Annotated in this window: 41 protein-coding genes; 14 read left to right on the top strand and 27 right to left on the bottom strand. The window is 72.8% G+C overall.

Annotated features, from left to right (window positions below; all coding sequences use genetic code 11):
* Nucleotides 1–101: 101 nt before the first annotated feature.
* The 9 genes from NUH29_RS00650 to NUH29_RS00610 all read right to left on the bottom strand — a co-directional run bounded on the left by NUH29_RS00650 (nt 102) and on the right by NUH29_RS00610 (nt 11,089).
* Nucleotides 102–1,454 (bottom strand): UDP-glucose dehydrogenase family protein, encoded by a 1,353-nt coding sequence (locus NUH29_RS00650; protein ID WP_258796934.1) that lies wholly within the window; start codon nt 1,452–1,454, stop codon nt 102–104.
* 233 nt (nt 1,455–1,687) lie between these two features.
* Nucleotides 1,688–3,199 carry a right-handed parallel beta-helix repeat-containing protein gene (locus NUH29_RS00645; RefSeq protein WP_258796933.1) on the bottom strand — a complete coding sequence of 504 codons (1,512 nt, stop codon included), beginning with the start codon at nt 3,197–3,199 and terminating at the stop codon, nt 1,688–1,690.
* Nucleotides 3,200–3,209: 10 nt separating this feature from the next.
* A complete protein-coding gene (locus tag NUH29_RS00640) occupies nt 3,210–4,952 on the bottom strand; it encodes a S8 family serine peptidase (RefSeq protein WP_258796932.1) in 1,743 nt (580 codons plus the stop codon).
* A 26-nt stretch (nt 4,953–4,978) separates the two neighbouring features.
* Complete coding sequence (locus NUH29_RS00635; protein ID WP_258796931.1) at nt 4,979–6,154, bottom strand: glycosyltransferase; 1,176 nt, start codon at nt 6,152–6,154, stop codon at nt 4,979–4,981.
* Nucleotides 6,151–7,086, bottom strand: coding sequence for a glycosyltransferase family 2 protein (locus NUH29_RS00630; protein WP_258796930.1), 936 nt, complete (start codon nt 7,084–7,086; stop codon nt 6,151–6,153). Before NUH29_RS00630 ends, NUH29_RS00635 begins: the two co-directional genes overlap by 4 nt.
* Nucleotides 7,083–7,655: an acyltransferase gene (locus NUH29_RS00625; RefSeq protein WP_258796929.1), complete on the bottom strand. Its 573-nt coding sequence runs from the start codon at nt 7,653–7,655 to the stop codon at nt 7,083–7,085. Before NUH29_RS00625 ends, NUH29_RS00630 begins: the two co-directional genes overlap by 4 nt.
* Entirely contained in the window at nt 7,652–8,950 is a 1,299-nt protein-coding gene (locus NUH29_RS00620) for a wax ester/triacylglycerol synthase domain-containing protein (RefSeq protein WP_258796928.1), read from the bottom strand. Before NUH29_RS00620 ends, NUH29_RS00625 begins: the two co-directional genes overlap by 4 nt.
* Complete coding sequence (locus NUH29_RS00615; RefSeq protein ID WP_258796927.1) at nt 8,950–9,894, bottom strand: glycosyltransferase family 2 protein; 945 nt, start codon at nt 9,892–9,894, stop codon at nt 8,950–8,952. The genes NUH29_RS00620 and NUH29_RS00615 overlap by 1 nt, the downstream gene beginning before the upstream one ends.
* Nucleotides 9,878–11,089, bottom strand: a complete 1,212-nt coding sequence (locus NUH29_RS00610) for a glycosyltransferase family 4 protein (RefSeq protein WP_258796926.1) — start codon at nt 11,087–11,089, stop codon at nt 9,878–9,880. Before NUH29_RS00610 ends, NUH29_RS00615 begins: the two co-directional genes overlap by 17 nt.
* A 259-nt stretch (nt 11,090–11,348) precedes the next feature.
* Here NUH29_RS00610 and NUH29_RS00605 point away from each other — a divergent pair, with 259 nt between their 5' ends.
* Genes NUH29_RS00605 through NUH29_RS00580 form a run of 6 tightly spaced genes read left to right on the top strand, consistent with a single transcriptional unit; the run spans nt 11,349 to nt 17,970 of the window.
* Nucleotides 11,349–12,134, top strand: a complete 786-nt coding sequence (locus tag NUH29_RS00605; protein ID WP_258796925.1) for a hypothetical protein — start codon at nt 11,349–11,351, stop codon at nt 12,132–12,134.
* Nucleotides 12,135–12,145: 11 nt separating this feature from the next.
* On the top strand, nt 12,146–13,588 hold the full coding sequence (locus NUH29_RS00600; RefSeq protein WP_258796924.1) for an O-antigen ligase family protein: 1,443 nt from the start codon (nt 12,146–12,148) through the stop codon (nt 13,586–13,588).
* Between the two features lie 5 nt (nt 13,589–13,593).
* Entirely contained in the window at nt 13,594–14,421 is an 828-nt protein-coding gene (locus NUH29_RS00595) for a glycosyltransferase family 2 protein (protein WP_258796923.1), read from the top strand.
* The gene (locus NUH29_RS00590) at nt 14,418–15,941 is read left to right on the top strand and encodes a lipopolysaccharide biosynthesis protein (RefSeq protein WP_258796922.1); all 1,524 of its coding nucleotides are present in this window, start codon (nt 14,418–14,420) and stop codon (nt 15,939–15,941) included. Before NUH29_RS00595 ends, NUH29_RS00590 begins: the two co-directional genes overlap by 4 nt.
* On the top strand, nt 15,938–16,819 hold the full coding sequence (locus NUH29_RS00585; protein ID WP_258796921.1) for a GDSL-type esterase/lipase family protein: 882 nt from the start codon (nt 15,938–15,940) through the stop codon (nt 16,817–16,819). Before NUH29_RS00590 ends, NUH29_RS00585 begins: the two co-directional genes overlap by 4 nt.
* On the top strand, nt 16,816–17,970 hold the full coding sequence (locus NUH29_RS00580) for a right-handed parallel beta-helix repeat-containing protein (protein WP_258796920.1): 1,155 nt from the start codon (nt 16,816–16,818) through the stop codon (nt 17,968–17,970). Before NUH29_RS00585 ends, NUH29_RS00580 begins: the two co-directional genes overlap by 4 nt.
* A gap of 7 nt (nt 17,971–17,977) precedes the next feature.
* Here the strand turns inward: NUH29_RS00580 and NUH29_RS00575 are convergent, their stop codons facing one another.
* The 4 genes from NUH29_RS00575 to NUH29_RS00560 form a co-directional block, all read right to left on the bottom strand.
* Nucleotides 17,978–18,940 (bottom strand): glycosyltransferase, encoded by a 963-nt coding sequence (locus NUH29_RS00575; RefSeq protein WP_258796919.1) that lies wholly within the window; start codon nt 18,938–18,940, stop codon nt 17,978–17,980.
* 12 nt (nt 18,941–18,952) lie between these two features.
* Entirely contained in the window at nt 18,953–20,476 is a 1,524-nt protein-coding gene (locus tag NUH29_RS00570; protein WP_258796918.1) for a sugar transferase, read from the bottom strand.
* 230 nt (nt 20,477–20,706) lie between these two features.
* Nucleotides 20,707–21,876, bottom strand: coding sequence for a glycosyltransferase (locus NUH29_RS00565; RefSeq protein WP_258796917.1), 1,170 nt, complete (start codon nt 21,874–21,876; stop codon nt 20,707–20,709).
* Nucleotides 21,873–22,409, bottom strand: coding sequence for an acyltransferase (locus tag NUH29_RS00560; RefSeq protein ID WP_258796916.1), 537 nt, complete (start codon nt 22,407–22,409; stop codon nt 21,873–21,875). The genes NUH29_RS00565 and NUH29_RS00560 overlap by 4 nt, the downstream gene beginning before the upstream one ends.
* 162 nt (nt 22,410–22,571) lie before the next feature.
* Here NUH29_RS00560 and NUH29_RS00555 point away from each other — a divergent pair, with 162 nt between their 5' ends.
* The gene (locus NUH29_RS00555) at nt 22,572–23,843 is read left to right on the top strand and encodes a polysaccharide pyruvyl transferase family protein (protein WP_258796915.1); all 1,272 of its coding nucleotides are present in this window, start codon (nt 22,572–22,574) and stop codon (nt 23,841–23,843) included.
* A 13-nt stretch (nt 23,844–23,856) separates the two neighbouring features.
* On the opposite strand, the gene NUH29_RS00550 is transcribed toward NUH29_RS00555, so the two are convergent.
* The 4 genes from NUH29_RS00550 to NUH29_RS00535 all read right to left on the bottom strand — a co-directional run bounded on the left by NUH29_RS00550 (nt 23,857) and on the right by NUH29_RS00535 (nt 28,431).
* Nucleotides 23,857–24,813 (bottom strand): IS481 family transposase, encoded by a 957-nt coding sequence (locus NUH29_RS00550; RefSeq protein WP_258796914.1) that lies wholly within the window; start codon nt 24,811–24,813, stop codon nt 23,857–23,859.
* A gap of 101 nt (nt 24,814–24,914) precedes the next feature.
* The gene (locus tag NUH29_RS00545) at nt 24,915–25,907 is read right to left on the bottom strand and encodes a CPBP family intramembrane glutamic endopeptidase (RefSeq protein ID WP_258796913.1); all 993 of its coding nucleotides are present in this window, start codon (nt 25,905–25,907) and stop codon (nt 24,915–24,917) included.
* Nucleotides 25,907–27,292: a glycine--tRNA ligase gene (locus NUH29_RS00540; protein ID WP_258796912.1), complete on the bottom strand. Its 1,386-nt coding sequence runs from the start codon at nt 27,290–27,292 to the stop codon at nt 25,907–25,909. Before NUH29_RS00540 ends, NUH29_RS00545 begins: the two co-directional genes overlap by 1 nt.
* Before the next feature lie 80 nt (nt 27,293–27,372).
* Nucleotides 27,373–28,431: an aminotransferase class V-fold PLP-dependent enzyme gene (locus NUH29_RS00535; RefSeq protein ID WP_308445733.1), complete on the bottom strand. Its 1,059-nt coding sequence runs from the start codon at nt 28,429–28,431 to the stop codon at nt 27,373–27,375.
* A gap of 75 nt (nt 28,432–28,506) precedes the next feature.
* Between NUH29_RS00535 and NUH29_RS00530 the strand changes: the two genes are divergently transcribed.
* Complete coding sequence (locus NUH29_RS00530) at nt 28,507–29,448, top strand: LysR family transcriptional regulator (protein ID WP_258796911.1); 942 nt, start codon at nt 28,507–28,509, stop codon at nt 29,446–29,448.
* Nucleotides 29,449–29,451: 3 nt separating this feature from the next.
* Here NUH29_RS00530 and NUH29_RS00525 read toward each other — a convergent pair whose 3' ends face one another.
* From NUH29_RS00525 to NUH29_RS00485, 9 genes are all read right to left on the bottom strand, one after another.
* The gene (locus NUH29_RS00525; RefSeq protein ID WP_258796937.1) at nt 29,452–30,594 is read right to left on the bottom strand and encodes a cysteine desulfurase family protein; all 1,143 of its coding nucleotides are present in this window, start codon (nt 30,592–30,594) and stop codon (nt 29,452–29,454) included.
* Nucleotides 30,595–30,608: 14 nt separating this feature from the next.
* A complete protein-coding gene (nadC, locus tag NUH29_RS00520; protein ID WP_258796910.1) occupies nt 30,609–31,454 on the bottom strand; it encodes a carboxylating nicotinate-nucleotide diphosphorylase in 846 nt (281 codons plus the stop codon).
* Complete coding sequence (gene nadB / locus NUH29_RS00515) at nt 31,451–33,043, bottom strand: L-aspartate oxidase (RefSeq protein WP_258796936.1); 1,593 nt, start codon at nt 33,041–33,043, stop codon at nt 31,451–31,453. The genes nadC and nadB overlap by 4 nt, the downstream gene beginning before the upstream one ends.
* On the bottom strand, nt 33,043–34,332 hold the full coding sequence (gene nadA / locus NUH29_RS00510) for a quinolinate synthase NadA (protein WP_258796909.1): 1,290 nt from the start codon (nt 34,330–34,332) through the stop codon (nt 33,043–33,045). Before nadA ends, nadB begins: the two co-directional genes overlap by 1 nt.
* A 27-nt stretch (nt 34,333–34,359) precedes the next feature.
* On the bottom strand, nt 34,360–35,046 hold the full coding sequence (locus tag NUH29_RS00505) for an NUDIX hydrolase (RefSeq protein ID WP_258796908.1): 687 nt from the start codon (nt 35,044–35,046) through the stop codon (nt 34,360–34,362).
* 87 nt (nt 35,047–35,133) lie between these two features.
* Nucleotides 35,134–35,955, bottom strand: a complete 822-nt coding sequence (locus NUH29_RS00500) for an SDR family NAD(P)-dependent oxidoreductase (RefSeq protein ID WP_258796907.1) — start codon at nt 35,953–35,955, stop codon at nt 35,134–35,136.
* A complete protein-coding gene (locus NUH29_RS00495) occupies nt 35,939–36,484 on the bottom strand; it encodes a hypothetical protein (protein ID WP_258796906.1) in 546 nt (181 codons plus the stop codon). The genes NUH29_RS00500 and NUH29_RS00495 overlap by 17 nt, the downstream gene beginning before the upstream one ends.
* 34 nt (nt 36,485–36,518) lie before the next feature.
* Entirely contained in the window at nt 36,519–37,076 is a 558-nt protein-coding gene (locus NUH29_RS00490) for an MDR/zinc-dependent alcohol dehydrogenase-like family protein (protein ID WP_258796905.1), read from the bottom strand.
* Nucleotides 37,077–37,153: 77 nt separating this feature from the next.
* The gene (locus tag NUH29_RS00485) at nt 37,154–38,515 is read right to left on the bottom strand and encodes an FAD-binding oxidoreductase (protein ID WP_258796904.1); all 1,362 of its coding nucleotides are present in this window, start codon (nt 38,513–38,515) and stop codon (nt 37,154–37,156) included.
* Nucleotides 38,516–38,575: 60 nt separating this feature from the next.
* Between NUH29_RS00485 and NUH29_RS00480 the strand changes: the two genes are divergently transcribed.
* Both NUH29_RS00480 and NUH29_RS00475 read left to right on the top strand, forming a co-directional pair.
* On the top strand, nt 38,576–40,078 hold the full coding sequence (locus NUH29_RS00480) for an AlkA N-terminal domain-containing protein (protein WP_373317416.1): 1,503 nt from the start codon (nt 38,576–38,578) through the stop codon (nt 40,076–40,078).
* A gap of 9 nt (nt 40,079–40,087) precedes the next feature.
* On the top strand, nt 40,088–40,855 hold the full coding sequence (locus NUH29_RS00475) for a glycosyltransferase family A protein (protein WP_258796902.1): 768 nt from the start codon (nt 40,088–40,090) through the stop codon (nt 40,853–40,855).
* On the opposite strand, the gene NUH29_RS00470 is transcribed toward NUH29_RS00475, so the two are convergent.
* Nucleotides 40,852–41,748 (bottom strand): alpha/beta fold hydrolase, encoded by an 897-nt coding sequence (locus NUH29_RS00470; protein ID WP_258796901.1) that lies wholly within the window; start codon nt 41,746–41,748, stop codon nt 40,852–40,854. The genes NUH29_RS00475 and NUH29_RS00470 overlap by 4 nt on opposite strands.
* 28 nt (nt 41,749–41,776) lie before the next feature.
* Between NUH29_RS00470 and NUH29_RS00465 the strand changes: the two genes are divergently transcribed.
* The 4 genes from NUH29_RS00465 to NUH29_RS00450 all read left to right on the top strand — a co-directional run bounded on the left by NUH29_RS00465 (nt 41,777) and on the right by NUH29_RS00450 (nt 44,503).
* Nucleotides 41,777–42,274: a DUF6328 family protein gene (locus NUH29_RS00465; RefSeq protein WP_258796900.1), complete on the top strand. Its 498-nt coding sequence runs from the start codon at nt 41,777–41,779 to the stop codon at nt 42,272–42,274.
* A complete protein-coding gene (locus tag NUH29_RS00460; RefSeq protein WP_258796899.1) occupies nt 42,274–43,293 on the top strand; it encodes a YihY/virulence factor BrkB family protein in 1,020 nt (339 codons plus the stop codon). Before NUH29_RS00465 ends, NUH29_RS00460 begins: the two co-directional genes overlap by 1 nt.
* Nucleotides 43,294–43,355: 62 nt before the next feature.
* A complete protein-coding gene (locus NUH29_RS00455; RefSeq protein ID WP_258796898.1) occupies nt 43,356–44,237 on the top strand; it encodes an SDR family oxidoreductase in 882 nt (293 codons plus the stop codon).
* On the top strand, nt 44,237–44,503 hold the full coding sequence (locus NUH29_RS00450; protein WP_258796897.1) for a DUF7218 family protein: 267 nt from the start codon (nt 44,237–44,239) through the stop codon (nt 44,501–44,503). The genes NUH29_RS00455 and NUH29_RS00450 overlap by 1 nt, the downstream gene beginning before the upstream one ends.
* The last annotated feature ends 375 nt before the right edge of the window (nt 44,504–44,878 follow it).

Here is a 44,878-nt window from a genome sequence, read left to right as displayed (position 1 = left end):
ACGTCACGTCTACTGCTATTCCCGGGGAGGCGGGGAGTAGCGTCGAAAAGGTGTCCGCCGGGGGCCGGAGTTCCCGATAAACCCCGGACCCCGGCGGAACTCTAGGGTCGAGCCGCGCCGACCTCGGCCGGCCGGCCGAGGGCGCGGTACTCCCATCCCGCGGCCCGGTAGCGTTCGACGTCGAGCGCCCCGCGCCCGTCGACGATGCGTCGATGGGCGACGAGCACCCCCATGTCCTCGGGTGCGGCGGAGACGAACTCGGCCCACTCCGTCAGCAGCAGCACGACATCCGCCTCGTTCACGGCTTCCGCGAGGGAGTCGGCGTAGTCGAGGTCGGGGTAGGCGCGGTGGGCGTTGGCGTTCGCCTTCGGGTCGTAGACCACGACGCTCGCCCCCTCGAGGTAGAGCAGCCGCGCCACGTCGAGGGCGGGCGCGTCGCGCACGTCGTCGGAGTCCGGCTTGAAGGCGGCGCCGAGCGCGGCCACCCGCACGCCGTGGAGGTCGGGGCCCGCGAGCTCGCGGACCAGGTCGACCGTGCGCGACCTGCGCCGGAGGTTGATCTGGTCGACCTCGTGCAGGAAGGTGACCGCCGCGCTGACGCCCAGCTCCTCGGCACGGGCGCGGAAGGCGCGGATGTCCTTCGGGAGGCAGCCGCCGCCGAATCCGAGCCCGGGCTTCAGGAAGCGGCCGCCGATCCGGTCGTCGTAGCTGAGTGCGCGGGCGAGCAGCGAGACGTCCGCCCCGGATGCCTCGCACACCTCGGCCATGGCGTTGATGAACGAGATCTTGGTGGCGAGGAAGGAGTTCGCGGCGACCTTCACGAGCTCGGCGGTCGCGAGGTCGGCGACCACGACGGGCACACCCTCCTCCAGGAGCGGGGCGTAGGCGTCGCGCAGGCTCTGCTCGGCCTCGGCGCTCGCCACGCCGAAGACCAGTCGGTCCGGGTGGAGGGTGTCCTCGACGGCGAAGCCCTCGCGCAGGAACTCCGGGTTCCAGGCGACCTCGACCTCGCCGCCCGTGAGCTCCGCCACCATGCCGGCCAGGCGCTCGGCGGTGCCCACCGGCACCGTCGACTTGCCGACGATCAGGGCGCGTCCGGTGATGCGCCGCGCCAGCTCCGAGAACGCCGCGTCGACGTAGCGCAGATCCGCCGCATCCGAACCGGACGACTGCGGCGTGCCGACGCAGACGAAGTGCACCTCGCCGAAGGCGGCCGCGTCGGCGAAGTCGGTGGTGAACCGCAGCCGACCCGTCGCGAGGGTCTCGACGAGCAGGGTGTCGAGGCCGGGCTCGAAGAACGGCAGTCGACCGGATGCGAGGGCATCGACCTTCACGGGATCGACGTCGACGGCCACCACCTCGAAGCCGAGGTGGGCCATGCAGACGGCCTGGGTGGCTCCGAGGTAACCGGTGCCGATGACGGTGATGCGGGGTTTCGGGGGGCGAGCGTTCACGGTACGTCCTTCGCGTCAGGAGTGTCCGATCTCAACTGACGCCACCCATCGGGGTGGTGACGCAATCCTCATCGACCGTGGGCGGGATCATCCGCTCGGTGGGGGTACCCGGCGACCGTCCAACAGTTGCTGGCACCAAGGTGGCAGCGGGGGCATCGGGTGTCAATACTCGATGCCCCCCGAACGGGGAGGTTTTACCTGCCGTTAACGCCGGCGGCGAATCCGCGAAACGGCTACGCGGGCACCACCCGGATGGTCACGGGGATGGTGGTCGTCGCACCGCTCGTCGTGACCACGACCGCGTCGGTCGTGTAGAGACCGGCGGGCACGCCCGTGAGGTTCCAGGAGACCGTCCATCGCGACGCCGAGCGGGTGCCGCTGACGAGCGTGCGCCCGTTCACCGGGATCGTGAAGGAGGCCGCCGCGATGCCCTTCGACGCGAAGTAGGCGTCGATCCCGGGGATGTCGGAGCTCGTACCGGTGCCGGCGGGCAGCGTCAGCACGCCGGATCCGCCCGAGCCGCCCCCGCCCGAGCCGACCGGAGGTGTCGGCGCGGGGACGGCTCCGAGCACGGCACCCGGCACGCTGTCGGCGCCCGCGAGGCGTGTGTCGAGCGCCTGGCCGTCGACGTCCGTGGCCGCCGTCGCGACGGAGCCGGCCCCCGAGATGCGGGCCTGGGTGGGGTCGACCAGATGCAGGTCGCCGCCGTCGCGATCCCGGAAGTCGACCTCGCCGTAGCGTGTTCCGCCGACGCCGAGCGCGGAGGGCTGGGCGCACACCGAGGTGTTCCAGGCGAGGATCACCGTGTTGGTGAACGGGGCCGCGCAGTCCGAGAGGTATCCGAGGATGTTCCGGTCGGCCACGAGCCCGGGCGACGCGGTCAGGCGCGTCGACCCGGCGAGCACCGTGTTGCTGCGGAAGACCAGTCCGGTGATCTTCGGCGGACGCAGGTCCACGGCGGAGCCGCCGCCGCAGAGCGGCGAGCGGACGACGCAGCTCTGGATGAAGTTCGACTCGATCACGATGTCGGTCATGCCGGTGCCGCCGCCGGGCGACAGGATCACGCCCGCGTTGTAGCAGTTCGCGATCCTGTTGCCGCGCACCGTGACGCGCGAGCTGTCGAAGATCTGCAGGCAGTCGGCGTGGTAGCCGTTGTCGATCGACTGGTCGTAGTCGTGGATCGTGTTGTCCTCGATCAGCACGTCCGAGGCGTTCCCGACCTGGATCCCGTCGATCGAGTGACCGCCCTCGAACTCCGAGTCGGTGACCGTGATCTTCGCGGCGCGCAGGAAGAGCCCGCCCCCGTCGAAGTGCATGGATCGCAGCTGCGAGCCCGTCGATCCGGCGTTGAGGTAGAAGGTCGTGACGACCCGCATACCCGTCCAGACGAGGTACGGCGCGGTGCTCTTCACCCGGCTGAGGGTGACGGAGGCGCCGCTCGCCGGTCGGACCGTGACGGGGGCCGACGCGGTCCCCCCGCCGCCGGAGACCGTCAGGTCGGGGTAGCTGCCGGAGAGCAGCAGCACCCGTCCGCCACCACCGGCACCGGCGATCGCGGTGCCGACGGCGCACGGCGCCGAGGCCGTGCAGGCCGTGCCGCTCCCCGCTGCGGACGCGTAGCGGTCGGCTGTCGCCGCCCCCGCCGGTGACCCCGGTGCCAGGAGCGCCACGACGAGCACCCCCAGCGTCCCGAGCGTCAGACCACGACTTCTCCCGAATCGATCGCGCACGACGACCGCCCCCATCCCCTGATCATCAGTTGCGGATCACCACCGTGATCTGCGCACTGTTTCCGGTGTTGCCGGCCGCATCGCGAGCTTTCGCGACGATCGGGTACGAGCCGTTTCGATAAGCACTTGTATTCACCGTAAGCGCCCAGTACTGCCCCGTCCAGGCCGCGTCGCCGAGTTTCTGCGAACCCGACCAGAACGAGACGCCCTCGACGCCGACGTCGTCGGACGCCGACGCGAGCGCCGTGAAGGAGCCCGAGATGGTCTGTCCGCTCGACGGCGTGAGGATCGACACGATCGGTGCCTGGGTGTCCGGCGCCTGGGTCGGAGTGGGCGTCGGCGTCGGCGTCGGCGTCTCCGTGGCGGTGGGCGTGGGGGTCGGGGTGGGGGTGTCGGTCGGGGTGGGCGTCGGCGTCGGCACGATGTCGCCGACCGGGATCACGGACACGGCGAAACCGAAGTACTTGCCGCTGACCGGGTTCAGCGGGTCGCCCGTGAACTGGTGTCCGCGCAGCTGGGCGGCGGCGGCTGCTTGCGCCCGGATCACCTGGATGATCTCGGCCGGCGACTTGCCGACGCACGCGCCGCCGGGCGAGAGGCAGTCGAGCACGACGCCGCTCGTCGCCGCCGTCGACATGCTGGTGCCCGACTGGATGTACGCCGCGCCGCCGCCCTTCTTCAGGGTGTACGGGCACATGCCGGGAGCCGCCACCGTGTGCGCCTTGTCCGAGTCGAGCACGGCGAAGTTCGTCGTGGCGGCGTAGCTGTCGTCGGGGGTCTCGACGGCGCACGGCGCGACGCCGACCCCGCCCGGCATCCCGTCGTAGTCGGCGTAGTTCGTCGCGGTGAGCACCTCGTCGTAGGCGGCGGGGATGAGCGTGCGGAAGTCGACCTTCTGGTTGCCGGCCGCCGCGACCACGGTGACCCCGGCCGCCACGATGTCGCAGATCGCCTGGTGCACCACGTCCCCGTTGCTGTAGCCGCAGTTGCCGTCGTCGGCGCCCGTCGTGCCCATGCTCATGTTGACGACCTCGATGTCGTACTGGGCGTGGTTCTGCAGCACCCAGTCGAGTCCGCACATGAGGCCGGAGAGGGTGCCCTCGTTCTTGGTGCCGAGCACGCGGACGGAGTAGATGGGCGCGCCGGGCGCGACGCCGACGATGCCGATCGCGTTGTCGGATGCGGCCATGTAGCCGGAGACGCCTGTCCCGTGGCCGTTCGCGTCGGAGGCGGTGCCGGACCCGAAGCAGTTGACGGCTCCGGCCAGGTCGTAGTCGGCGTTCTCGTCGACGCCGGAGTCGATGACGGCGACGGCCGGGCCGGAGTAGTCGTCTATGCCGTCACCCGCATACACCGGCGCGCCGGTGGCCTCCACCGCCTTGGGCACGTTCGTGACGGTCTGCCCGTAGCCCCAGGTCGGTCGGTCGATGGTGATGCCGCGCACGGATCCGTCGCGGGACAGGGCCGTCGCCTGGGCCGAGGTCAGCTGGGCGGCATACCCCTGCACGGACGCGTACTCCGCGGTGGGCGTCAGCTCGAGGTTCGCGGCGACCTGCGTCGCGCGGGCCTCGTCGCCGAAGGAGAGGATGTAGCGCCCGGCCGGCAGCGTGATGGCGGGCGCGAGCGCGACGAGCGCGGTCGCGGCGATCACGGCGGATGCGGCGACGAGGGCGATCACGGCGGCGAGCCGGGCGCGGCGCCCGGTCAGGGTGGACGGGAGGCGCGGAACGGACCATCCACGGGTGTGCGGGTACGGCAAAGCGGTCATCGGGGGGCTCCATCGGGTGTAGCGCCTTACGGCGAGCGGTGCATCGCATCGACGAGTGGGGATGCGGGTGCAGCCGGCGCTATCGGGGAGCCGGTCGCGGACTGGTTCTCGGGGGGTGGAACGTTCCGCCTCGAGCCGGGGACACGCGGGGATCCGTGGATCCGGGTGTACGCCTCGAGTGTGGTGTGGGCGACAGTATCCCACTCGAGAGGGCCGAGGGGAACACCGGGGGGCCGATTGCCGCGCGTCGCCCACTCGAGCGCGTCTCCCAGGTCCGCGGCGTTCAGCTCCTCGTCGAAGGTGCGCACCCAGTCCTCGCCCACCTGACCCGCGAGCTCGACGAGGGAGCCGAGGGCGGGCACGAGCACCGGCCGATCCGCCGAGAGCCCGAGGATGGCGGATCCGGAGTTGAGCACCGCCCGGTACGGCAGCACCACCAGGTCCGCCGCACGCAGGTACGCCGCCATCCGCTCGTCGTCCTGGAACGCCAGGTCGAGCCGTACCCGGGGATCCGCCGCCGCGAGCGTCGTCAGCTCCTCGGCGAGCTCCGGCGAGGAGGGTCGGCCCGCGACCGCCAGGGCCAGGTCGTCTCCGGGGACCTCCGCGAAGGCGCGCAGCAGGGCCGACGCGTTCTTGTACGGGCGCAGCTGCCCGATCGTGACCGCGAGCTTGGCGTCGAGAGGGAGTCCGAGCTGCTCCCGCGCCTCCCGCCGGTCGAGCGACCAGTCGTAGGCGTCGCGATAGTGGCCGTGCGGCGTGACGAAGCCCGGGAGCGCATGCAGCTCGGGATACCGCTCGCGGGCGAGCTCGAGGCTCGACTCGGACAGGGCGAGCAGGCCGTCGAGCTCCTCGACCAGCAACCGGTGCATCCGCGCGCGCAGCGCCGGGGTCGCCCGCTGCTCGTGGGAGTCGAGATTGTGCACGGTCCACACCATCCGGGTGCCGCGGAGCCGTGCGATCCGCAGCGCCGCACGGAACAGCAGCAGCCGCGCACGCACGATCGACATGCGGTGACCCGAGAGGAAGGTGAGGTCGGGCCAGTGCAGGTGCACGATGTCGACGCGCGCGAGGGCGAGGCGGAGGTAGCTCAAGTCGCGCACCCGGAGCCCCTCGCGTGCCAGCGCATCGGCGAGCAGCGCGTTGTAGGGGTTCGCGGCCGCGGTGCGGTACGCGGGCTCCGCCTCGACGATCAGGCGCGTCACGCGGTCACCCCCTCGCGCGTCGAGAACAGGGCGGCGCGCGCCGAGGGATAGCCCGGCGACCAGTCCCCGCGCCGACGCCAGACCTCGCGCCAGGTGTCCTTGCCGAGGGCCGCGCGCAGGCCCGCCCCCGCCCGCAGCATCCCGACCGCGACCCGTGCGCGGATGCCGGGCCAGCGCAGTCGCGCGTCGGTCGCCTTGCCCGCCATGACCAGGCACATCTTGCGCCCGCTCGACGACGTCGACCCGCCGACCTCGTGCACGATCTCGGCGCGCGGCACGATCACGGGCCGCATGCCCGCGAGCCGCGCCCGGCGGGAGAAGTCGGCGTCCTCGCCGTACAGGAAGAAGCGCTCGTCCATGCCGCCGAGCAGGTCCCAGTCGGCGCGCGAGATGAGCAGCAGGCAGCCCGTGATGACCGGCACCTCCCGGACGGTGTCGCGCTGCCAGCGGCCGAGCGACTCCGGGTCGAAGAGGCGCGTACGGTGGAACACCGTGCTGAGCCCGGTCGCGAAGCAGATGAGGCTCCACGCGGTCGGCTCGCCCCAGCACGAGCTCGGATCGAGCCCGCCGTCCGGGCGGAGTGTGCGCCCGCCGTAGACCCGGTACTCGGGGTGCTCGTCCGCGAAGGCCACGAGGGCGGCGATCGACCCGCGCCGCACGAGCGTGTCGGGGTTGAGCAGCAGGATGCGCTCCCCCGTCGCGACGTCGGCACCGCGGTTCACCCCGGCCGCGAAGCCGAGGTTCTCCCCCGCGTCGACCACGACGACGCCCGGGAAGCGCTCCCGCAGCAGGGCGACGCTCCCGTCGACCGATCCGTTGTCGACCACGACGACCTCGGCGTCGACGGGTTCGCCCTCGAGCGAGGCGAGGCATTCGGCGGTCGCCTCGGCGGTGTTGTAGTTCACCACCACGATCGACACCGCGGGGCTCATGCCGACACCTCGCCCGCGTCGACGCCGACCGGAACACCGTCCGCGGTGGCGTCCGGGCGCCAGCCGATCACCTTCGCCGGCACGCCGCCGACGATCGCGAACGCCGGCACGTCCCGCGTGACGACGGCGCCCGCCCCCACGATCGCCCCGTCGCCGATCGTCACCCCGGCCGTCACGACGGCGTTGGCGCCGAGCCAGACGTCGTCGCCGATCACGATGTCGCGCTCGACCTTCCGCTGGTCCATGACGGGGGTGCCGCGCTCGATGCCGTAGTTCGAGGCCGTGATGGTGACGTGGGGGGCGAGGAGGGCCTTGCGCCCCAGGATGATCCGCCCGGTCGAGTTGCCGGCCCACAGCACCGAGAACTCCCCGATGTGCGACCCGTCGCCGATCCGGATGCGCTCGGCGTTGCGGAACGACACGTTCGGGGCGAACGACACATCCGCACCGCGGTCGAGCACGCGCACCTGCCGCACGTGCGAGTACGAGGCGAAATGGGCCAGGCGGATGCCCTGGAGGTACGTCCCGACGTCCAGCATCGACCGGATGAGGCCCCCGACGCGGCTCATGCCGGCACCTCCGCGCGCGCGTCGGACGCGGCCGAGGGATCGTCGTCGCCGAGGACCACCCGCGCCATGTCCGCGGCGATCGACTCGACGTCGACGTCCGGCGCACCCGAGACGGCGATGCTGAAGGTCGACGCGTAGCTGCCGGCGAAGACCGCGAACGGATGCCGCGGATCCAGCACCGGCCAGAGCACCACCTCCCGCACGAGTGCGGCGCCCGCGTAGCGCGGTCGCACCCTCCACGGCAGGTACGAGGTGTACCCGGGCGCCGAGAGCGGCCGGGCGAGGGCGTCCGGGTCGCCGGCGATGAAGGCGCCGAGCTGGGCGCCCACCTGGGCGACCGCCTCCGCGCGGCCGCTCCCGGGGCTCAGCGACACCTCGGTCATCGAGATGTTGTTGCGTTCGTCGCCCGTGGTGCCCGCCCGACGGGAGACCGGGACGAGGAGCGCCGTCTCGGCGGCGGGATCCGTGCGGGACGCGGCGAGCAGCGACGCCGCGACGGCGAGGTCGTGCACCGAGCACCCCGCCGCCCGGGCCGCGAGCTTCACCTCGCGCAGATCGAGCGTGCGGAAGGCGTGGTGCCGGTGCGGCAGCGGCATCCCCTGCTGCCGCCGCAGGCGGCGGGGCCGGAGGATCCGTCCGCCCGTGCGGCGCAGCCGACGCGGGAACGGCTTGCGGGTGTACTCCCGCCACGCGGCGCCGAGGCCGCCCTGCCGACGCCACCAGGAGGCGCCCGCCTCCCGCAGGATGCCCATCGCCCCCGGCGGCGGTGCGAGCTCGTCCGCCGCCGGGGTGGCCGAGGGGTCGAAGGGGGCGTCCGCCGTCAGCTGATCGATGAAGCGGAGGGCGAAGATGCCGTCGCCGAGCGCGTGCTGCACCTGCGGCACGAACGCCACATCGCCGTCCGGCAGCCCGGCCACCAGGAGCGTCCACAGCGGACGGTCGAGCGCGAGGGGTCCGTTGCGCTCGCCGCCGAGCACCAGGGCGACGTCGTCGGGCTCGACGTGGTCGATGAAGCGCACGTGCCACGCGAGCTCCGGCTCGGCCGCGACCCACGCGGGGGTCGTGATCCCGAGCGGCATCGACCGCACGCGCATCCGCAGCGCCGGCCAGTTCGCGACGAGGTGGCGCGCGAGCACGAGCACCGCCTCGCGATCGATCGTGCCGTCCGCGCGACGGTATGGCGCGCCCTCGACGATCAGGCCGCCCGTCGGGCGCATCGTCTGGAACGCGACCCAGTCGGCCACGAACTTCTCGTCGAGCGTGCGCATGAGCTCGACCGGCAACCGTGTCGCCATCAGCTCCCCTCCTCCATCCGGATGGCGGCCGCATCGGGGAGGCCGTCGACGACGATGGGCGCGGGCGGTTCGGCGTCGACGAACCTCCCGGCCTCGAGCTCCAGGCGCCTGCTCTCGGCGATGCCCGTGACGATGCCGGACAGCATCGCCCGCTCCGCTGGACCGCGGCGCGGGTCGCGGCGCTGCCGGAACGCGCGGCGCGCGGTGCGCCCCGCCAGGATCGCGAACATGCGGGCGCCGGTGATCCAGCGCACGCGCAGCCACTTGCCGACCAGTCCGCCGAGGCCGAGGCCGTAGCCCCGGTACAGCGCCTCGTACGCGATGTCGTCGCGGGTGTTCACGTGGTGCACCACGCAGCTCGGGTCGTGCACCACCGCGTAGCCCGCGTCGAGGATGCGGCAGAAGATGTCGAGGTCCTCGGCGCCGGCGAACCGCCGCCCCGCCCCCAGCACCTCGTCGAAGCCCCCGAGCTCCACCAGCACGTCGCGCCGGAAGGCCATGAGGGCGCCGTGCCCCGCGTCGAGGCCGTCGAGCACGCGCTCGTACCGACGGGGCTCCCCCGGCGCGACCTCGTCGGCGAGCGTGTGATCGATCATCTCGCCCGTGACCGAGCCCACCGCCTCGTCGGCGAAGCGCTCGAGGATCCCCTCGGTCCAGCGCTCCACCGCCACGCAGTCGTCGTCGGTGTAGACCAGGTACGGGCGCCGGGTGGCCGCGAGGCCGACGTTGCGCGCGATCGAGAGCCCCTTGGTGTCCGTGCGCACGTAGCGCACACCGGCCGCCCGTGCGACGTCGATCGTCGCGGAGGTGGTCGAGGCGGAGTCGACCACCAGGATCTCCGCCTCACGCGGCGTGTGGGCGACGATCGTCACGAGCGCCGCCGAGAGCATCTCGGCCCGCTCCCGCGAGCAGACGACGACGGCCAGCTCACTCGGCGACGGCATGGACGGCACCTCCCCGTCGCGCGATCGCCGCGCGATAGGCGGCCACGAGGGATCGGCCCGCCGCCTCCCAGCTGAGCTCCGGGGCGTGCGCCGCCGCCGCCGCGGACATCCGGGCGAACTCCTCCGGATGATCGGCGAGCAGATCGAACTGGGCGCGGAGGGCGTCGACGTCGCCCGGCTCGTGCAGCAGGCCGTGCACGCCGTCGTCGAGGTACGCGCCGGCGGCTGTCGACACGAGCGGAACGCATCCCGCCAGCTGGGCTTCGTAGGTCACGAGGGCGCTCCCCTCCTCGACGGTGGGCAGGACGAGCACGTCGGCCGCGGCCAGGGCGGCGCCCGGGTCCCGGGTGAACCCGCGCATCTCGACGCCCGGCTGGTCCAGCAGGGGGGCGAGCACCGCGGCGTAGGTCGGGATGGGGTCGCCGTGCACGACGAAGCGGCCGGAGTCCCTCAGGCGCGATCCCGCCCAGGCGCGGAGGGCGTGGTGCAGGCCCTTGCGCGGCTCCACCCGGCCGAGGAACAGCACGACGGGCGGGTCGTCGGACCGTCGCGGCGCCGCGGGCGCGCCGTCGGAGCGGGCGCCGTAGCGATGACGCAGGATCCGCTCGGGATCGTGTCCGCGGGCGACGAAGCTGCGCGCGACCGCGTCCGACGGCGCCAGCACGGCGGCGGCGGCCGCCCACTCGCGCTCCTCGCGCGCCAGGTGCGCGGCGTTCGCGGCGTGCGAGGCGTCGGCGGGCAGCTCCACCCCGAGGCGCGCGCACTCCTCGGCGACGACCTGGTAGGCGTGAGCGGTGTGCGTGTTGGGCGCCTCCCGGAGGCCCGGCGCGCCCACCTCGGCGGCCGCGCGGAGGGTACGCTCGGCCGCCAGCGGCCAGGTGTGCACGACATCCGGTCGCACCCGGCGGACGAGCTCCGCCCCGATCCGGTCGTGGAAGGCGAAGGCGCGGTCGCGACCCACGGCGCGGTGCGGGATGCGCACCCGACCGCGCTGCAGCACCCGGCGATCCGAGGCGAGCCCGGGGATCGGCCGCGCGACGCTCGCGCTGACCAGGTGCACCTCGTGGCCCGCGGCCACGAGCTCCGTGACCTGGTTCCACGCCGTCCAGCCGATGCCGGGCGCGCCGATGGCGTGCGGGAACGAGTAGACGACAGAAAGCCGGCCGTTGCTCTCTGATCCTCGGTACGACGTCATGGCTCTCACCTCCGTCGGGATCAGGTGATGCCGTCACCCTTACGGGGGTCACCACCGCGGCGCAATACCTGGCGGGAAATGTTCCCGAGGATTCGCTCAGGTTTTACATGTCGGCAACATGCGGGGGTGGAGGCGGAAACACCGATGCTGGCATCGTGTCCCGTGAGGGACCCCCGATACCCCTCAGCTCCACCTCCCCCCGTGTTGAGCAATGACGCCCTTCCGGGTATGTCCTCCCCCGATCGGAAGGTTCCCCCGCATGGACATCCCGAAGTACCTCCAGATCCTCTGGGCCCAGAAGTGGCTCCTCGTCGTCGGCCTCGTCGTGGCCGTCGCGGCCGGCCTGTTCGCCGGCTACACCATCACCGACGGCACGCTGACCTCCCGCGTCACGCCGAGCTACCGCGCGGCCACGACCGTGCTGGTCGGCAGCGCGAGCCAGCCGATCTTCCAGGCCGAGACACCCGTGGATGCCGGGTCGGGGACGGTGCAGACCCGCGATCTCACCCAGACCGCGGTCGTCTACGCGTACCTCGTCGCCGGAGCCCAGATCCGCGCCGCGGTCGAGGCCGAGATCGGCGAACTCGGCGAGGGCGAGGCGATCTCCGCCGTCCGGCGCACCACCCAGCCGGGCGGCGACGAGTCCTCGCCCGGGCGCTTCTCGCTGCCGATCCTCGACGTCATCGGCACGGCGGAGACCGCCTCCCGCGCCGAGGACATCTCGCGCACCGCCACGGTCGCCTTCCAGGAGTACGTCGCCCGCGAGCAGAACGAGTCGGGCATCGACGAGTCGTCCCGCGTGCAGTTGACGACCCTCGACGAGCGGCCCGCGGAGGACGTGACGAAGAGCAGCTCGATGCTGCCGGTCATCGTCACCGGGCTCGCGGTGTTCCTGCTCTTCGTGATCGCGGCGTTCGTCGTCTGGAACGTGCAGGCCGGCCGCGCCCGCCGACGGGCCGAGGCCGGGGAACCCGACGCGGCCGAGAGCCCGGCCGCCGCCCGCGCGCCCCTCGCGACCGCGACACCCGCCTACGAATCGCACTGACCGGGTCCGCCATGACCACCACGACGGATGTCGGCGGCGGTGCGCGGCCGACCGGCGCCTCGCCGTCGCCCGAACCGGCGGCGCGGCGCGCCCTCCGCGGACCCACGGCGGCGCTCGTCGGCCTGCTCGTGCTCATCGTGTTCGTGCCGATCCGCACCTACGCGCTGCCGATCCCGCTGCCGTTCGAGCTCGAGCCGTACCGGCTCTACGTCGCGCTCCTGCTCGTCGGCGCCGTGTTCGCGCTGCTCGCGAACCCACGGTTGCGCATCCGCCCGGTGGCGTTCGGCCTGCCGATCGCGATCTTCGTCGCGACCCTCGTCGTGTCGATCGTCGCGAACGCCGTGCCCCTGGCCGAGCAGGGGCTCATGGGCACCGCCGTCGGCGGCCTCGTGAACCTGCTGTTCATCCTGAGCGTGTTCTTCCTGGTGCGGCAGTTCCTCGGCTCCGAGCGCGTCGTGATGGCGACTCTGTCGTTCCTGGCCTGGGGCGGCGCGATCGTGGCCTTCTTCGCGATCGTCGAGCGGGTGACCCGGGTCAACGTCTTCCTCCTCTTCGGCCAGGTGCTGCCGTTGGAGACGCTGCGCACGATCGCCGACGACTACCGGGCGGGCGGGGCGCGTTCCTTCGGATCCGCGCAGCACCCGATCGCCCTGTCGGTCATGCTCTGCATGCTCATCCCGATCGTGCTCTACCTCGCGCGCGAGGCGAGCTGGCCGCGCAACCGCATCAGCCGGGCGATCGTGCACGGCGGGCTCCTGATCGTGATCCTCGGCGGCATCGGCATGGCGGTCTCCCGCACCGGCGTCGTGGTGCTCGCGGTCATGCTCGTGGTCACGATCCTGCTGCGCCCGCTCACCGGGATCTCGATCGTGCTCGCCGCGGTGCCGACGCTGCTGATCGCGTCGTTGCTGAGCCCGAAGACCGTCTCGACGACCCTGCTGTCGTTCCTCGACGTGGACTCGCTGGTCGCCTCGCAGTACACCTCGCCGGGCTGGGGAGGCCAGGGTCGGCTGGCCGACCTGGGGCCGGCGTTCGCCCTCGTGCAGCAGCATCCGGTGCTCGGGACCGGGTACGGCGGGCGGATCGTGGTGGGCGAGGATGCGAACGGCTTCATCCTCGACAACCAGGTGCTCGGCATCCTCATGGACTCCGGCGTGATCGGACTCATCGGTCTCGCGGTCTTCATCCTCGTGCCGTTCCTCATGCTCGTGCGCCACGCGCTCGACGGCGCGGTGCCGCCGCGCTACCGTTCCCTCGCCTTCGCCCTCGCGGTGTCGACGTCCGGCTACGCGGCGGCCATGTTCTTCTACGACGCCTTCGGCTTCATGCAGACGCTGCTGGTGCTGTGCGTGCTGTGGGCGGTGGGCGCCTGGGTGCTCACCGAGGCGCCCGGTGCGCGTCGGCTGCGCGCCGCCCCCGACGGGGCGCGCACCGCGCCGGAGGCGGTCACATGACGCCGATGAGCGTCATCGTCCCGGCGCACGACGAGGCGAACGTGATCGGCGCCAACCTGGCGCGGATGGCCCGGGGGGTTCCCGCGGGGCGTCTCGAGTTCGTGGTGGTCGCCAACGGATGCCGCGACGACACCGCAGCCCGTGCCGCCCGTGCGATCCCGGACGCGGTCGTGGTCGAGCTCGCGGAGGGGTCCAAGATCGCGGCCCTCAACGCCGGCGACGCGGTCGCCCGGCATCCGATCCGCGCGTACGTCGACGCCGACGTGCGGGTCGCCGGCACGACGCTGCTGGCCCTCGCCGAACTGCTCGACACGCCGCTGCCGCGGGTCGCGGCCCCGCGCTTCACCGTCGACACCTCGCGCTCGTCGATCTTCGCGCGCGCGCACTACCGCGTGTGGGAGCACACCGACTACCGGCGCAGCGGCCACGTCGGGTCGGGGATCTACGCGCTCTCCGCGGCGGGGCGCGCGCGGTTCGACGCCTTCCCGGACGTGATCGCCGACGACCGCTACGTGCAGCAGCTCTTCGCGCCCGAGGAGCGGCTCGCGCTCGACGGGCACAGCTTCGAGGTGCCGGCCCCGCGGACGCTGCGCGCCCAGATCCGGCGGTCCACCCGCATCCACCGCGGCAACGCCGAGATCGCCCGCGACTACCCCGAGCTGCGGCCCGCCCCCGCGACCGGGCGCCACGGGAGCCTGCTGGCGCGGGTCGCCCGACGGCCGTCGTTGTGGCCGGCCTTCCCGGTGTACGTGGTCGGCACCCTGGGGCCGCGACTGCGGGCGGGAGCGCGCGGGCCCCTCGGCTGGGAGCGCGACGAGACGAGCAGGCGATGACCGCGCAGCAGGAGCGGACGACCGCGCCGAGCGACCTCGCGCATCGCGCCTCGCGCGGAACCCTCGTGACGGCGGGCGGGCTCTGGGGCCGTGCGCTGCTGCAGACGGCGTCGACCGTCGTGCTCGCGCGACTGCTCGACCCCACCGACTTCGGTCTGCTCGCCATGATCACCGCGATCGTGGGCGTCGCCGACCTCGTCCGCGACTTCGGCCTCACCGCGGCCCTCATCCAGTCGCGCACCATGACCTCGAGGCTGTGGTCGAGCGCGCTCTGGCTCTCGGTCGTGCTCGGGGTGGTGCTCTCGGTCGCGGTGGTGCTGCTCGCGCCCGTGATCGCCCTGCTCTACGACGAACCGCGGCTCGTACTGCTGACGATCGTCATCGCGCCGACGCTCTTCGTCAACGGACTGGCCATGCCCATGCAGGCGAAGCTGCAACGCGAGCTCCGGTTCACGACCCTCGCGCACATCGACGTCGGCTCCATGCTGACGGGCGTCGTGCTCTCGATCGCCGCGGCCCTCCTCGGCTGGGGCGTGTGGTCGCTCGTGCTGCTCGCCGGGGCCGGGCAGGTCTACCGCCTGGTCGCCCTGTGGATCTGCGCCCGCCCCCGCTTCGGACGTCCCCGGATCTCGCGCGAGGTGCTGCCGCTGGTGTCGACGGGCGGCAGCGTCTTCGGGGTGCAGCTGCTCAACTACGCGGCCCGCAACCTCGACAACGTCATCATCGGCTACCAGCTGGGGCCGCAGGAGCTCGGCTACTACTCCCGCGCCTACGCCCTCTTCCTGCTGCCGCTGCAGCAGCTCAACGGCCCGCTCGGACGCGTCGCGCTCCCCGTGCTCTCGACCCTCCGCGACGAGCCGGAGCGCTTCCGCAACTACGTGCGCGGTGCGGTGCTCGTCATCGGGTACCTGACCATCCCGACCTACGCGGTCGCCGCCGCGGTGTCCGGCCCCCTCATCGCGCTGCTGCTCGGCCCGGGCTGGGAGCCCGCGGCGCTCGTCTTCTCGCTGCTCGCCGTCGCCGGCGTCGTCCAGGCGGTCGGCAGCGTGCAGGGCTGGCTGTACCTGACCCTCGAGCGCGCGCATCGCCAGCTCGTCTACTACGCGATCACCCGGCCGCTCGTGATCGGCGGCTTCTTCCTCGGGATCTGGTGGGGCGGCATCGACGGGGTCGCGCTCGTGTACAGCGCGATCACCCTCGTGCTCGCGGTCCCCGGGTTCTGGTTCGCCATCCGGGGCACCTTCGTGCACGGCAGCGACATCGTCGGCCCGCTGCTGCGCCCCGCGATCGTCGCCGTGCCGGCGTTCGCGGCCGCCTTCGCGGTGGTGCAGCTGGTCGACACCGTGGCCGTGCTCGAGCTGCTCGCGGGCGGCGCAGCCGGTCTCGTGCCGATCGCCGCGGCGTTCGCCGTCCCCGCGTATCGGCGCGACATCCGCCGGATCGCGGGGTTCGTCGCGCAGGTGCGCCGACGTCGGCCGGCCGCGCCCGAGCCGGGGGCGCCCGAGCCGGAGGCGGTGTGAGGCGGGCGCGGGGCGCGTTCGCCGCGGCCCTGCTCGCCGCCGTGCTCGCCGGCTGCACCCCCGCGGCCTCCACCCCCGACGAGACGCCGGCCGCTCCCACCCCCACCCCGACCGAGGTGCGTCCGGCGATCATCGACGAGGTCACCCGCATCGTGGTGCTCGGGGATTCGGTGACGCTCGGGGTCAACGCCTGCCCGGCCGAGGACCGCATCTGCGGGTCGGCGTCGTGGGCCACGGGGAACGCCGAGGTCGACTCCCTCGCCGTGCGAGCCGCGGCCCAGAACCCGGCGGTCGAGGTGCAGTCGCTCGCGCGCGACGGCGCCCGGCTGTCGACGGCGCTCGGAAATCTCGACCACGTCGTCGGCGAGCACGCCCAGCTCGCGATCGTCTTCCTCGGCGCGAACGACGCCTGCGCGCCGTCGCTCGGGGAGATGACGGAGCCCGAGCAGTTCCGCGACGAGCTCGGGCAGCTGCTCGACGCCCTCGCGGCCGACACCGATCCCGAGGTGCTGCTGGTCGAGGTGCCCGACCTCGAGAACGTCTGGGAGCAGGGTCACGGCAACGGCCGAGCCCTGCGCGTCTGGGCGTCGACCCCCGCATGCCGGTCGCTGCTCGCCGACGCGGAGGACACCGGGCCGGCCGCGGAGGCTCGTCGCGCGGCCGTGAGCGACCGGGTCGAGGCGTTCAACACGGTCATCGAGGACGTCTGCGCGGCCCGGCCGCGGTGCACGACCGACGGCGGTGCCGTGCATGACCACCCGTTCCGCTCCCCGGAGCTGTCCTCGATCGACTACTTCCACCCGTCCGAGGACGGCCAGCGGGTGGTCGCCGAGCTCATCTGGGCCGCCCTCGCGCGGGTCCCGTCGGGCACGCCGTGACGCCCACCCGTCCCCGCACCGTCGCCTGCGCGATGCTCCTCGCCGCGGCCCTCACCGGCTGCACGGCCTCCGTCGGCGCGCCGGACGCGAGCGGCGGCACCGTGCTCACCGTCTCGCCGGCGGGGACCGGGGCGTGCACCGCCGAGGCGCCGTGCGGCTTCGAGGACGCTCTCGACCGCGCCGCGTCGGGGACGCGGATCGAGCTCGGCCCCGGCGACTACGGCGATCTGCGCATCGACGGGTACCGACGGTTCGCCGAGTTCGCCGACCCGCTCGTGATCACCGCAGCGCCGGACGCGGAACCCGTCGTCGGGGGGCTCCGCATCTCGAGCCCCGGCGTGCACCTCGAGGATCTCACCGTCGCCGGGCTGCTCTCCTTCGACGCCGGCGCCGACGGCGGGAGGGCGGAGCGCGTCCACGTGACCGGGAGCGGCATGTTCGTGCGCGCCGACCACGTCCAGGTGGTCGACTCGCTGTTCGAGGGCGGCAGCTCCGTCGACGGGATCCAGATCGCCCGTGCGAGCGACGTGCTCGTCGAGGGCACGACGGTGCGCGACTACGACCAGGAGATCGACAACGGGCGCCACGCGGACTGCATCCAGCTCTTCGACGTCGCGGACGTGGTGATCCGCGGCAACCATCTGTCGAACTGCTACAACGCCGGCCTCATCATCTCGGGCGGCGGTCGCGGCATCCAGGGCCTGCTCGTGGAGGCCAACTTCATCCAGGGCTGCGTCGAGCGCACGGAGCGCTGCGGGGGCGGTTCCGCCGCCGAGCTGCGCGAGCAGGGGGTCAGCGACCTCGTGGTGCGCAACAACACCTTCCTCAACGGCTCGGTGCGCTGGGGATCCGCCCCGGGCGCGGTGTTCGACCGCAACGTCGTCTCGTACCTGAGCGAGTGCGGGTCGCGGATCAGCAACTCCGTGGTGCTGAAGTGGAACGTGAAGATGTGCAAGGTGCCCGAGTGGCTGGACGCCGACGGCAACCGCACGGGCGACTACCAGCCGCTCGACCCCACGACGGGCGACCTCGCCCCCGTCGAGCCGACGCAGGCCCGGATCAGCCCGGCGGGAGATCTCGAACCGGCACCGGCCGGGATCGACGGCGCCGCGCTGCCCGACGACGTCGCCGGCGCGATCGCCGTCGGCTGACGCCGGATCAGGCGGAGTGGGCGAGCGGCGCCCCGTCGAGCAGGAACGGTCCCGCGCCGACCGTGCGGGTCGACCGCGCCGCGGCGCGCTGCAGCAGCTCCGCATCGAGCTCCTCCGGTGCCGCGGCGACCGCGAGTCCGCGGCGCTCCAGCTCCGCCGCGATCTGCACCTGATGATCGTCGACGTGCTCCTTGTGGCGGGCGAGCCGGGGCACGAGCACCGGGCACCGGCCCGCCTCGATCGCGGTCACGGCGGCCCCGACGCCCGCGTGGGCGACGACGAGGTCGGCCTCCGCGACCGCCGCGGCGAGCTCGGCGTGCGGTACCGTGGCCCGCCCGGCGACCCCGTGGGTGTGCACGTCGAGCGGTCCGGTCTGCCAGAGCACCTCGGCATCCCCGAGGAGCGGGGCGAGCGCCCCGATGAGCCGGGCGAAGCCGTAGCCGTCCTGGGTGCCGAGCGAGACCACCGCGCGGCGGATGGGAGTCGGTGTCCGCTCGGCACCGGGTTCGAAGGCGTCGAAGATCGCACCCCGGAAGCGCCACCGCTCGTCGGACCACGCCGGGTACTGGGTGTAGGTGCGCACCCCGCCGAAGCGCGCCAGGATGCGGCCCGAGAGCGACGGGCCGTCGGCGCGGGCGGCCGACTCGATGTAGTGCGCCTCGATGCCGCGTCGCGCGGCCTGCGGCAGGGCGGCGACCGCGGGGCTCGCGCCCGTGCTCACGACCCGCTCGATGTCGCCGCTCTGCAGCAGCCGGCGCACGATGCGCGCGATGCGCGCGGTGTTCCAGGCGTCGCGCGGAGCGGCGAAGGGGACGAACACCGTGTCGCGGCCCTCGAGCAGGCTCGTCGACAGGCCGTTCTCGAAGGTCGCCCAGAGCTGATCCTCCGGGCGGATGCCGAGCCGCGGCGCGAGCGTGAAGAGCTGCTTGAGGTGACCGCCGCCGGAGCAGATGAGCAGGGTACGGGCCATCGGGGGCTCCCCTCAGTAGGCGCCTTCCTTGCGGAAGACGGCGCGGATGGTCTTGAGGAGGATGAGGATGTCGCCCGTCACCGACCAGTTCTCGACGTAGGAGAGGTCGAGCTTGACGCTGTCCTCCCAGCTGAGGTTGGAGCGCCCCGACACCTGCCAGAGCCCCGTGATGCCGGGCTTGATGAGCAGCCGGCGGTTGACGCGGTCCTCGTACATCTCGACCTCCGCGGGAAGCGGCGGTCGCGGCCCGATGAGGCTCATGTCGCCGATCAGCACGTTCATGAACTGCGGCAGCTCGTCGAGCGAGTACCGGCGCATGATCTTGCCGATCGGGGTGATCCGCGGGTCGTCCTTGATCTTGAACAGCACGTCGTTGCCCGCGTCGCGCTCGGCCTGCAGCGCCGCCAGGCGCGCCTCGGCGTCGACCACCATCGAGCGGAACTTGAACATCGTGAAGGTCTGCCCCTGCAGACCGACCCTGGTCTGCCGGAAGATGATCGGGCCGACGCTGGAGAGCCGGATCGACATCGCCAGGAAGGCGAAGACCGGTGCGAGCAGCACGAGCGCGCTCGCCGCGGCGACGACGTCGATCACGCGTTTGGCGGCGTGGTTGACCCCCGAGTACTGCGGCAGGTCGACGTGCACCATGGGCAGGTCCTGTACGGGCCGCAGGTGCATCCGGGGGCCCGCGACGTCGGTGAGCCGCGACACCAGGATGAGCTCGGTCTTGGCGTTCTCGAGCTGCCAGCCGAGCTCCCGGATCTGGGCGTGCCCGCCCGGCAGGTTGCCCGCGATCATGACGGCGCGCGTGCGGGTGCGGCGCGAGATGGCGGGGAGATCCTCGACGTCGACCATCGGGAGCGGCTCGGGATCGTGGAGCCGGCGCCCGTCGGTGATCACCACGCCGATCGGGCGGTACCCGGCGCGCAGGTTGACCCGCAGCTGGGACACGACCCGCTGCACGTCCGCCGCCGGGCCGACCACGATCGCCCCCGTGAGGCAGCGACCCGCGCGACGCAGGGAGTTCAGGGTGCGGCGCCAGACCATCCGTCCGGTGAGCAGCAGCGCGAGACCCACCGGCAGGGCGACCGCCAGGTAGCCGCGAGCGACCTCCAGCTGCACGATGAAGGACAGGATGGCGAGCACCCCGAACGTCCAGAGGGTCGCGTTGACGACCCGCTGGTACTCGATCATGCCGACGGCGATGATGCGGGTGTCACGGGAGCGGGTGGCCGCGAGGCACAGCATCCACAGCACCGCGATCGCGACGGCCACCCCGAGGTACAGGGTGTCGATCGAGCCGCCGCGCACGTCGGGCGTGCCGAAGCGGACGATCTGCGCGACGACGAGGCTCACCGCCACGGCGAGCAGGTCGGTCAGGACGAGCACGCGGTTCAGGCGGCGGGGCCAGGCGAGGTGCTGGGGTTGCGCCGTGACGCGATCGGAGCGGCGCACGTCGCGCGCGGCATCCGCGCCGCGCGGCGTGGATCCGGGCGCGAAGGAACCCGTGGGCAGGGAGGGCGAGAGACCGGACATGCAGTCGTGCCTTTCGAGTGGGGGAACTCGACGACTCCGCACGTTGGACCGCGGTCGGGGTACCGCGCGGACGTCAGCGGTGACAGCGGGACGGACGACCGCGCAGGGCGGCCGTTCCGGCGGCAATCGGGATGCATCCGGAGAGTGGTACTGGGTGAGAGGCTAGCGAGGGCGGCGAAAGCCGACAACGCCTCACGGTGGTTCGTTACCCGGAGTTCGCGTCGGCGAAATCAGCCCGACACATTCGCGCGGTCGTAGAGCAGATCGAACACCGCGCGGTGCCGGGACTCCCACGAGTTCTCGGCCACGAACCGCAGGCGGCGCTCCTCGTCGGCGCGGCCGAGCGCGAGCAGCTCGTCGACCGCGCCCGCGAAGTCCTCGACCCGCGGCACCAGCAGCACCCGGTCGTCGACGTCGCGCATCGGGGGCAGGTCGACGGACAGCACCGGCGCGCCGCCCGCGAGGTACTCGTACGCCTTGAGCGGGCTCATCGCCTCGGTCAGCGGGGTGACACGGTGCGCGACGAGCGCCCCCTCCGCGGCGCGCAGCACCGCGACGAGCTCGGTGCGGCCGACGGCCGGATGCACGACCACGTTCGGGATGCCCTGCACCGGCGCGAGATGGTCGGGCGCGGCCACGTGGCCGAGCAGCACGACCGACACATCGGGGCGGGCCCGCGCGAGCACCGCGACCCCCTCCGCGTCGAGACGGTCGTCGATCGTGCCCACGTAGACCAGCCGCGGTCCCGGGACGGCGGCGAACCACGCCGGCACCTCGGGCTCGGGTCCGATCCACTCCGCGACCTCGACGCCGTTCGGCACCACGACGCCCGGTCCCGTGGGGGCGATCCGCTCGACGATCTGCGCGGACACGGCGGCGACCGGCATCCCGCTCGCGGCGATCCGGCGATACGCCTCGCGATAGGCCGGCCAGAACTCGGACCGGCCGGGGTAGCTCGTCCAGTCGTCCCGTCCGAAGTAGACCACGCGGCTCGCCCACTCGGGCCGCGCGAACCCGGCCACGAGCGGATGCGTCGTCAGCAGCACGGGCGAGCGCTGACCCGCGCGCCGCGCGGCGCGCCCCAGGGCGTCGCCGTAGGCGCGATAGCGCGCCTCGAGCGCGTCCGGGTCGAGCGGATCCCGGCGGTCGCGCACCCGCCACGGCTGCACCAGGTGCCGCCCCGCGAGATCCGGGAACCGGGCGCCCCGAGCGACCGCACGGCGGGCGGCGAGCGTCGGCAGCCACCGATACGGGTTCGCGATGATCACCTCGCGCACCTCGGGGTCCGCGATCAGCGCCGCCGCGAGACGATCCGGCGGGCGCATCATGCCGCGGTGCACCGCGTCGTCCCAGGTCTCGTAGGAGAAGGTGAAGACCACCTCGTGGCCGCCGCTGCTCATGCGAGCTGCCGGATCACGCGGGCCGGGACGCCCGCCACGACGGCACGCGGCGGCACGTCCTCGCGGACGACGCTGTTGGCGCCGACGACCGCGTTCTCGCCGATCGTCACCCCCGGCAGCACCACGACGTTCTGGCCGAGCCAGGCGCCGCGGCAGATCCGCACGGGCGCGACGCGTACGAGCGGCTGGTCGCGGATGAACGCGTCCGGGTCGTCGAAGCCGTGCGAATGGTCGGTGATGTAGCAGCCGCGGGCGATGTCGACGCCCTCCTCGATGATGACGCTCTGCACCGCGGTGATCGAGGTCTGGTTGATGCGCGAGCGGTCGCGCAGCTCGATGACGGGCGCCGGGTGGCTGCGCTCGGGCGACATCAGCCAGGAGCCGGGCCCGATGATGACCCCGGATCCGATCGAGATCAGGTCGGGGTTCCCGGTGCGGAAGGGCAGCAGGATGCGCGACCCGTGACCGAAGGAGTGGAAACCCCTCGCCGCCAGCACACTGAACGCGGCGTCCCTGGCGCGTTGCAGAACCATCAGAATTCCGAGCGCGTTCATCACGTCTCCTCGCCGGGGTCCTGTCCCGCGAGGCCCACCATAACCGCGGGAGCGTGTCCCCCGAAGCGGGGTCACGCGGAATTTACGTCGCGTTTACACGGGGCCCCCTCGCGGCAACACGAGGTGGCTACCCTCGCGGACATGTCCACCCCCCAGGACTCCCCCGCGTCCCTCCCCCATCGCGCGGCCGTGCGCCTGCGCGCGGCGCTCCGCGCTCCCGGGCTCCGGCGCGTCGCCGGTGCCGCCGCGGCCGCCCTCACGCCGGCCCACCGCACGGCCGCGCCGCGCACCCACCTGCTCGTCGCCCCGCCGGGCCACGGCAACATCGGCGACCAGGCGCTCGTCGAGGCGTTCCTCGAGCAGGTCGCGGGACCGGTGACCGTGATCACCCGCCGGGCGGGCGACGTCGAGGTGCCGGACGACGCCCGCGACCGGGTCGTGGTCCGCCCGCTCCCGTCGCTCGTCTACGGCGGCGCGCTCGGGCATGCCCGCGACCTCCGCACCTTCGCGCGCCTGCTCGACGACGCCGTCTCGCTCAGCGTCGTGGGCGCCGATGTCATGGACGGCGCCTATGTGACGGGCGCGTCCGTCGCGCGCGCGGACATCGCCCGATTCGCGGCGCGCCGCGGGGTCGACAGCCGGGTGCTGGGCTTCAGCTGGAACGCCGCTCCGCATCCGGCCGCGCGGGCGGCGGTGCTGCGCGCGGAGCGCGCCGGGGTGCGCATGCTGCTGCGCGACCCGGTGTCGCACGAGCGCGCCATCGCCGACGGCTTCCGCGATCCGGTCCTCACCGCCGACATCGTGTTCACCGCCGCGACCGTCGACGAGGCCCTCGCCGACGAGGTGACGGAGCGGCTCGCGGGGCGCCCCTTCGCGATCGTCAACGCGAGCGGGCTGGTGGGCGACGTCGAACCCCAGCTGGCCGAGTACCTGCCGATCGTGTCGGCACTGCGGGCCGCCGGTCTCGCGGTCGTGGTGCTCCCCCACGTGTCGCGACCCGGCGCCGACGATCTGCCCGTCTGCCGACGCCTCGTCGCGGCCGCCGACGACCCCCAGGTGGTGCTCGTCGAACGCCTCGAGACACCCCGCCGCATCCGCGGGCTCGCCCGACGCGCCGAGCTGACCGTCACCGGTCGCATGCATCTCGCGATCATGTCGCTGCTCGGCGGGGTGCCCGCGGTCACCGTCGCGACCCAGGGCAAGGTCGAGGGGCTCATGCGCTCGCTCGGCGCCGAGGAGCTCTGCCAGCCCCCGGGTGCGGGCCTCGGCTCGCGGGTGGTGCCGGTGATCGGCGCGGCCCTGCCGGCCGGCTCCCCGATCCGGCTCGCCGTCGCAGCGACGCTGCCGGAGGTCGTCGCGCGGGCAGCGCGCAACCTCGACGGGCTGCGGGTGCCCGACGCCGCCGCCGTCTAGGTGTACTGAGCCATCACGTTGGTGACACTCGGCTTGCGGGAGTTTGCCCGTGGGCGGTGTGGATGCGGTCAGTGTTGTAGTGCTCGAGGAAGGGCGCAAGGGCGGCAGCTCGTTCGCTGTTCGAGGTGAAGGGTTGCCGGTAGGCCCATTCCTGCGCGAGGGTGCGGTTGAAGCGTTCGACCTTTCCGTTTTGCCAGGGGCAGTGCGGCTTGATGAACAGTTGCTTCAGGCCCAGCGCGGCGACCGCAGACCCGAAATCGTGCGATTTGCGGTAGGCGAACGCGTTGTCGCTGATGATGCCCTCGACGCGGGTGATGCCGTGGCTGGCGAAGTAGTTGACCGCGCGGATCAGGAAGCCGGCTGCGGTCACTCCGCGTTCATCGGGGTGGATTTCGGCGTAGGCGAGCCGGGTGTGATCATCGACCGCGGTATGGACGTAGTCGAATCCGATCCCGCGACCGCGAACCTCTTCGGAGCGGCCGTGCGCGCGCCAGCCTCCGCCGTCCGGGATTCGCCCCAACTTCTTCACGTCGATGTGGACCAGCTCGCCGGGTCGTTCGCGCTCATAGCGGTTCGTCGTCGCACGGGAGGCGCGGATCAACTCCCCGGTCACGGGATCGCACCACTCCAACCGAGGAACTCCATGCCGGACCAGAATCCGCGAAACAGTCCGGGCTGGCACCCCGGTGACCGCAGCGATCCGCAACGGCCCCTGCCGTAGCTGCTCACGAGCTGCGAGCACCGCAGCCTCACGATGATGAGTCGTGCGATTCGGTGAACGCCGCGGCCGACTCGATCGGTCAAACAATGCATCCGAACCGCCGAGACGGTACCGCCGGACCCACCGATACGCCGTCTGACGCGAAACACCCAACTCGGCAGCGACATGAGCCACAGGCCGACCCTGCGCGACACGTTCAACAATCAACGCCCGCCCAAACGGCGACAGACGCGGGATAACTTGGGGCACGAGAACCTCCGGGACGTGGCAGAACTAGACAGCTCCACTAAGCCCGGAGGTTCTCCTCACAAACAAGACCCAACTGTCACCCACGTCCCGGCGCAGTACATCTAGGCCGGGAGGGTCTGCCGCGCGCGGACCAGTCCGTGCCGCCGCGCGGCGAACTCGATCCAGAGCACCCACACCGCCGTGAACACCGCCTGGATGAGCGGCGCGAGCGGCCCGCTGCCCTCGGAGCCCATCTGGGTCGTGCCGAGCGCACCGCTCGCGAGCGCGAGGAACGCGAGCAGGTTGTTGACGACGTGCATCGCGATGCCCGCCTCGAGCCCGCCGGTGCGCCAGGTGACGATCGCGAAGCCCGCGCCCATCACGGCGACGCTCAGCATGCCCCAGAGCTCGTACTGGGTGTGTCCGACGGTGAAGATCACGGTCGACACGGCGATGCCCACCCACACGTTGCGCACCCAGGCGCCCACCGTCTGCTGGATGAGGCCGCGGAAGACGTACTCCTCGGCGGCGGACTGCAGCGGCACGAGCAGCACGATCAGCACGACGAGCACGAGAAGGGTGCCCGGATCCACGGGCACCGGCCGGATCGGGTCGCCGAACAGGAACGGCAGGAACGACAGGCCCGTGTTCACGACCGTGATGACGAGCGCCGGGATGCTGCACCACAGCATCCAGCGCCACCGCAGCCGGAACGCGACCGAGTGCCGCAGCCCGATCGGCCGCAGCCCCACGCACAGCATCGCGAGGCCGGGCAACGGCAGCATCACGGCCACGCTCGCCAGCAGATACGCCACGCTCAGCGGATTCGACACATCCGAGAAGTGGGCGAGCAGGGTGTCCTGGTCGGTCAGCATGTCGAGCTCGACGTCGCCGGTCGCGAACGCCACGATGATCCAGACGATCCCGATCGCGAACTCGGCGACGATCAGGAAGCCGAGGAACATCAGCACCGCCACGAGCGGTCGCCACGCGGCGTAGCGCGGCGCGGTGCGGAACAGCCGGTGGTACGGCGTGGGCGACTCGACCGCGGGGGCGGCCGGTCGGGGCGTGCTCAGCTCGTACGACGGCGGGGCGACCGCGGGGCCGTCGCTCATCAGGCTCCGCGCAGCCGCTCGGCGAGGTAGCCGTGCAGGCGGTCGAGCGAGACGCGCTCCTGCGCCATCGTGTCGCGCTCGCGGACGGTGACCGCCTTGTCGTCGAGGGTGTCGAAGTCGACCGTCACCGCGAACGGCGTGCCGATCTCGTCCTGCCGGCGGTAGCGGCGTCCGATGGCGCCCGCGTCGTCGAACTCGATCATCCAGTCCTCGCGCAGCCCGGCCGCCAGCTCGCGCGCCACCGGCGACAGCTGCTCGTTCCGCGACAGCGGCAGCACCGCGACCTTGACGGGCGCGAGGCGGCGGTCGATGCGCAGCACCGTGCGCACGTCGGTGCCGCCCTTGGCGTTCGGAGCCTCGTCCTCGTGGTACGCGTCGATGAGGAACGCCATGAGCGCGCGGGTGAGACCGAACGCCGGCTCGATCACGTACGGCACCCAGCGCTCGTTCGTGGTCTGGTCGAAGTAGCTGAGGTCCTTGCCGGAGTGCTCCGAGTGGGTCTTCAGGTCGAAGTCGGTGCGGTTGGCGATGCCCATGAGCTCGCCCCACTCGCCGGAGGCGAACGCGAAGCGGTACTCCACGTCGACCGTGCGCTTCGAGTAGTGGCTGAGCTTCTCCTTCGGGTGCTCGTAGAGCCGCAGGTTCTCCTCGCGGATGCCGAGGTCGCGGTACCACCCGTAGGAGGCGTCGATCCAGTACTGGTGCCACTCCTCGTCGGTGCCCGGCTGCACGAAGTACTCCATCTCCATCTGCTCGAACTCGCGCGTGCGGAAGATGAAGTTGCCGGGGGTGATCTCGTTGCGGAAGCTCTTGCCGATCTGCGCGATGCCGAACGGGGGCTTCATGCGGGCGCTCGAGAGCACGTTCGCGAAGTTCACGAAGATGCCCTGCGCGGTCTCGGGACGCAGGTAGTGCATCCCCTCCTCGTCGTCGACGGGGCCGAGGAACGTCTTGAGGAGCCCGGAGAAGGCGCGCGGCTCGGTCCACTGGCCGCGGGTGCCGCAGTTGTCGCAGACGATGTCGGCGAGCCCGTTCTCGGGGGCGCGGCCCTTCTTCTCCTCGTAGTTCTCGAGCAGGTGGTCCTCGCGGTAGCGCTTGTGGCAGTTGAGGCACTCGATGAGCGGGTCCGAGAACACCTCGACGTGACCGGAGGCCTCCCACACCTGGCGGGGCAGGATCACCGAGGAGTCGATGCCGACGATGTCGTCACGGCGCTGCACCATGAACTTCCACCACTCGCGCTTGATGTTCTCCTTCAGCGCGGTGCCGAGCGGACCGTAGTCCCATGCGGAGCGGGATCCACCGTAGATCTCGCCCGCCTGGAAGACGAAGCCACGGCGCTTCGCGAGGGAGATGACCTGGTCGAGGGTGTTGGGCGTCGCCACGGAGGAGCTCCTGATGATCGGCCGCGCCGGCTTGCGCGGTCTGGGGGTGTGGACCCCAGCCTACCGATCGCGCCCCCGGGTCAGCGCACCGCCCGCACGATCGCGGCGACGTCCTCCTCGGTGTTCCAGAGGTGGAAGGAGGCGCGCGCCCGCCCGGCGCGACCCGAGATGCGGATGCCGGCCTCCGTCATCCGCGCGAGCTGCGTGCCGTCGGGGTCGGGCCAGGCGACGATCGCCTGGCGCTGCACGGGCAGGTCGAGCTCGCGGCACAGGAGCTCGCCGAGCCCCGCGGCGCGCTCCCAGACCTCGGCGACGTCGAGGCCGGCGAAGAGCCCGATCGACTGCTCCGCACCCACCCACGCCTGCCAGGCGGGCGAGACGTCGAAGCGGCGGGCGTCGCCGGCGAGCGTGATGCCGGTGCCGTAGCAGCTGCGCCAGACGTCGTCGCCCGCGTACCAGCCGCTCTGGGTGGGGCGCAGCACCGCGTCGGCGCGCTCGCCCACGGTCAGGAACGCCACCCCGCGCGGAGCGCACAGCCACTTGTAGGCATGGCACACGGTGAGGTCGAAGTCGCCCGCGGCGACCGGGAGCACCCCGGCCGCCTGGGTGGTGTCGCAGAAGGTCAGCGCGCCGTGCCGTGCGGCCGCCTCGCGGACCGCGGCGGCATCCGCCACCACGCCGGTCGCCGACTGCACGAGGGAGAAGACGACGAGGTCGGTCGAGGGCTCGACCGCGTCGGCGAGGGCCTCGAGCGCAACGGAGCGCACCCGGATGCCGGGGCGCTGGGTGAAGGGCATCACGAGCGAGGAGAAGTCCTGCTCGGCCACGAGCACCTCCGCGCCGTCGGGGAGCGAGGTCGCGACGAGCGCCGCGATCACCGAGGTCTGCGAGCCGATCGCCACCCGGGTCGCCTCGACGCCCACGAGGCGCGCGTAGGAGGCGCGCGTGCGTTCGACGATCGGGTCGTAGCCCTGCGGGTCGCGGTCGGCGCGGCTCCAGGCGTCGAGGTCGGCGCGCAACGCCTCCACCGCCCGTCGAGGCGGGAGACCGATCGAGGCGGCCGCGACGTAGCCGCGCGGCTCGCCGAATTCGGCGATCGCGGCGGCCAGGTCACGGGAGGGCGCGGTCAGGATGCTCACCCGTCCAGCGTGCGCGGCCCGCATCCATTTCACAAGGGCATATCCCGCATGGCATCCATTCACTATCGTTATCCGATGGACCTCGACCTCCAGTCGGTGCGCATCGTCCGCGCGATCGCCGAGCACGGATCGATCAGCGGGGCGGCGCGCGCGCTCGGCTACAGCCAGCCCGCCGTCAGCCAGCACCTGCGGCGTGCCGAGCAGCGCCTCGGGGTGCCGCTCGTGGTGCGGGCCGGGCGCGGCGTGCGGCTCACCGAGCCCGGGCTCGTGCTCGCCCGCCACGCCCAGGCGATCGGCCAGGCGCTGGACGCCGCACGCGGCGAACTCGCCGAGCTGGTCGGCCTGAACACCGGCGCGGTGCGGATCGCGGCGTTCCCGACGGCGTCGTCGACGATCGTGCCGCGCCTGCTGCGCGGCCTCCGTGACGCCCACCCCGGTCTCACGGTCACCTACATCGAGGCCGAGCCGCCCGAGGCGCTCGGGATGCTGCGCGACGGCCTCGTCGACCTCGCGATCACCTTCGCCTACCCCGGAGACCGCGCCGACCCGCACCGGGAGTCGGAGGGGCCGATCGAGACCGTCCCGCTGTTCACCGAGCCGGTCGTGATCGCCCTGCACGACGGGCATCCGCTCGCCGCCACCGGCGACCCGGTCGAGCTCGCGCGGCTCGGTGACGAGAGCTGGATCGCCGGCTGCCCGCTCTGCCGCGGCCACCTGCTCGCCGCCTGCGACGCCGTCGCCGTCGAGCCCGACATCGCCCTCGAGACCGACAACGCGATCGCGGTGCTCAACCTCGTGGCGTCGGGACTCGGGGTCGCCCTGCTCCCCCGGCTCGCGCTCGCCACCGCGCTCCCGCCCGCCGGTGCCGTCGTGCGCGCCACGGCGCCCTCGAGCGACAGGTCGATCCAGGTCGCGGTGCAGCACGGCTCGCGACGGGTCCCGTCGATCGCGGCGACGCTCGACGCCGTCATCGGGCTCGAGGGGCGGGACTGGGGCCTCGTGCCCGTCGCGCGCTGACGATCAGCGCGTCGCGAGGCCGCCGACCGCCGCGACGGCGGCCACGACGCGGTCGACCACCTCCGTCGCCTGCAGCGGGGTGACATCCGCGGGGAGGGTGAAGCGCACGGCCGTCTGCGCGACCTCCGGCGGGATGCCGAGGGCGAGGAGCACCGGGGACGGCTCGTCGCTGCCCGCCGCGCACGCCGACCCCGAGGAGCACGCGATCCCCCGCGCCTCCAGCTCCAGCAGCACGGCCTCGCCGCTCGTGCCCGGGAAGCAGAACGAGGCGTGGTTCGGCAGCCGCGAGACGCGCGAGCCCGTCAGGAACGCCCCCGGCACCCGCGAGAGTACGCCGTCGATGATCGCGTCGCGGGCGCGGGCGACCCGCGCCTTCTGCGGCCGCTCGAGCGAGGCGAGGGCGAGAGCCGTCGCGAGCCCCACGACGCCGGCGACGTTCTCGGTGCCGGAACGGCGCCCGCGCTCCTGCCCGCCGCCGTGCAGGAGGGGCTCGAGGGGAATCGCCGCCCGCACGGCGAGCGCACCGATCCCCTTCGGCGCGCCGAGCTTGTGCCCCGCGACGCTCACGGCGTCGACGCCGAGCTGCTCGAGGCCGACCTCGAGCGCGTCGGCGGATTGGACGGCGTCGGTGTGGAACGGGACGCCGACGTCCCGGACGACCGCGGCGAGCTCCCGGATCGGCTGCACGACGCCGATCTCGTTGTTGGCGTGCTGGATGCTCACCAGGGTCGTGTCGGGGCGGAGCGCCGCGGCGAGGGCGGCGGCCGATACCAGCCCCTCCTCGTCGACCGGCAGCTCCGTCACCTCGAACCCGTGCAGGCGGCGGAGGTAGTCGGCGGACTCCCGCACGGCCTCGTGCTCGATCGCGGTCGTCACGAGATGCCGCCCGCGGGGCTGCGCGAGCGCGATGCCCTTGATCGCGAGGTTGTCGGCCTCGGTGCCCCCCGAGGTGAGCACGATCTCGGACGGACGGCACCCGAGCTGCTCCGCGATGGTGGCACGCGCCGCCTGCACCGCGTGGGCGGCGCGCTCCCCCAGCTGGTGGTGGCTCGAGGGGTTGCCGAACTCGCCCGTGAGGTACGGCCACATCGTCTCGAGCACCTCGCGGCGGGTGGGGGTGGTCGCGGCGGTGTCGAGGTAGAGCAGCTCGTCCATGGCGATCAGGAGACGGTGACGTCGAGTCCGAGGTCGAGCGCCCGCACGCTGTGGGTGAGGGCGCCCACCGAGATGACGTCGACGCCCGTCGCGGCGATGTCGGCCACCGTGTCGAGGGTCACGCCGCCGGAGGCCTCGACGAGCGCGCGTCCCGCGACGACGGCGATCCCCGCGCGCAGCTCGTCGGGCGCGAAGTTGTCGAGCATGATCGTGTCGACACCCGCGGCGACGACCTCCTCGATCTGGTCGATCCGGTCCACCTCGACCTCGAGGTGCACGGTGTGACCGATCCGCGCGCGGGCGGCCCGGATCGCATCCCCGAGCGGCACCCCGGCGGCCGCGAGCACCGCGAGGTGGTTGTCCTTGGCCATCACCGCATCCGAGAGCGAGAAGCGGTGGTTGCGTCCGCCGCCGTCGCGGACCGCCTGCCGTTCGAGCACGCGCAATCCGGGCGTGGTCTTGCGGGTGTCGACGATGCGCGCAGAGGTGCCCTCGACCGCCGCGACGTAGCGCGCGGTGAGGGTCGCGATGCCGCTCATGCGCTGCACGAGGTTGAGGGCGATGCGCTCGCCGCGCAGCACGGCGCGCGCCGGGCCCGCGACCCGCGCGAGCACCGCACCCGCGGCGAACGGCTCGCCGTCGTCGAGGCCGAGCTCGACCGTCGTGTCGGGATCGACGAGCGCGAAGACGCGGGCGAAGACCTCCCCGCCGGAGAACACCCCCGGCTCGCGCGCGACGAGCGCCGCGGATGCCGTGGCCGACTCCGGCAGGAACGCCTCGCTCGTGACGTCACCCCAGGGGGCGTCCTCGGCCAGTGCCCGCAGGATGATGTCGTCGGTCTGCGCGCTCACGCGGGCACCCCCTCGAGCGCCGGGACCGCGGCGAGTCGCCAGCCGAGGGAATGCGCCCAGGCGTCCCGGGTCTCCGGATGGTCGGTGCGGTCGTGCGCTCCGCGCGACTCCTCGCGCACGAGCGCCGCGTGGGTCACGATCCGCGCGAGGTCGAGCAGGTTTCGGTCCTCGAGGGCCGTGAAGCTCTCGCCCCGCACCTCCCAGTCCGCGAGGGTGCCGACGGCCGCGCGCAGCGTGGTCTCGTCCCGCTCGAGACCGACCGCGCGCCACATGAGCTCCTGGATCTCGGCTCTGGCAGGTGATCGAGGAGCGCCCGCCGCAGGCGGACGCGTCTCGAGATCGGCGCCCTCGACGACCGTGAGCGCGTGGTCTCGAGACGCGTGCCGCTCCGCGGCGCGCTCCTCGACCACCTCCACCGCATCCAGCGCATCCGCCGCCCGCCAGGCGAACACCAGCGACTCGAGCAGCGAGTTCGAGGCCAGACGGTTCGCGCCGTGCACGCCCGTGCAGGCGGCCTCGCCGACCGCGTAGAGCCCGGGCAGACTCGTGCGTCCGTCGAGGTCGGTGCGGATGCCGCCCATCCAGTAGTGCGCAGCCGGCGTCACGGGAACCGGCTCCACCGTCCAGTCGAGACCGTGCTCGCGGGTGACGCGGGTGATCGAGGGGAAGCGCTCGGCGAGGAATCCGGCACCGTGCTCGCGCTCGAGCCCCGTGGCGTCGAGCAGCACCGGGTTTCCGTCCTGAGCGGACATCGCCGCCGCGATGCCGCGGGCGACGACGTCGCGGGGCGCGAGCTCGCCGTCGGGGTGCACGTCGAACATGAAGCGGCGTCCGGCGGCGTCGAGCAGCACGGCGCCCTCGCCGCGCACCGCCTCGGAGACGAGCGGGCTGCCCGACACGGCGAGCGCCGTCGGGTGGAACTGGTAGAACTCGACGTCCGCGAGCTCGGCACCCGCGCGCCAGGCGGCCGCGACCCCGTCGCCCGTGGTGACCCCCGGATTGGTCGTGTGCCGGTAGAGCTGCCCGGCCCCGCCGGACGCCAGCACCACGGCATCCGCGGCGATGCGGGCCGGAACGCCTCCGGGCCCCAGCACGTCGATGCCGACCACCCGCCCGCCGTCGAGCACGAGGTCGCGCATCAGGGTGTGCTCGTGCACCTCCACGGCCAACGCCCGCACGGCGCGCAGCAGCGCGACCTCGATCGCCAGCCCCGTGGCGTCGCCGCCCGCGTGGATGACCCGGCGGTTCGAGTGGGCCGCCTCGTGTCCACGGGCCAGCTCGCCGTCGGCCGCACGATCGAACTCGACGCCCAGCGCGATGAGGTCCCGCACCCGCTGGGGACCCTCCGTGCACAGGATCTCGACGGCCGCCGGGTCGCACAGCCCCGCGCCGGCGCGCAGCGTGTCGGCGATGTGCGACGCCGCGGAGTCGTCCGGGAACAGCGCCGCGGCGATCCCGCCCTGCGCGTACTTGGTGTTCGACTCGGCGAGCTCGGCCTTCGTCACGAGCACCACCTCGTGGCGCGCGCTCGCGCGATACGCGGTGATGAGCCCGGCGATGCCGGTGCCGACGACGACGACGCGCACGATCAGGCCTTCGGCTTCGCGTCGAGCATGCGCTCGAGGGCGACCCGCGCGTCCTCGGCGACCGTCTCGGGCACCTCGATGCGGTTGAGCACCTCGCGCGCGACGAGTCCCTCGAGCACCCAGGCGAGGTATCCGGGGTGGATCCGGTACATCGTCGAGCACGGGCAGACGACCGGGTCGAGGCAGAAGATCGTGTGCTGGGGGAACTCCGCCGCGAGGCGGTTGACCATGTTGATCTCGGTGCCGATCGCGAAGGTCGTCGGCTCCGTCGCGGCGGCGACCGCCTTGCGGATGTAGTCGGTCGAGCCCGCCTCGTCGGCCGCGTCGACGACGGGCATGGGGCACTCGGGGTGCACGATCACCCGGACGCCCGGGTGCTCGGCGCGCGCCTGCTCGATCTGCTCCACGCTGAAGCGCTTGTGCACCGAGCAGAAGCCGTGCCAGAGGATCACCCGGGCATCCAGCAGCTCGTCGCCGGAACTGCCGCCGAGGGGCTTGCGGGGGTTCCACATCGGCATCCGCTCGAGGGGCACCCCCATCTTCTTCGCGGTGTTGCGACCGAGGTGCTGGTCGGGGAAGAACAGCACCCGCCGGCCGCGCTCGAAGGCCCACTCGAGCACGGTCTCCGCGTTCGAGCTGGTGCAGACGATGCCGCCGTGGCGTCCGCAGAACCCCTTGAGCGCCGCGGACGAGTTCATGTACGTCACCGGGATCACCGGCACCCGCCCGTCGGCGTCCGGTTCCGTGCCGTACAGCGCCTCGAGCTGCGCCCAGCACTCCTCGACCGAGTCGATGTCGGCCATGTCGGCCATCGAGCACCCGGCCGCCAGGTTCGGCAGGATCACGGCCTGTTCGGGCTTCGCCAGGATGTCGGCCGTCTCGGCCATGAAGTGCACGCCGCAGAAGACGATGGCCTCGGCGTTCGGCACCGTCTGGGCGGCGTTCGCGAGCTGGAACGAGTCGCCGAGGAAGTCGGCGTGCTGCACGATCTCGTCGCGCTGGTAGAAGTGCCCGAGGATCACGACCCGGTCGCCCAGCGTCTGCTTGGCAGCCCGGATGCGCTCGTGCAGCTCCTCGGTGCTCGCGCGCTGGTATTCGGCCGGGATCGCACCCTGGCGCGGCGAGCCGACGGGGATGACGTCGCCCATCGAGGAGCCCGGCCCGTACTGCAGCACCCCGTCGAACTCCCACGGGGCCTTCGCGAGCGCGGGGCTGCAGGCGGCGGCCTGCTGCCCGGTCGCATCGCGCCCGGTGCGGCGGATGAGCTGGATGGTCTGGTCGACGGATGCCACGACGGTTCTTCTCTCTCGGGGGTTCGGTCAGCGCACGGCGACCGATGTCAGGGGGCCGTTGTCGACGAGCTGGACGCTCCCGTCGTAGCGGTAGAGGCGGGGCGGGCGGTGCCGGCCGCCCGTGACGTGCTCGCCGGTCGGAACGACGCTGCGGCTCGACTCGATCTGGCGCCGGAAGTTGGCCGGATCCAGCGCCCGCTGCAGCACGATCTCGTGCACCTGCCGCAGCTCCGCGAGCGTGAAGGTCGGGCCGAGGAAGGCGTGCGCGATCGCGGCGTACTCGAGCTTGGTGCGCAGCCGCCAGAGCGCGTAGTCGACGATGAGGTTGTGGTCGAAGGCGAGCTGCGGCAGCTCGTCGGCCGCGAACCACCGCACGTTCTCGCCCTCGGCCGCGAGCTCCGCCTCGTCGGCGCGCACGAGGGCCCAGTACACGACCGAGACGACGCGTCCCGACGGGGAGCGGTCGGGCGCACCGAAGCAGTAGAGCTGCTCGAGGTAGGCGGGCGCGAGACCCGTCGTCTCGGCGAGCTTGCGCGCGGCGGTCGCCGCGAGGCTCTCCGTGGCATCCGCGGCGCCGCCCGGCAGCGACCAGCGCCCTTCGAAGGGATCGCGCGTGCGGCGCACGAGCGGGATCGACAGCACGAGGCGTCCGGCGTCGCCCGGACGCAGGGCGAAGATCACGGTCGAGACCGCGAGATCGATGCCCGTGCTCATGACGACTCCTGTAAAAGTCAGTTTGACTAGAACAGAGTCTACCACTAAGGGTCGCGAGCACCCCAACTCGGTGCGTCGGCCCACCCGTCAGCGGGTGAGGAGGCCCGCGTCGATCACGAACTGGGCGCCCGTCGCGTATCGGGCGCGGTCGCTCACGAGGTAGCGCACGAGCTCGGCCACGTCCGCGGTCTCGATCCACGGGACGCCGGGCAGCAGGTTCCCGGCGCTGCGCTCGGCGATCTCGCGCGGGGTCGCGCCCTCGAGCGCGGCGAGCCCGTCGTTCATCGGGGTGTCGACGCCGGTGGGGTGGATCGACACCACGCGGACGCCGAAGGGCGCGAGCTCGATCGCCCACGCCTTGGTGAGCCCCGTGAGCCCGTGCTTCGACGCCACGTAGTGCGAGAGCCGGTCGCCGCCGCGCAACCCCATCACGCTCGAGTTGTTGACGATCACGCCGTGCCCCGCGCGCTTCAGGTGCGGCACCGCGGCGCGCGCGACCACGAACGGACCCGTCAGGTTGATGCCGATCATCGCGTCCCACTCAGCATCCGTCATCGTCTCGAGCTCCGCGTAGGCGACGATGCCGGCGTTGTTGACCACGATGTCCAGGCGCCCGTAAGCCTCCACGGCCGCGTCCACGGTGCGCTGCACGGCGGCGGCGTCGCGCACGTCCGCGAGGGCGGGGATCGCGCGTCCGCCCGCCTCCAGGATCTCGGCGACGAGGGTCTCCAACTCGGCCGTCGTGCCCTGGGCGTACGCCGGGTAGGCGAGCTCCGCACCCACGTCGAGCGCCACGATCGCCGCGCCGTCCTCGGCGAGCGCCCGCGCGATGGCGCGACCCTGGCCGTGCGCGGCGCCCGTCACGAGCGCCACCCGCCCCGCGAGCGAGGTCTCACTCGGTGCGGTCATCCCCCGGCTTCCGGAAGTCGTAGAGCACCTCGTCGAGCGGCACGCGCCCGACCGAGTTGAACAGGTTCGTCGCGACCATGAGGCCCGCGAAGGCGACCAGGATGATGCGCAGCTTCGGCGAGAACGCCTGCTCCAGCCGCGCCCGGAACTCGGCGGGGATGCCGACCGGATCGGTGGCGATCATCCGCCCCCAGTCGAGCAGCAGCTGCTCCGTCTCGGTCACCTGCGGGTTGTCGGGGTCGTCGCCGTTCTCGATCAGGATGCGGCGGAAGAAGACCGAGCAGACCAGGCACTCGTTCGCGTCCGAGATCGCGTAGGAGAACAGCGACACCGCCCGCTCGCCGATGTACGGCTCGAGTTCGTCCTTGAGCGTGTACCACTCCATGTAGGCGTCGAAGCTCGGCACGTGGCCGAGCAGCGTGCGCTTCATGTTCGTGATGCGCCCGCCGTGCAGCTCCAGCTGACGCTCGGCCGCCGCGATCGCCGTGGCGTCGAGCTCCGAGTCCTCCGACATGGGCAGGAACGTCATGCGCACAGCCTAGGGCTGCGCCCGCCCGGATGGATCAGGCGGCGACACGCGACGACGCACCCGCGAGCAGGTGCACGTCGTCGAAGACGCCGCGGCGGATCGCCTGGAACACCTCGACGGCCGCCTCGGCGAGCTTGCCGTGCCCCTCGAGCACCGCGCGACGCACCCGCAGGTCGTCGTGGATGGCGAGCACGCCCTCCTTCTCGACGATCTGCGCGCCGAGGGACTTCGCCCACGCCGCCGTCATGTCGGCGACCAGCGGCTCCGCCGAGACGACGCGCACGCCGTCCCCCCTGCTGAAGGGGCGGGTGCGCACGAGCGCCCGTGCCACGAGGCCGGGGCCGAGATAGGAGACGACCTGCTCGTCGCTGATCCAGCGCGGCACGCCCAGCACGTCGCGCTGCGGACGCAGCAGCAGCTCACCGAGCTCCTCGCCGCTGTCGCGCCAGGCGACGCGATCGCGGGGGGCGAATCCGTTGGTGTCGGGACCGGCGGCATCCACGATGCCGACGACGAAGCCCCGACCACGCAGGGTGGGGCGCAGGCGCAGGACGCCCGTTGTCGGGCGCGGGACGGCGATACGGGTAGTCATGTCTCCCGCTACAACACGCCCCCTGGCCGGAACATTCCCGTACATCGGCTGAATGCGCGGTGGGAATCCGGGGTGCGTCAGAAGACCTTGCCGGGGTTGAGGATGCCCGTCGGGTCGAAGACCGCCTTGATGCCCCGCTGCAGTTCGACGGCGTCGTCGCCGAGCTCGTCGCGCAGCCAGCGGCGCTTCAGCAGCCCCACCCCGTGCTCGCCCGTGAGCGTGCCGCCGAGCCGCAGGCACTCCCGGAACAGGTCGTCGGCGGCCGCCCACACCTCGTCCGGTACGCCGACCTCACCCGATCCGTCGTGCGCCGTGATCACGAAGTTCGGGTGCAGGTTGCCGTCGCCCGCGTGGGCGACGGTCGGGATCCGGATGCCGTGCTCCCGTTCGATCCGGCCGATCGCCGCGAACATGTCGGGCAGGGCGCTGCGCGGAACGGCGACGTCCTCGATGAGCACGGTGCCGAGCCGCTCCATCGCCGGGTGGAAGGCCCGGCGGACCGCGAACAGCCGCTCGCCCTCGTCCGCGTCGGCAGCGCGCTCGGCCGCTCCGCCGTGGGCGCCGAGGATCGCGAGCACCGCGGCCGCCTCGACGGCCGCCGCCGCGCCGTCCGTCTGCACGAGCAGCTGCGCGGCGCGCGCTCCGAGGTCGAGCCCGAGATGCGCGCCGATCGCCTCGAGCGCGGAGGCGTCGAGCAGTTCGAGCGCGGCGGGGCGGATGCCCGCAGCCGTGATCGCGGCGGCCGCCGCCGCCGCGGCCGCGACATCCGGGAAGGCCGCGCTCAGGGTGACGACCTCGCCGCGGTCGAGGCGACGCAGGCGCAGCGTCGCCTCGACGACCACCCCGAGAGTGCCCTCCGAGCCGATGAACAGCGCCGTGAGGTCGTAGCCGGTGACGCCCTTGACGGTGCGTCGACCGAGACGGAGCAGGCGCCCGTCGGCGAGCACGACCGCGAGGCCGAGCACCGCCTCCCGTGTGACCCCGTACTTGACGCACATGAGGCCGCCGGCGTTGGTGGCGATGTTGCCGCCGATCGTGGAGATGTCGCGGCTCGCGGGGTCGGGCGCGTACCAGAGCCCGTGCGGGGCGAGAGCGGCGTTCAGCGCGGCGTTGACGAGACCCGCCTCGACGACCGCGAGCTCGTCGTCTGCCGAGATCTCGAGCACGCGCGTCATGCGCGCGGTCGACACGACCAGCTCGCCCGAGCGCCCGATCGCGCCGCCGGCGAGACCGGTGCCCGCCCCGCGCGGCACGACCGGCACATCGTGCGCGTGCGCCCAGCGCAGGGCGGCCTGCACGTGGGCGACCTCGCGGGCCTCGACGAGCGCGAGCGGCGGGCCGTCCGACCGCTGACCCGACTTGTCGGCGCGCAGCGCGTCGAGCGCCACCGGATCGGTGACGAGCACCTCGCCGAGTTCCGCCCGCAGCTGCTCCAGCACGATCCGAGCGTATCGAGCGCGCTCGACGGGCGGCGCGAGGGCGGTGTCCGATTTCCGCTGATGTCCGTCGGTCGCGCGTGCGACCCTGAGAGGGTGACGGACGACGACGGGCTCTTCCAGACGCGCTACCGCGCGCTCGCCTCCCGCGACGCCCGCTTCGACGGCCAGTTCATCGCGGGCGTGCACTCGACCGGCATCTACTGCCGACCGAGCTGCCCGGCGACCACCCCGCAGCAGCGCAACGTCACCTTCTACCGCACCGCCGCGGCCGCCCACGAGGCCGGGCTGCGCGCGTGCAAACGCTGCCAGCCGGATGCCGTGCCCGGCTCCCCCGACTGGAATCTGCGCGACGACCTCACCGCGCGCGCCATGCGGCTCGTGCAGGACGGGGTCGTCGAACGCGAAGGCGTGGAGGGACTCGCCCGACGGCTCGGCTACTCGAGCAGGCACCTCACCCGGGTGCTGACCGCCGAGCTCGGCGCCGGTCCCCTCGCGCTGGCGCGCGCGAACCGGGCCCAGACCGCCCGCACCCTGCTGGCCTCGACGGAGCTGCCCGTCGCCGACATCGCCTTCGCCGCCGGCTTCGGCAGCCTGCGGCAGTTCAACGACACCATCGCGGCCGTCTACCGTGCGACGCCGAGCGAACTGCGCGCGCTGAGCCGCCGAGGCCGGTCCGGGGCGCGAGTGGACGAGACCGCCACCCCCGGCGAGCTGACCCTGCGTCTCGCGGCGCGCGCGCCCCTCGACCACCCGGGCCTGTTCCGCTTCTTCGCCGATCACGCGGTACCCGGGCTCGAGAACGGCGATCCGACCTCCTTCGCACGCACGATCTCGCTGCCGGGCGGCCCCGCGGCGATCGAGGTGCGCCCCGACACGACCGGAGGCGCCCTGCTCGCGACCGTGCGGCTGACCCGCCTCGCCGACGTGGGCGCGGCGGTGTCGCGCATCCGGCGCGCCTTCGACCTCGACGCGGACGCGGTCGCGATCGACGCGGCGCTCTCCGCCGACCCCGTGCTCGCCCCCCTGGTGAGGGCGACGCCCGGCATCCGCATCGCGGGCTCCTTCGACCCGGTGGAGGCCCTCTTCCGCACACTCATCGGTCAGCAGATCTCGGTGGCCGCCGCACGCACCGCGCTCGGCCGCCTGGTCGCCGCGCTCGGACCGGGGTTCCCGGATGCCGAGACGATCGCGACGCGCGGGCACGAGGTGCTGCGCGGACCGGCGAACCGCATCGCGTCGATCCTCGGCATCGCGCGCCAGCTCGCGGAGGGTCGGCTCGTGCTCGACATCGGCATGCCGCTCGCGGACTTCCGCGCCGCGCTGCTCGCCCAGCGCGGCATCGGACCGTGGACGGCCGACTACCTGGCGATGCGCGCGCTCGGCTCCCCCGACGTGCTGCCCGTCGACGACCTCGTGATCCGCCAGAGCGCCGCCGCGCACGGGATGCCCGGCGACCGTCGCGCGCTCGCCGCCCACGCCGAGCGATGGTCGCCGTGGCGCAGCTACGCCGCACTGCACCTCTGGCGCGCGCGGCCGCCGCGGACTGCGGCGGCTCGGGCGTAGCCTGAGCCCATGACGACCGTCTCGGTGGTGATCCCGGCGCGCAACGACGCCGAGATGCTCGAGGCCTGCCTCGAGGCGCTGTCGCGCCAGACCCGCCGCCCGGACGAGATCGTGGTGGTCGACAACGGCAGCTGGGACACGACCGCCCTCGTCGCCCGCCGGGCCGGCGCGCGCGTGGTCGCCGAGCCGACCCCGGGCATCCCGCAGGCCGCATCCGCGGGCTACGACGCCGCGACGGGCGAGCTCATCGCACGGCTCGACGCCGACAGCGTGCCGCCCGCCGGCTGGATCGCGCACGCCCTCGAGCGCTTCGACCACGACCCGGGCCTGTCGGTGCTCACCGGCATCGGCGACTTCTACGGGTCGACGCCCCTCGTCCACACCCTCGGTCGCGTCGTCTATCTCGGCGGCATGCTCGCCTCGATGACCCCCTACCTCGGCCATCCGCCGATCTTCGGCTCCAACTTCGTGATGCGCCGCGAGGTGTGGCGGGAGCTCGCGGGCGAGGTGCACCGCACCCAGCGCGGCATCCACGACGACCTCGACCTCAGCCTGCACATCAAGCCGTGGATGACCGTCGCCTACGACCCCGACTTCCGGGTCGGGCTGTCGGCGCGACCCTTCGCGACCGTCGCGGGGCTGCGCAGGCGGGTCGGATGGGTGGTGCCGACCCTGCGCAACCACTGGCCGGCCGACGCTCCGTGGGCGCGACGTGCGGCCCGCCGGCGCTGGCGCGCCGCGCAGCGACCGCCGCGTCGGATGCGGCGCGCGGCCTAGCCGACGTCGCGGAACAGGCGCAGCATGTCGTGCACCAGCTGGTGCGGCGTGGTCTCGCACGGGCTGTGGCCGGTGCGGTAGACCGCGAGACGCGCATCGAGCCGCTCGGCGTGCAGGGCGTAGCGTCGCACCGGCCACAGGTCGTGCTCGCTCGTCGCCACGAGCACCGGGATGCCGGCGGCGCGGACGGCGGCCGCCGCATCCGGCGCGTTCTTCATGAGGTGCACGATGTCGTCGATGCACGCGCGCCGCGTCGAGGCGAAACGCGCACGCACGAACGCGAGCCTCGACGGGCCGACCCGGTTCTTGTTGGTGCGGATGCCCCAGATCATGAGGCCGGCGCCCTGTCGCCCCGACAGGAACCGCGAGAGCCAGCCGATGCGCTTCACGTGGCGATACGCGTTGCCCGGGTCGGGAGGCGTCGTGAGCAGCGTGAGGCTCCGCACCAGCTCGGGGTGCTCCGCGGCGACGAGCTGCGCCACGATGCCGGCGAAGGAGTAGCCGAGCAGGTGGGCGGGCGCACCCGCGCGCAGGAACGCGAGCAGGTCGGCCGTGAAGAGCGGATAGTCGTAGCGTCCGCCGTCCGCGGGTCCCGCCGCCGCGGACTCGTAGTTGCCCGCCAGGTCGTAGCTCTGCACGTGGAAGCCCGCCGCCGCCAGCAGCGGGAGCATGAGCACGAAGTCCTCCTTCGAGCCCGTGGCACCCGGCACCAGCACGACCCGGGGGTCGCGCGGGTCGCCGAGCGAGACGACGGCGAGCGGGCCGCTGGGGGCCTCGAACACGGAACGGGTCGAGCCGGGCGCGGGACGGGTCCAGTCGATCTCGCCGATCTCCGCGTCGAGCCGCACGGCCTCCGTAGCATCCGCCGCGGGGTCGGGCAACGGGGCGGTCACGGGGAAACGATAGCCGTAGGGTGAGCGCATGTCCGCAGACGACGACGTGGCGCCGGGCGACGGGCGCGACGAGACGGAGGCCGAGCGACTCGACCGCAACTGGAACGAGATCCTCCAGGAGACGCGCGTCGTGCAGACCGGCACCCAGATCCTGACGGGCTTCCTGCTGGCGATCGCGTTCCAGGCGCGGTTCGCGGAGCTCGACGGCTTCCAGGAGGCGGTCTACCTGGTGCTCGTCTGCATCGCGGTGGTCGCGACCCTGCTGGCCCTCACCCCGGTGAGCATGCACCGGGCGCTCTTCCGCCGCCGGGCGAAGAAGCGCCTCGTCGCCACCGGGAACGTGCTGCTCGTGCTGACGCTGCTCGCGGTGCTGCTGACGCTGTCGGGCACGGCGCTGCTCGTGTTCGACATCGTCGCGGGCCGGGCGGCCGGGTTCACGGCGGGCACCGTCGCCCTCGTTCTCGGTCTGCTCGCCTGGTTCCTGGCTCCGGGCATCGCCCGGATCCGGATGCGGCGGGTCGGCTGATGGATTCGCCTCTGCGCAGACGGCCCTCGACGCTCCCCCGGGGGAGCTGGCGGCTCGCGGTGCGGCGCGCGTGGCACGGGTTCGTGCGGCATCGCGGCATCGACGCCGCGGCGGCGCTGACGTTCTTCACGACCCTCGCGGCGTTTCCGGCGGCGCTCGCCTTCGCCTCCGGGTTCGCGCTCGTGAGCGACCGCGAACGGGCGGTCGACGACCTGCTCGCGATCGCCGAGTCGCTGCTGCCGGACCGGATCGCCGCGCAGCTCGAGGAACCCATCCGCCAGCTGCTGCAGCTCGACAACGCCGGCATCGCGCTCGCGCTCGCGCTCGCCCTGCTGCTGTGGACCGCCTCGGGCTACGCCACGGCGTTCGGGAGGGCCGTCAACGCGGTGTACGAGGTGCAGGAGGGCCGGCCGTTCTGGGCGTTCCGGGGTCGGATGCTGCTCGTCGCCGCGCTGCTGGTGACGCTCGCCGCGGCCCTCGTGCTGGGCCTGCTCGCCACCCCGGACGCGACCGAGGACATCCTGGGGCGGCGCGGACTGGCCCCGGTGGTGGCGACCGTCTGGAACTGGACGCGCTGGCCGCTGCTGCTCGTGCTGGCCCTGATCTTCGTGGCGACGCTGTACACGCTCACCCCCAACGTGCGTCACGCGCGGATCGTGTGGGCGAGCGTCGGCACCGGGTTCGCGATCGCGACGTGGGCGGTCGCGACCGGAGGGTACGCGCTCTACGTGACGCTGATCGGCGCCTACGGCGCGCTCTACGGGTCGATCGGCACGCTGCTGGTCGCGCTGCTCTGGATCTATCTCACGAACATCGCCCTCGTCGCGGGCGCCGAACTCGATGCCGAGTTCGTACGGCTGCGCCACCTCGCGCGCGGGATCGACGCGAGCGAGACCCTGCAGATGCCGGTGCGCGACGTCACCCGCGACCACTGGATCGCGCGGCAGCACGATCAGGATGTCGCCGACGCGCGGGTGCTGCTCGAACGCGCGCGCGCCCAGCACCGCGTGGACGAGTAGCACGTCCGCCGCAGATCGGGAACCCCCTTTCCACATCGGGGCGGGAGGCGTCGGCTGGACGCATGGACGACGCACGCGTGGACCCGGTGACCCGCTACCGCACCGACGGCTTCCCCCGGCAGGAGCAGAGCCAGCCCGGTCTCACCTCGCTGACCGATCCTCGACCGGATCACGGTGAGAGCAGCTATCGGGGCTCCGGGCGCCTGACGGGCATGCGCGCGCTCATCACCGGCGGCGACTCGGGGATCGGGCGAGCCGTCGCGATCGCGTTCGCGCGTGAAGGCGCCGACGTGGCCATCTCGTATCTCGACGACGAGGAGGACGACGCTCTCGACACCGCCCGACTGATCGAGGAGGAGGGTCGGATCGCGGTGCGGCTGCCGGGCGACGTGCGCACCGAGCAGCAGTGCGACGAGCTCGTCGCCGCTGCCGTGGCGGAGCTCGGCGGTCTGGACGTCCTGGTGCTGAACGCGGCGTATCAGGAGAACCGCGACGGCCTCGAGAGCATCCCGACCGCCGAGCTGCGGCGCGTCGTGGACACCAACCTGTTCGCGCCCCTGTGGATCGCGCGGGCGGCGATCCCGCACCTGGAGCCCGGATCCTCCATCATCACGACCTCGTCGATCCAGGCGTTCCATCCGTCGCCGAAGCTCATCGACTACGCCATGACGAAGGCCGCCCAGGTGGTCTTCACCCGTGCCCTCGCCCAGGAGCTGGGCCCGCGCGGCATCCGCGTCAACGCGGTCGCCCCCGGACCGATCTGGACCCCGCTGATCCCGGCGACCAGCTGGCCGGACTCCCTGCCCGATTTCGGTCAGGACACCCCGCTCGGCAGGGCGGGCCAGCCCGCCGAGGTCGCGCCGGCGTACGTCTTCCTCGCCTCCCCGGAGTCGTCCTACGTCTCCGGGGCGATCGTGCCCGTCACGGGCGGAAAGGGGTTGTGATGCCCGGTTCACGCAACGACTCGCTCAAGGATCCGAAGCTCTACGAGGAGCTCCGCGACCAGGGGAACAGCAAGGAGAAGGCGGCGCGCATCTCGAATGCGGTCGCGGCCCGCGGATCGAGTGCGGTGGGTCGGAAGGGCGGGAGCGCGGAGGACTACGAGGACCGCACCGTGCCGGAGCTGCGCTCGCGCGCCAAGGAGCTCGGTCTGCACGGCTACTCGGGCAAGACGAAGTCCCAGCTGATCGATCTGCTGCGCCACCACTGAGGGGCCCAGCTGATCGATCTGCTGCGCCACCACTGAAGGGCCCACCCCGATCGGGTGACGTACCCACCCCGATCGGGTCGGGTGCTCTCGGTCGCGCACTCGCTCCCGTTGCGACGCGCCCGCGGCGGACCCGCCCGGCCGAGGAGCGCATCCGCCCGAGCGGGCGACCCGCACCGCCCTCTCCCGGAGCGCGACGTGAGGTGGTCGAGGAGCGCGCCGTGTAGCGGCACGCGTCTCGAGACCCCCGCCGCCGGGCCCGGTCATCCGGTGAGGAGTCGCGAGAGTGCGGGGCTGCGGGAGGGCAGCGGTGTGTGCCGGAGTGTCCCGTCTCGGTCGGGCTTCTCGAGCACGTAGTCACCGCCCTGCCGTCGGATC

Source organism: Protaetiibacter mangrovi (assembly GCF_024752305.1).
GTDB lineage: Bacteria > Actinomycetota > Actinomycetes > Actinomycetales > Microbacteriaceae > Homoserinibacter > Homoserinibacter mangrovi.
Note: the sequence above shows the minus strand (reverse complement) of the source record. Positions and strands in the feature narration are given on the sequence as shown.

Excerpts from the sequence above, each read along its gene's own strand:
- NUH29_RS00590 (WP_258796922.1), top strand. The coding sequence starts at position 14,418 with ATGACCGCGCAGCAGGAGCGGACGACCGCGCCGAGCGACCTCGCGCAT.
- NUH29_RS00645 (WP_258796933.1), bottom strand. The coding sequence starts at position 3,199 with ATGGGGGCGGTCGTCGTGCGCGATCGATTCGGGAGAAGTCGTGGTCTG.
- NUH29_RS00600 (WP_258796924.1), top strand. The coding sequence starts at position 12,146 with ATGACCACCACGACGGATGTCGGCGGCGGTGCGCGGCCGACCGGCGCC.
- NUH29_RS00595 (WP_258796923.1), top strand. The coding sequence starts at position 13,594 with ATGAGCGTCATCGTCCCGGCGCACGACGAGGCGAACGTGATCGGCGCC.
- NUH29_RS00480 (WP_373317416.1), top strand. The coding sequence starts at position 38,576 with ATGTCCGTCGGTCGCGCGTGCGACCCTGAGAGGGTGACGGACGACGAC.
- NUH29_RS00610 (WP_258796926.1), bottom strand. The coding sequence starts at position 11,089 with ATGACGTCGTACCGAGGATCAGAGAGCAACGGCCGGCTTTCTGTCGTC.
- NUH29_RS00500 (WP_258796907.1), bottom strand. The coding sequence starts at position 35,955 with ATGACCGCACCGAGTGAGACCTCGCTCGCGGGGCGGGTGGCGCTCGTG.
- NUH29_RS00620 (WP_258796928.1), bottom strand. The coding sequence starts at position 8,950 with ATGGCGACACGGTTGCCGGTCGAGCTCATGCGCACGCTCGACGAGAAG.
- NUH29_RS00475 (WP_258796902.1), top strand. The coding sequence starts at position 40,088 with ATGACGACCGTCTCGGTGGTGATCCCGGCGCGCAACGACGCCGAGATG.
- NUH29_RS00455 (WP_258796898.1), top strand. The coding sequence starts at position 43,356 with ATGGACGACGCACGCGTGGACCCGGTGACCCGCTACCGCACCGACGGC.
- NUH29_RS00545 (WP_258796913.1), bottom strand. The coding sequence starts at position 25,907 with ATGAGCGACGGCCCCGCGGTCGCCCCGCCGTCGTACGAGCTGAGCACG.
- NUH29_RS00565 (WP_258796917.1), bottom strand. The coding sequence starts at position 21,876 with ATGAGCAGCGGCGGCCACGAGGTGGTCTTCACCTTCTCCTACGAGACC.
- NUH29_RS00570 (WP_258796918.1), bottom strand. The coding sequence starts at position 20,476 with ATGTCCGGTCTCTCGCCCTCCCTGCCCACGGGTTCCTTCGCGCCCGGA.
- NUH29_RS00490 (WP_258796905.1), bottom strand. The coding sequence starts at position 37,076 with ATGACTACCCGTATCGCCGTCCCGCGCCCGACAACGGGCGTCCTGCGC.
- NUH29_RS00615 (WP_258796927.1), bottom strand. The coding sequence starts at position 9,894 with ATGCCGTCGCCGAGTGAGCTGGCCGTCGTCGTCTGCTCGCGGGAGCGG.
- NUH29_RS00450 (WP_258796897.1), top strand. The coding sequence starts at position 44,237 with ATGCCCGGTTCACGCAACGACTCGCTCAAGGATCCGAAGCTCTACGAG.
- NUH29_RS00555 (WP_258796915.1), top strand. The coding sequence starts at position 22,572 with ATGTCCACCCCCCAGGACTCCCCCGCGTCCCTCCCCCATCGCGCGGCC.
- NUH29_RS00605 (WP_258796925.1), top strand. The coding sequence starts at position 11,349 with ATGGACATCCCGAAGTACCTCCAGATCCTCTGGGCCCAGAAGTGGCTC.
- NUH29_RS00530 (WP_258796911.1), top strand. The coding sequence starts at position 28,507 with ATGGACCTCGACCTCCAGTCGGTGCGCATCGTCCGCGCGATCGCCGAG.
- NUH29_RS00505 (WP_258796908.1), bottom strand. The coding sequence starts at position 35,046 with ATGAGCACGGGCATCGATCTCGCGGTCTCGACCGTGATCTTCGCCCTG.
- NUH29_RS00460 (WP_258796899.1), top strand. The coding sequence starts at position 42,274 with ATGGATTCGCCTCTGCGCAGACGGCCCTCGACGCTCCCCCGGGGGAGC.
- NUH29_RS00575 (WP_258796919.1), bottom strand. The coding sequence starts at position 18,940 with ATGGCCCGTACCCTGCTCATCTGCTCCGGCGGCGGTCACCTCAAGCAG.
- NUH29_RS00640 (WP_258796932.1), bottom strand. The coding sequence starts at position 4,952 with ATGACCGCTTTGCCGTACCCGCACACCCGTGGATGGTCCGTTCCGCGC.
- NUH29_RS00630 (WP_258796930.1), bottom strand. The coding sequence starts at position 7,086 with ATGAGCCCCGCGGTGTCGATCGTGGTGGTGAACTACAACACCGCCGAG.
- NUH29_RS00560 (WP_258796916.1), bottom strand. The coding sequence starts at position 22,409 with ATGGTTCTGCAACGCGCCAGGGACGCCGCGTTCAGTGTGCTGGCGGCG.
- NUH29_RS00465 (WP_258796900.1), top strand. The coding sequence starts at position 41,777 with ATGTCCGCAGACGACGACGTGGCGCCGGGCGACGGGCGCGACGAGACG.
- NUH29_RS00625 (WP_258796929.1), bottom strand. The coding sequence starts at position 7,655 with ATGAGCCGCGTCGGGGGCCTCATCCGGTCGATGCTGGACGTCGGGACG.
- NUH29_RS00495 (WP_258796906.1), bottom strand. The coding sequence starts at position 36,484 with ATGACGTTCCTGCCCATGTCGGAGGACTCGGAGCTCGACGCCACGGCG.